Below are 55,675 nucleotides of genomic sequence, written 5' to 3' on the forward strand. Positions count from 1 at the left end.
TGGGCGCGCTCTCCCCGCGCACCCGCAATGCGCAGGTGGCGATGTTCCAGAACGGCGAGGTCGATTATCTCGTCGCCACCGACGCGATCGGCATGGGGCTCAACCTCGACGTCGGGCATGTCGCCTTTGCCGGGCTCCACAAGTTCGACGGCCAGCAACGCCGCCGGCTGCGCGTGTCGGAGATGGCGCAGATCGCCGGCCGCGCCGGGCGGCACCAGCGCGACGGCACGTTCGGCGCGCTGACCGAGGAAGGCCCCGACGCCTTCGAGCCCGAGGAGGTCGCCGCGATCGAGGGCCACCGCTTCCCGCGACTCGACTGGCTCTTTTGGCGCAACGGCACCCCCGATCTGTCGAGCATCGACGCTTTGGTCGCCAGCCTGTCGGAGCGCCCCGACGATCTCGCCTTGCGCGCCGCCCCCGAAGCGCTCGATCTCAAGATCCTCAAGCGGCTCGCCGAGGAACCCGGCGTCCGCGACCGAGCGCGCGGCAATGTCGCGCGGCTGTGGGCGGCGTGCGGCATCCCCGATTTCGCCAAGCTCGGGCTCGATCCGCACGCGCGCTTCGTCGGGCGCGTGTTCGGCTATCTGTCGCAAGGGTATATCCCGCACCAATGGTTCGCCGACGAGGTCGCGCGGCTCGACCGCACCGAGGGGGATGTCGAGACGATCGCCGGTCGCATCGCCGCGATCCGCAGCTGGGCCTATATCGCGCAACGCCCCGACTGGCTCGCCGACCCGCAGACCTGGGCCGCCCGCACGCTCGAGATCGAGGCGCGGTTGTCCGACGCGCTCCACCTCGGCCTGACGCAGCGCTTCGTCGACAAGCGCACCACCGCGCTGGCGAAGAAGATCGGCGGCGGGGTCGGCGCGCTGCCGGTCGAGATCGACGCGCAGGGCGAGGTGACGATCGACACCCACACGATCGGGCGGCTGGAGGGCTTCCGCTTCGTCGTCGCCCCTGATGCGCGCGCGCACGACAAGCGCCTGCTGCTCGCCACCGCCGAAAAACGGCTCGCCGGTGAGCGCCGCCGCCGGGCGGAAGCACTGATCGCCAGCGAGGATACGCAACTCGCGCTCGGCGCGGACGAGACGATCGCCGTCGACGGGCTGGTGGTCGCGCGGCTGGCGCGCGGCACTTCGCTCGCGCGTCCGCAGGTGGTGCTCGACGACGCGCTCGACTGTCTAGACCCGCCGCTACGCATCCGCGTCGTCGAGCGGCTGCGACGCTGGACGCACGAGTCGATCGCGCGCACGCTCCCCGCGCTCGCCGCGCTGTCCGAGGCGACCCGCGCCGCCGAGGCCGGCCCCGCGCTGCGCAGCATCGCCGCCGCGATGGAGGCCGGTGCAGGCTTCGCGCAGCGCCTGCCGCTCCGCGACGCGATCGAGGCGCTCGCGCCGGGCCAGCGGCACTGGCTGCGGCAGCAGCGGATCACGATCGGCGCGCTCGACCTGTTCGACCCGCGGCTGCTCAAGCCCGCCGCACAGGCGTGGCGGCGCGCGCTGCTCGCCGCTTACGGCACCCCCACCCCGCCCATGCCGCCGCCCGGCGCGACGACGCTGCCGCGCGGTGCGCCCGGCGCGGTGGCACTGATGGGCTTTCGCGCGCTCGGCGGACAGGCGGTGCGGATCGATCTCGTCGAGCGCGTCGCGCGCGCCGCGCATGACGCGCGCGGCGCGCACGGCCGTGCGCCCTTCGCGCCCGATCCGGGATTGGCGGTGTCGATCGGGCTCGAACCCGCGACGGTCGCGCGGTTGATGGCCGAACTCGGCTTCCGCCCGGTCGCCAAGCCCGATGCGGCCCCGCATTACGTCTGGCGTGGCCGGGCGCGCGCGAAGGTCGCCGCGCCCGATCCCGCCAACGCCTTTGCCGCGCTCGCCGGGCTGATGGGGCGATGACCACCGATGCGACGATGCGGCTCGACCGCTATCTATGGTTCGCGCGGCTCGCGAAGACGCGCGACGTCGCACAGGCGCTCGCCTGCGACGGGCACTTCCGGATCGATGGCCGCGCCGTCGACCGCGCGCACGCGCCGGTGCGGGTCGGCAACATCCTGACCTTTTTTCATGCCGGGCGGGTGCGCGTCCTGCGCGTCGAGGCGTTGCCGGCACGCCGCGGCCCCGCCCCGGAAGCGCAGGGTTGCTATCAGGAACTGGCGCTGTCCGGGCCGGTTTCATCAGCAGGAGCGTTGACGCGCGACACCGACGGCGCGAAAGCGGCGCGCGAGAAGTGAGGAATTAGCCGACCATGACCTATGTCGTCACCGACGCCTGCATCCGCTGCAAGTACATGGACTGCGTGGAAGTATGTCCGGTCGACTGCTTCTATGAGGGCGAGAACATGCTCGTCATCAACCCGTCGGAGTGTATCGACTGCGGCGTGTGCGAGCCCGAATGCCCGGCGGAGGCGATCCTGCCCGATACCGAAAGCGGGCTGGAGCAATGGCTCGAGCTGAACAACACCTTCTCGGCGCAATGGCCCAACGTCACGCGCAAGCTCGACCAGACCCCGCCTGACGCCGACGAGATGAAGGGCGTCGAGGGCAAGTACGACAAGTTCTTCTCGCCCGAGCCCGGCAAGGGCGACTGACGCGGATGCGGCTGACGCGCCGCGCGCTGCTGGCCGGCGGTGCCGCGGCGCTGGCGCCGCTGCCGGCCTTCGCGCGCGACGCCGCCTACCCGCCCCCCGACCGCGAGGCGATGCTCGCGGTGCCCGGCGGCCGCGTCTATGTCCGCGTCAACGGTGACCTGAATGGCCCACGCCCGCCGCTGGTCCTGATCCATGGCGGTCCCGGCGGCACGCACACCGGAATGCTCGACGCGCTCGCGCTCGCCGACGAGCGCGCGGTGATCCTCTACGACCAGCTCGACAGCGGCCGGTCGGACTGGCCACAGAACCCCGCCAATTGGCGCGTGGCGCGCTTCGTCGACGAGCTGGCGGCGATCCGCAGCGGGCTCGCCGTCGAACGCTGGCACGTCTGCGGCATCAGCTGGGGCGGCACGATCGCGCTCGAATATGCCGCGCGCCGCCCGGCGGAACTCGCCAGCGCCGTGCTCGGCGGGCCGCTGATTGCGACGCGCGCGTGGCTCGCCGACGCCGATGCGTTACGCGCCGCGCTGCCCCGCGCGGCGCGCGACGCGCTGCTCGCCTGCGAAGGGTCCTCGCCACCCGCCCCGGCCGCGTGCGACGCGGCCACCGAGGTCTTCTACCGCCACTACAATCGCCGCGAGGACGCCTCGCCCGCGCTGCGCGCGGCGGCACGCGCACCCGGCAATCGCGGCTTCGACCAGCGGCTCTACGAGACGATGTGGGGCAAGAGCGAGTTCGTCGCGACCGGCACGCTGCGCGACTATGACGGCACGCCGCTGCTCGCCAATCTGGACGGCGCCCGCACGCTGTTCATGGTCGGCCAATATGATGAAGCGCGCGCCGTCACCGCGCTGCGCTTCGCCGCGCAGGTGCCCGGCGGTGCGGAAGTGGCGGTGATCCCGGGCGCGGCGCACGGGACGCTCAGCGATCGTCCCGCCGAGACTGTGGGCATCCTGCGCGCCTGGCTCGCGCGTCACGACACGCCCGCGTTGTAAGAAAGTTCCGCCCCGTCAGCCTCGCTGCCCTAAACAGGCTGGAAATTTTATTGCGGCTGGGTTATATACGTCCGGCACGGGCGCTTCCTCAGCGTCCGCCGGAGACGTCCAACCTTTCTGCCCCAGCCCGACCGGCAACGCGGCGCCTGCGCCACGGGTCGAGCCTGTTGGGGCCACAACATTGGAAAGGCCACCTATGGCTGCCAAGGCTCTGCATTTCGATGTCGGCGATTATGTCGTTTACCCCAAGCACGGCGTCGGGCGCGTCATCGAGTTGCAGAAACAGGAAATCGCCGGGATGCAGCTGGAGCTGTACGTCCTGCGGTTCGAAAAGGAGCGGATGACGCTCCGCGTCCCCACCAACAAGGCCGAATCGGTCGGCATGCGCAAGCTGTCGTCGGACAAGACGATGCGCGAGGCAATGGAGACGCTCAAGGGCAAGCCCAAGGTGAAGCGCACCATGTGGTCGCGCCGCGCGCAGGAATATGAGGCGAAGATCAACTCGGGCGACCTCGCGTCGATCGCCGAGGTGGTCCGCGACCTGTTCCGCGCCGACGACCAGCCCGAGCAGAGCTATTCCGAGCGGCAGATCTTCGAGGGCGCGTGCAGCCGCCTCGCGCGCGAACTCGCCGCGATGGAGCAGATCGACGAGCCGGCCGCGCAGGAGAAGATCCTCGACATCCTCCGCAAGGCCGCGGCGATCTACAACAAGGACAAGGTGCCCGCCTGACGCGGCACCACCCTGTTGCATGCAGAAGGGGCGGCCGGCGACGGTCGCCTCTTTTCGTTTGTGCACCTTTCTTGTGTGTATTAACATAGCAACACACAACGGAGAGACGGATGATGCGGTCGATGATACTTGCGGCGCTGCTTCCACTGGTCGCATGTGGCAACAACGCCAACATCGAAGGGCAGGAGGTGCCGGCGCAAGGATCCGGTGCGACGCGAACCTATGCGGTGCGCGACTTCACCGCCGTCAAGCTGGCGGGCAGCGACGACATCGACGTCCGCGTCGGCGGGAGCTTCTCGGTCCGGGCCGAGGGCGATCCGCAAATCCTCGCCAAGCTGACGATCTCGCGCGACGGCGATCGCCTGATCGTCTCACGGCGCTGGAGCGGGACGCGGGGCAACGCGCGCGTCTACGTCACGCTGCCGAAGCTGACCGCCGCGTCGCTCGACGGCTCGGGCGATCTGACCATCGACCAGGTGCGCGGGGGCGGCTTCGACGCGCGCCTCGCTGGATCGGGCAACCTGCGGATCGCGCAGGTCGCGGCCGACTCGCTTGCGCTGTCGCTCGCCGGTTCCGGCAACATCGCCACATCGGGTCAGACCGGGCAGCTTTCGCTCAACCTCGCCGGGTCGGGCAACGTCGACGCCACGGGGCTGGTCGCGCGCGAGGCCGCGATCAAGTCGGCCGGCTCGGGCAATATCCGCGCCACCGTTCGTGGTCCGGCGACGGTGTCGCTCGTCGGCTCGGGCGATGTCGATCTCGGCGGCGGGGCGCGCTGCACGGTCCGCAAGGCCGGCTCCGGCACGGTGCGGTGCGGGGGCTGATCGCACTCGTCGCGCTGCTTGCCACCCCCGCCGGGGCCGCCGAGCGGCGCTGGCCGGTCGGCAGCATCGAGCGGCTGCGGGTCGAGGCGCCGGTATCGCTGCGCGTCGTGACCGGCGGGGGCAATGGCGTGCGCGGCACCGCCGCCGCGCGGGCGACGCTCGACGCGCTCGACCTGCGCGTCGACGGCACCACGCTGACGATCCGTGCGCCCCGCGGCTTTTCCGAGACCGCCGAGATCATCGTCACCACCCCGCGCCTCGACACCGTCGCGCTCTTCGCCCCCGCCACCGTCAGTGTCGACGCCTTGCGGGGCACACGCGCGACCGTCTCGATCGCCGGGGCCGGCAGCGTCTCGGTCGCGCGCGTCGATGCCGAACGATTTGACGCGACACTGGTCGGCGAGGGCACGATCACCGCTTCGGGCCGCACGACCGAGGCGCGGCTCGCGGGTAACGGCCCGGGTACGATCGATGCCGCCACGCTGCTGGCCGAGCGCACGACGGTTCAGGCGGCGGGCGACCTGATCGTCCGCGCCGCCGCACGCAGCACCGCGCGGATCACCGCCGGGCCCGACGCGCAGGTCACCATATCAGGTCATCCGCAATGTGCGGTACGTGCGGCGACGCCCGCCAACGTTCGCTGCTGATCGCCCGCTCCGTCCGGCGACGGCCGTCAGTCGCCATCCGGTCCCAAGGCCGGATCGACGTCGCGCGGCCGGATGAAGCGGGTCAGTCGCCCGCTGCCTGCGGTCACGGTTGCCCAGTCGTCGGTATTGAACGTCAGCTCGGCCAGCGTCGCGGTCGGATATTTCTCCGCCACCGCCTCACGCAGCGCGCTACCATCTTCGGACACCAGCAGCAGCGTCAGCTCCTCCAGCCCGGGATTGTGCCCGACCAGCAGCAGCGACTCCGCCCCCGCCCCGCATTCATGCACCACGTCGAGCAACGTCGTCGGCGCGGCGAGATACAGCCGCCGGTCCCATGCCGGCATCAGCGCGCGTCCCAGCCCGCGCTCGAACTCGACGACCGTTTCATCGACACGGGTCGCGGGCGAGGCAACGACCGCATCGAACCGCAGCTGCAAGTCACGGACATGCCGCCCCATCGTCACCGCCGCACGCCGCCCGCGCGCATTGAGCGGGCGGTCGAAATCACGCGCCACCGGATCGTCCCAGCCCGATTTGGCATGGCGCAACAGCGTCAGCGTCTTCACGGGGCGTCGGTCTCCGTCAGGCGTCGAGGGGCGCGTCATGCCCGATGTCAGGCGCAGTGGAAAGCCGCCGCTTCACTCTTTCGACCGCTTCGTCCAGCGGCACGCGCGTGATCGGCACGCCCGGCGGAAAGGCGTCGAGCAACCGCGACGGCATCGCGGCGGACAGCAGCACGAACAGCCCGGCATCGCTGCCGCGCCGGATCAGCCGCCCGAACGCCTGCGCCAGCCGCGCGCGGACGATCCGGTCGTCATAGGCGCTGCCGCCCCCCGCCAGCCGCCGGGCGGCGTGGAGGACGGTCGGCTTGGGCCACGGCACGCCCTCCATCACCACCAGCCGCAGCGAATGGCCAGGCACGTCGACCCCGTCGCGCAGCGCGTCGGTGCCGAACAGGCTGGCGTGCGGATCATCGCGGAAGATGTCGACCAAGGTCCCGGTATCGACCGGATCGACATGCTGCGCGTGGAGCGGCAGCCCGGCGCGCGCCAGCCGGTCGGCGACCCGCGCATGGACCGCGCGCAGCCGGCGGATCGCGGTGAACAGCCCCAGCGCGCCGCCTTCGCTCGCCTCGACCAGCCGCGCATAGGCATTGGCGAGCGCGGGAATGTCGCCGCGCTTCACGTCGGTGACGATCACCACCTCGGCGCGCGCCGCATAATCGAATGGCGACTCGACCTGGAAGCGCCCCGCCGCGCGCGGCAGGTGCGGCGCACCGACCCGCGCCTCGGCAATGTCCCAGTCACCGCCTGCGGTCAGCGTCGCCGAGGTGACCAGCGCCCCGTGCGCGCCCTTCAGCACCGTTTCGGCGAACGGCAGCGTCGGATCGAGCCAGCGGCGATGCAGCCCGATGTCATATTCGCGCCCCTCGACGCGATCGACCGCCAGCCAGTCGACGAACCGCGGGTCGGCCGGGCCGCCGACGCGCGCAAGCAGCGCCAGCCACGACGCGACCGTTTCCGCGCGCCAGCCGAGCGAGGCGATCGCCCCCTCCACCCGCGCGCGCGCCTGCCCGTCGAGCCAGTCCGGCCCCTCCGCGAGTACCGCCTCCAGCCGCTTGCCGAGCGCCACCATCGGCCGCACCAGCGCGTCGAGCGCCTGCGCGGCGGGCGCGGCGGCCTCGATCAGCTCGGGCGACGGCTCGGCGAGCTCGGTTTCCAGCCCGTAGCCGGCATCCGCACCGCGCTCCTCGGCCCGCGCATAGGCAAGCCCACGCACCGCGCCCAGCAGCGCCTCGATCGCACCGAACGGCTGCCCCTCGGCGACGCGCGCCAGCCACCCGTCGGACGCCAAGGCCTGCGCCGCGCCGACGATGTCGGTCACCGCGCGCCCGCCCTGTTCGTCATAGCTTGCGACATCCGACAGCCGCGCCTGCAACCCGCGCCGCCGCCCGCGTGACGTGCCCTCGGGTCCGACGATCCAGCGCCGCAGCTCGATCGTTTCCGATCCGGTCAGCGCGGTGCCGAACATCGCGTCGGCAGCATCGAACAGATGATGCCCCTCGTCGAAGACATAGCGTGTCGGGCGCGTCGCCAGCTCGCGCCCGCGCGCGGCATTGACCATCACCAAGGCATGGTTGGCGATCACCAGATCGGCCTCTGCCGAGGCCCGCGCCGCGCGCTCGATGAAGCATTTCCGGTAATGCGGGCAGCCGGCATAGACGCATTCGCCGCGCCGGTCGGTCAGCGCCGCCGAGCCGTTGCGGCGGAACAGCGCGACCAGCCAGCCGGGCAGGTCGCCGCCGACCATGTCGCCGTCGTCGGTATAGGCCGCCCAGCGCGCGACGAGATGCGCGAGGATCGCCGCGCGCCCCGCGAACCCGCCCTGCAACGCATCTTCGAGATTGAGCAGGCACAGGTAATTCTCGCGCCCCTTGCGCGTCACCACCTTCGCCTTGCGCAGCGCTCGGTCGGGGTAGAGCCGCCGCGTCTCATGGCCGAGCTGGCGTTGCAGCGCCTTGGTATAGGTCGACACCCACACCGCGCCACCGGCCTGCTCAGCCCACAGGCTGGCGGGGGCGAGATAGCCGAGCGTCTTGCCGATCCCCGTCCCCGCCTCGGCAAGCATCAGGTTCGGCGTATCGCGCGCGGCGCGCGGATTGAAGGCGGCGCTGGCGGCGGCGGCATAGGCGCGCTGCCCGGCGCGCGGCTCGGCCCCGGCGCCGGTCAACCGGTCGAGCCGGTCGAGCACCGCACGCTCCTCCAGCGTGACGCTGCGCGGCGCAGCGCGCGGGGCGACCTCGTCCCATTCGGGCAGCCGCGCGAACAGCCAGCGCTCGTTCTGCTGCGGCTTGGGGATGCGCGGCGCGACGACTGGCGCCCACGCCCAGCGCGCGCGCGTCAGCGACTGTGCGGCGGTCCACGCCCCCTCGCGTTCGGGCCAGTCGCCGTCGGTCACCGCCAGCATGCGGGCCGCCGCCTCGCGCAGGAATGCCGCCACCGCGTCGTCGCGCGCCGGCGTGGGGATGCCGCACGCATCCGCGACGCCCTTCGGCGTCGGCACCATGAACCGCGCCGGGTGGAGAAAGGCGAACAGTTCGAGCAGGTCGAGCCCTGACAGCTCGGCATAGCCCAGCCGCTGCCCGATCAGCGGGGCGTTGAGCAGGATCACCGGCGTATCCGCCGCCAGCCGGATCGCCTCGCCGCGCGACAGCGCCCGCGTCGCTTCGCCATCCGCCATCCAGATGCCGGAATGGCTCGCGTGCAGCGCGGGATGCGGGAGCCGGATCACGGGCAATGACATGGCGCTGCGGGAACGAAAGAGCAACCACAACCATCTATTGCAATTGCATCGCAACTGCGGAACGATAAAGGGTGGATTTGCGTGCGCCCCTGTGCTTTAGGCTGCCGCGATTTTATCGCTGCACCTGGGAGAGCCCCCGTGAACATCCACGAATATCAGGCCAAGGAACTGCTCGCGAAATTCGGCGTGCCCGTGCCCGCCGGCTATGCCGCGATGAGCGTGGATGAGGCGGTCGAGGTTTCGAAGAAGCTGCCCGGGCCGCTCTACGTCGTCAAGGCGCAGATCCACGCCGGCGGCCGCGGCAAGGGCAAGTTCAAGGAGCTTCCCGAAGGCAGCAAGGGCGGCGTCCGCCTCGCCAAGACCGAGGACGAGGTCCGCCACGCCGCGACCGAGATGCTCGGCAACACGCTGGTGACGATCCAGACCGGCGAGACCGGCAAGCAGGTCAACCGCCTGTACGTCACCGACGGCGTCGACATCGCGAAGGAATTCTACCTCGCTTTGCTCGTCAATCGCGCCACCGGCCGCATCTCGTTCGTCGCCTCGACCGAGGGCGGGATGGACATCGAGACCGTCGCGCATGACACGCCCGAGAAGATCCACTCGATCGACGTCGATCCGGCCACCGGCTTCCAGCCGCACCACGGTCGCGCGGTCGCGGGCGCGCTCGAACTGAGCGGCGACCTTGCCAAGCAGGCGGCGAACGTCGCGGCGAAGCTGTACGACGCCTTCCTCGGCACCGATGCCGAGCAGATCGAGATCAACCCGCTCGCTGTCACCGAGGACGGCAAGCTGATGGTGCTCGACGCCAAGGTCGGCTTCGACGGCAATGCGATGTTCCGCCACAAGGATCTCGCCGAGCTGCGCGACGAAACCGAGGAAGACGCCGCCGAGCTGGAAGCGTCGAAGTACGACCTCGCCTATATCAAGCTGGACGGCGACATCGGGTGCATGGTCAACGGCGCCGGGCTCGCGATGGCGACGATGGACATCATCAAGCTGAACGGCATGTTCCCGGCCAACTTCCTCGACGTCGGCGGCGGCGCGAGCAAGGAGAAGGTGACCGCGGCGTTCAAGATCATTCTCGCCGATCCGGCGGTGAAGGGCATCCTCGTCAACATCTTCGGCGGGATCATGAAGTGCGACATCATCGCCGAGGGCATCGTCGCCGCGGCGAAGGAAGTGAATCTGTCGGTGCCGCTGGTCGTGCGCCTCGAGGGCACGAACGTCGACAAGGGCAAGGAAATCCTGTCGAACTCGGGCCTCGCGATCGTCCCGGCCAACGATCTGGGCGATGCCGCGCAGAAGATCGTTGCCGAGGTCAAGAAGGTCGCCTGACGCACGCCGCGATCATCGCGGACCGTTTCGGGAACTCGCGGGGGCGGGGTCGGCATGCCGACCTCGCCCTTCGCACATCGGGCGTCACGCCGCGGTCCCGCACATCGCGATGGACATCTCCGCGGCCTGACGCTTTATCGCTGTATCACAGAGGATGCCGGCCGTCCGCGACCCGGCCGCATCCGGCCGCTCACTTGATGTTTACGTAAACGTCAGGTAGCAGCCCGGACAGATTGAGGAGGGTAGCGCAATGAAGGTGCTGGTGCCGGTCAAGCGCGTGCTTGACTATAATGTGAAGCCCCGCGTGAAGGCGGACGGCTCGGGCGTCGATCTCGCCAACGTCAAGATGAGCATGAACCCGTTCGACGAGATCGCGGTCGAGGAAGCGATCCGCCTGAAGGAAAAGGGCGCGGTCACCGAGATCGTCGTCGTCTCGATCGGCGAGCCCAAGGCGCAGGACACGCTGCGCACCGCGCTGGCGATGGGCGCCGACCGCGCGATCCTCGTCACCTCGGACACCAAGGTCGAGCCGCTGGGCGTCGCCAAGCTGCTCGCCAAGATCGTCGAGGAGGAACAGCCGCAGCTGGTGATCCTCGGCAAGCAGGCGATCGACGACGACAACAACCAGACCGGGCAGATGCTCGCCGGGCTGCTCGGCTGGGGCCAGGGCACGTTTGCGTCGAAGGTCGAGCTGGCCGCCGACAGCGTCACCGTCACCCGCGAGGTCGACGGCGGGCTGGAGACCGACACGTTCAGGCTGCCCGCGATCGTCACCACCGACCTGCGCCTCAACGAGCCGCGCTACGCCTCGCTGCCCAACATCATGAAGGCCAAGTCGAAGCCGCTCGCGACCAAGACCGCGGCTGATTTCGGCATCGACGTGACGCCGCGGCTGACCGTCGTCAGCGTCGCCGAACCGGCCAAGCGCATGGCGGGCGTCAAGGTCGCCGATGTCGACGAGCTGGTGAACCGGCTCAAGTCGATGGGTATCGCGAAGTAATCTCACGGTCCGTTCGTGGTGAGGGGAGGCTGAGCGTGTCGAAGCCTCGTCTCGAACCACCGTCCTTCGAGACGCCGCTTCGACTTCGCTCAGCGGCTCCTCAGGACGAACGGCTCGAAAGTTCGAGAGGATAGTGGAATGAAGACGCTGGTTTGGGTCGAACACGACGGATCGACCGTCAAGGACGCCACGCTCTCCGCGGTCACCGCCGCGGCGAAGCTGGGCGAGGTGCACCTGCTTGTCGCCGGGCACAGCGTCGGCGCGGTCGCCGAGGCGGCGGCGAAGATCGCGGGCGTCGGCAAGGTGCACGTCGCCGATGACGCTGCCTATGCGCACCAGCTCGCCGAAAATGTCGCGCCGCTGGTCGTCGAGCTGATGGGGCATCACGACGCGTTCGTCGTGCCCGCGACCACCACCGGCAAGGCGGTCGCGCCGCGCGTCGCCGCGCTGCTCGACGTCATGCAGATCAGCGACGTGCTGTCGGTCGAGGGCGAGGACACGTTCACGCGCCCGATCTACGCCGGCAACGCGATCGCCACCGTCAAGACCTCGGACGCCAGGAAGGTCCTTACCGTCCGCGGCACCGCCTTCGAGAAGGCCGCCGCCGAGGGTGGCTCAGGCACCGTCGAAGCGGTCGCCACGACGGGTGACACGGGCCTGTCGACCTTCGTCAATCAGGAGATCGCGGCCTCGACGCGTCCCGAGCTGACCAGCGCGAAGGTGATCGTCTCGGGCGGCCGCGCGCTCGGGTCGGGCGAGAAGTTCCACGAGCTGATCGAGCCGCTCGCCGACAAGCTCGGCGCGGGCGTCGGTGCGAGCCGCGCGGCGGTCGACGCGGGCTATGTGCCGAACGATTATCAGGTCGGGCAAACCGGCAAGATCGTCGCGCCGGAAGTCTACGTCGCGGTCGGCATCTCGGGCGCGATCCAGCATCTCGCGGGCATGAAGGACTCCAAGACGATCATCGCGATCAACAAGGACGAGGATGCGCCGATTTTCCAGGTTGCGGACCTCGGCCTGGTCGGGGATCTGTTCAAGATCGTGCCGGAGCTGACGGAGAAGCTGTAAGGCGGGAGGCGGGCAAGCTGCCCGCCGGTGGCACGCGCGAAGCGCCGTGCCATCCGCCGACACGGCCGGCGGCGCCACAGCGCCGTCCGACGACGCGGGCTTCACGCCCGCGTCGTGGCCCGTGGAGATCAGACAGCCTCTCTTCGTCGCCCCGGACTTGATCCGGGGCCCGCTTCTTTGCTTCTTTGCAACAGAAGTAAGAAGCGGGATGCCGGATCAAGGCTCTCCTGAGCTTGTCGAAGGGTCCGGGATGACGGCCATGTAGGCTGTCCGCGCCTCCCGAGCGCTCGCAAACACGCGGGCTGCCCGCTACGCTTGCCCCTATGACGGCAACCCTCGACTGGTCCCGCGACGGCGCAAGCCACCACCCCGCCGCCGCCACTCCACTGCTTCCCACGCTCAACCAACTCGCCGCCGACCTCCCGCAGGAGCGCGCGGGCCTTCGCCTCCACGGCCACCCGGCGCTGCCCGCGCTGCTCGCCATCGGCCCGATCCACGCCATCGCCGCGTACCACCTCGGCCCGCTTGCGCAGCCGGTCCGCGCAATCCTCTTCGACAAGACCCCCGCCACCAACTGGTCGCTCGGCTGGCATCAGGACCGCACCATCGCCGTCCGGGCCCGCGCCGACGTCCCCGGCTACGGCCCCTGGTCGACCAAACAGGGCATCCAGCACGTCGAACCGCCCTTCAAGATCACCGAGGCGATGGTGACGCTGCGCCTCCATCTCGACGACACCCCCACCGCCAACGCACCCTTGCTGATCGCCCCCGGTTCGCACCGCCTCGGCCGCATCCCTGAGGACGCGATTGCCGACACGGTCGCGCGCTACGGCACCCTCGCCTGCCTCGCCGACGCCGGCGACGTCTGGAGCTACGCCACCCCGATCCTCCACGCCTCCGGCGCCGCGCAGGGTGAGCGCCGTCGACGCGTCTTGCACGTCGATTATGCCGCAACCGCGCTCCCCGAACCGCTCGTCTGGCTAGGCCTCTGACGGCGTTGCGATCGTCCGCGCGCATCCGTACAGCCGCGCGATGCGTCGCCTTCTCCCGCTGCTCGCCCTCCTCGCCGTCGCGGTGCCCGCCGCTGCGCAGCGCGCCGATCGCGCCACGCCGGGCTGGGTGCGCGTGCGGCTGGAAACCGCCGACGGCCCGATCGTGCTCGCGCTCGATCAGCGCCACGCGCCGCTCACTACCGCCAATTTCCTGCGCTACGTCGACGACGGCCGCTTCGATGGCGTCAGCTTCTATCGTACCGCGCGCAGCAAGAAGCTGCCCGGCACCGGCTTCATCCAGTCGGGCATCCGCACCGACGCGCGGCGCTTCCTCGACATGATCCCGCACGAATCGACGAAGAAGACCGGCATCCGCCATCTCGACATGACGATCTCGATGGCGCGCAAGGGACCGCCCGGTTCGGCGAACGGCAATTTCTTCATTACCGTCGGCCCGGCCGCCTATATGGACTGGAGCCCGCGCGATCCCGGCTATGCCGCATTCGGGCGCGTCGTTGCCGGGCAGAAGACCGTCAAGCGCATCCTCGCCGAGCCGACCGGGCAGCAGATGAATGGCACGCTGATGCTCGAGCCGGTCGAGGTGCGGCGCGCGTTGCGGCTCGACGGCACGCCGAAGCCGACCGGACGCCCGCGTCCATGGCTGCTCGAACACCGCCGCGACGGCTGACGCGGGTGGACCAGCCGACATTCGATCCGAGCTGGCGCGACGCGCTCGCCGTGCCGCTCGCCAGCGGGACGATGGCGGCGCTGATCCGCTTCCTCGCCGCCGAGGAACGCGCCGGCGTGACGATCTTCCCGCCCCCCGCCGACCGCTTTCGCGCGCTCGAACTCACCGCCTTGCCCGACGTACGCGTGGTGATCCTCGGGCAGGATCCCTATCACGGCGCAGGGCAGGCGCACGGGCTGTGCTTCTCGGTCCGGCCGGGCGTAAAGCCGCCGCCGAGCCTCGCCAACATCTATCGCGAGCTGGCCAGCGACTGCGGGATCGCTGCACCGTCGCATGGCTTTCTCGAACATTGGGCGCGGCAGGGCGTGCTGCTGCTCAACACCGTGCTGACGGTCGCCGAGGGGCGCGCTGCCGCGCACCGCGGGCGGGGCTGGGAGCATTTGACCGATGCGATCATCCGCGCGGTCGCCGACCAGCAAGCGCCGACCGTGTTCATGCTGTGGGGCAGCCATGCGCAGGCCAAGGCGCCGCTCATCACTGCGAACGGCGACGATCGTCACCTGATCCTCACCGCCCCGCACCCCTCGCCACTGTCGGCGTACAAGGGCTGGTTCGGCTCGGGCCATTTCAGCAAGGCCAACGCCTTTCTGGCAGCGCACGGCCGCGGCACGATCGACTGGAGCGTCCCGCCGCTGGCGTCAGCGTGACCGGGCGGCGATGGGAGCGGTCGCCAGCACGAAGAGCATGAACACGATCTGGGCGATCACGCCCGGCGTTTCGAGCAGGGTGCGCAACAAGGGCGGAGAAAAACGTGCCAAAATCCAGAGGTTGTGAACCACGTCGACGACGATGATCGCCATCGTCGCCGTCACACCGGCACGCGGGCGACGCCACAGCAGCAACACCGCCGCGGGATCGAGAAACGCCAGCGACGTCCAGAAGATCGCGCTCACCACCGGCAGGCCGTCATAGTCCCAGAGCAGCCCGTGGCGGACGATGATCGCCCAATGATTGTACGTCGCCCCCAACAGGCACAGGGCGTAGACGGCGCGCAGGATCGATCCCGATCGCCCCCGCCAGCGTGGCTGCTCCACCACCTTTTACCCCCCCGCCCCGTTCCTCCGACCGCCTCCCTCTGGCCGCGTTCGATGCACACTGCCAAGCCGGTTGCCCTGCCCGTGTCGATCTCGTAGCGCGGGTGCCATGAAGCGCCTCGCCATCTATTGCGGCTCCGCCACCCCCGCCGACCCCTTCTACCTCGATCTCGCGCGCGAGGTCGGGCACACGCTCGCCACGCGCGGCATCGGCGTCGTCTATGGCGGCGGACGGCTCGGACTGATGGGCGCGATTGCGGATGCCGCGCTCGCGGCGGGCGGCGAGGTGATCGGCGTGATTCCGCAGGCACTGGTCGACGCCGAGGTCGCGCATCGCGGCCTCACCGAGCTCCACGTCGTGACGGGGATGCACCAGCGCAAGCAGATGTTCACCGATCTCGCCGACGGCTTTGTGACGCTGCCGGGCGGCACGGGGACGATGGACGAATTGTGGGAGGCGCTGAGCTGGGCGCAGCTCGGGTATCATGCCGATCCGGTCGGTCTGCTCAATGCGGGCGGCTATTATGACGCAATCGTCGCCTTCTGGGAGAAGATGGGCGAGGTCGGCTTCCTGCGCGCGCAGCACCGCGACCTGCTGATCGTCGACGAAACGCTGGGCGGGCTGCTCGACCGGATGGCGGCGCACGTCCCGACGCAGCCGATCGTGCGCATGGCCGCCTCCGACCTGTGACCGACACGCGCGCGGCGCTGGTCGAGACCGCGCGACTGTCGATCGCGCGCGGGTCGAAGAGCTTTGCCGCCGCGTCGAAACTGTTCGCGCCGGTGGTGCGTGAGCGTGCGTGGCTGCTCTACGCGTGGTGCCGCGCCTGCGACGATCTGGTCGACGGGCAGGATCATGGCCACGACCGCACGATCGTCACCGACGCGCGCGCGCGGGTCGCGCGGGTGCGCGCGCTCAGCGATGCCGCGCTCGATGGCGAACCGACCGGCGATCCGGCGTTCGACGCGCTGGGCGTCGTCGCGCGCGAGACCGGATTGCCGCGCCGCTTCGTCCATGACGTGATCGACGGCTTCCAGCTCGACGCCGAGGACTGGCACCCGCGCAGCGAGGACGATCTCTACCGTTATTGCTATCATGTCGCGGGTGCGGTCGGGTTGCTGATGGCGGTGGTGATGGGCGTGTCGCCCGACGATGACGCGACGCTCGACCGCGCCTGCGATCTCGGGCTCGCGTTTCAGCTGGCGAACATCGCGCGCGACATCGAGGAGGATGCGCGCGTCGACCGCTGCTACCTGCCCGACGACTGGCTGGTGGAGATGGACATGCCGCCGGGCGAGCATATGAAGCCACCGTATCGCGAGCGGCTGGCGGTGCTGGCGAAGCGACTGGCGACGCGCGCGCAGCTGCACGAGGACAGCGCGGCGCTCGGCACCAAGGCGCTGTCGTTCCGCTCGGCGTGGGCGGTGCTGGCGGCGGCGGGGATCTACGGCGACATCGCGCGCGCGGTGGCGGCGCGTGGGGCGCGGGCGTGGGATCATCGCGTCACGACCTCGAAGGGCGCGAAGCTGGCATGGATCGCGCGTGCGGGGGTCAGGGCCGCGCGGCGTCAGTCACTGCCGGACACCCCGCGCGACCCGCTGCTATGGACGCGCCCGCGCTAACCTTCCGTCATTCCCGCGAAGGCGAGAATCCGGAACCTCTGCCCTCGCGCTTTTATCGACGGACCTGCGCGTCTGGATCCCCGCCTTCGCGGGGATGACGATGAAGGCGGTGGGCGATTGCCTCACACCCGATCCAGATAAGCCTGATGCGCCGGCAACGCGCGCACCGCGCCCGCGACGTTCGCCGCCATCTGCCCCAGCGTCTGCTGCAACCGTCCCTCGGGCATCATCCGCGCGACGCGATTGTGCGCGCGCGGGGTCAGCTTCTGCCCGAGCATCACCTGCACCCAGGACGTGATCGTGAACAGCTCGTCATTCGCCTGAAACGCCTGCGCGCCCTCGCGGAACAATGCGGTCCGCGTCGCCAGCGAGTCGGGCAGCGGCATGTCGCGCATCCGCTTCCAGAACGGCTCGTCGCGCTGGTTGAGCGTATAATGCAGGATGATGAAGTCGCGCACGCCCTCGATCTCGCGCCGCGCCATGTCGTTGAACCGCGCCGCCGCCGCCGCGCTCACGCCGTCGAACGGGAACAGCTGCAACAGCCGCGTGAGCGCGATCATGATGAGGTGGATGCTGGTCGATTCGAGCGGCTCGACGAACCCGCCCGCCAGGCTCAGCCCGACGCAGTTGCGCTCCCACGCCTTCACCCGCCGCCCGGTGCGGAAGCGGATCACGCGCGGGTCGATCAGCGTCTCGCCGGTCACGCTCCCCAGCAGGCGCGCCTGCGCCTCGTCGTCGCTGAGATAGTCGCTCGCGTAGACGATCCCGTTGCCCAGCCGGTGCTGGAGCGGGATCCGCCACTGCCACCCCGCGTCATGCGCGATCGCGCGCGTATAGGGCACCGCCGGTCCGGTCGCTTTGGTCTGGACTGCGATCGCGCGGTTGGTGGGCAGCCACTCGGCCCAATCCTCATAGCCGACGCCCAGCGTCTCGCCGAGCAGCAGCGCGCGGAAGCCGGTACAGTCGAGGAACAGGTCGCCCGCGACGCGCGTGCCGTCCTCCATCACCAGCGCCGCGATGTCGCCGCTTTCGCCGTCGCGCTCGACGCGCGCGATCTTGCCCTCGACGCGCGTCAGCCCGTCCGCCTCGCAGCGCTCGCGCAGGTAGCGGGCATAGCGGGCGGCATCGAAATGATAGGCGTAGTTGAGCCCCGCCTCCGTGCCGCCCGCGAACTTCTCCGCCCGCGCCGCCTCATGCTCGACGCAATAGCGGCCGATCTCCTCGGCGCTGCCCTGCGCGCGCGCCTCCAGCCAGAAATGGTGGAAGTCGGCCATCCACGTCGATTGCCCGATCGACCCGAAGGAATGGAGATAGCGCTCGTCCGGCTTCGACCAGCCCTCGAACGAAATCCCCAGCTTGAAGCTCGCGCCGGTCGCGCGCACGAAATCACGTTCGTCGACCCCGATCAGCTGGTGGAAGGCGCGCACCGTCGGGATCGTCGATTCACCGACCCCGACCGTCCCGATTTCCTCCGATTCGACCAGCGTCACCGCGACCATCGCGCCGAGCTGCTTGGTCAGCATCGCCGCCGCCAGCCACCCGGCGGTGCCGCCGCCCGCGATCACCACCCGCCGCACGCCTGTCATCGGTTCAGCTTCCTCAGCAAGTCGCCGCGCAGCCGCCGCGCGCGCGCGTCGTCCAGCGGCGCGAGCGCGCCCTGCGCGTCCTCGGGCAGATGCGCCGCCGGCCGCGTCGCATCCTCGAACACGTAATAGTCGAACAGCGCGCGCCACGCCTGCTTTTCCGCCGCCGGGCGGTCGCGCAGGCTGAGCAGCGCGTGGAGCAGGGTGTTCATCGGCGTGTCCATGAACGCGGCCGCGTCATTCCACCAATAGTTCACCAGCACGTTGAACGGCGCGAGCGCCTCGACATGGTGCCACCACAAGGCCGGGTAGACGACCGCATCGCCCGGCTCCAGTTCGGCAACCTGCGCCGCGTCACGCGCTTCGGCAAAGCCGGGAAAGCGGTCCAGATCGGGCGCGCAAAAATCGACCAGCGACACGACCTGCCCGCCCGGCGTCGGCTCCAGCGGGCCGGGATAGAGGTTCGCGACCTGCGCGGGCGGGAACAGGGTGAACCGCCGCCGCCCGACCGCGCAGACCGCGATATTGTTCGACATGTCGTAATGCGCTTGCGCCGTCGTGCGCGTCCCGATCCAGATGCTGCGCAGCACGCGCGCGAACGCGACGCGGTGGAGCGGGTTCTCGGAAACCAGCCCAGGGAAGAACCGCTCCAGATCGGTCGAGCCGATGTAGAAAGACGGTGCACCCTCCGTGTCCAGCGCCGCCAGCATGCGCGCCATATAGTCGTCGAGCGCCACCCGCTCCGCGGCAAAGTCGAGCCGCGTCAGCGTATCGTCGTAAAAGTACCGGCCGCCATGCGCGGCATCGGCGGTATACCCGACCCCCGGCTGGCCGTTGTAGAAGCGCCGCAGATACTCGACCGCCACTTCCGGCCCCTCAAGCCCCGCGGCGACCAGCGGCCAGTCCGCGGCCAGTCCGCGCACCACCATCGGCGCACCCGCCGCGACCAGTGCCGCCAGATCGCGCGCCGCGGGATCGTCGGCGGCGATCTCTGGTACGCGCCGGTCGGTGATCGGCGCGGTCACGCCGCATCCTTGAGCGTCTTCAGCTCAATGAGCCGCTCGACATTGCCCAGCGACGCCGCCGCCATCGTCGCCGCGCGCAGCAACCCATTGGCGTGCAGCCGCTCCAGCACCGCACCCGACAGCCCCGCCAGTTTCGTCTGATCGATCGTCAGCAGGTCGGTCAGCTCGTATCCCCCTGCATCGCCGAGATCGATCCGCAGCGTCACGCTGCGCAGCAACCCCGCCGCATCGAGGTCGGCGAGGATCGCGCGTTCGCTCTGCGCGCCCTCCGCCAACAGGTGCAGCGTGGCGCGGACATGCGCCAGATACGGCGCATCGCCGCCATGATCGCGGAACAGCGGCTGCCCCTCCGCCGCCCCGACGCGCGGATCGTCGCGGTCGACCTGCACCACCGCCTCGCCATCGTCGCCGCGCGCCAGTGCGAACGGCCCGCGCCGCTGGATCGCCGGGATGAAGCGGGTCGTCCAGCGATCGCCATCAAGGAACAGATTCTCACCGCGGTCGAGCCCCAGCAGGATATAGGCGCGCAGGCTCTGGCCCTCCCCGCGACGGAACACGATCGGCAGTTCGCGCTGCGCTTCCTCGAACTCGATCGGAAAGATCGGCAGCAGGTTGGCGTGGTCGCCGAAGTTCGCCGCGGCGCGCACCGCGACGCGCAGCTCGGCATCATCGACATTGTCGAGAGTCGTGAAGGTCATGCAGTCATTGTTCCAAACGCAAAGGGCCACCGCAAGCGATGGCCCTCCACTTCAGTGATCGTCGCGACCGATCAGAACTTGTAGCGCGCGCCCAGCAGGAAGCGCGGCTTGAGTTCCTGCGCGAACACGAGGTTGCGCTCGGTCCGGCCATAGGTCCGCACGCTCTCGCTGGTCAGGTTGATCCCTTCCAGCGTGACCGCGATCTGATCGTTGACGTCGTAGCTGATGTTGACGTCCAGCGTGCCGAACGGTGCCACGAACAGCGGGTTGCGGTTGCCGCCCTGGTTGGTCGCCGCCAGATACTTGTCGCGCCAATTATACGCGATGCGGGCGGAGATGCCGTTCTTTTCGTAGATGCCGGTCGCGTTGGCGCTGTTGCCGAGGCCGGTCAGCGCAAAGATGTTCACGGTCGGGTCGGCGTAAGGATCGACGTTCACGTCGCCGCTCACCTTGGTGAACGAACCCGCGAAGCCGAAGCCGGTGTTGCCGAAGAAGTTCGTCCACGCCAGCTCGAAGCCGTGGATCTTCCCCTCGCGGTTGTTGATCGGCTGCGAAACCGAGAAGTTGAACAGCGGATCGTTGGCGTCGGACGAGATGTCGACCTGCGAGAGAATCTGGTCGACGAACGTCTGCTGCAACCCGCGGCCCGCCACGTAATTGGCGTTGAACTGGGTCGTCGCGGCTGCCTGATTGCCGCCGTTCTGCACCAGCAGCGCGGAATAGGTGAACAGGTTGACGTCGCTCAGATCATAGTTGTTGGCGCGCAGGAACGCCGCCGCGGTGCCGGACCGCGACCCCGCCGCGCCCGAGCTGGGGTCACGCAACCCGAACAGATTCTGGTTGACGATGCCGGTGCCCAGGAAGTTGGCGACGCGCTTGTCGAAGAAGCCGATCGAGACGAAGCTGGACGGCTTGTAATACCATTCCAGCGACACGTCGAAGTTATCCGATAGCAGCGGCAGCAGGTTGGCGTTGCCCTTGCTCCCGGTCGGGATGCCACCCAGCGCGGTCGGACGACCCGGCGCGCCCGCCGATTCGGTTGCGAACAAATTGCCGTAATCCGGGCGGGCCAGGGTGCGGCTGAACGAGACGCGCGCCTTCACATTGGTGATGGGCTCGATGCTGAAATCGACCGCCGGCAGCAGATTCTCGTAATTGCCGCGCTGACGACGGGCCTCGAAGATGCCGCTCGAATCGCCGCGGAAGTCGTTGTCGGCGGTCCAGACGATATTGTTGTACGTCTGCAGCGCGTCCGACTGGACCCGCGTCTGCTCGTAGCGCGCACCGATGACGAGGTTCGCCGGCTTGCCCGCGACTTCACCGTTCCACGTGAACTGGCCGAACACCGCCCAGATCTTCTCGCGCACCGTGTCGTCAGCCGGAGCCGACGGCAGCGGCGGCGCACCGCGCTGCGAATAATACGGGCTCAACACGTTGTAGAGGTCGATCGCATTGTCCGGCGAGGAGGTCGACACCGAATGGTGGCCATCGACGGTCAGCGTCAGGTTCGGCGCGAATTCCCACTTGGCGTTCAGACCGACCGAGCCGAGCCGCGCCTTGGTCGCGGCCTGCTGCTGCTCGAAGCCTTCATCCTTCGGGCTGGTCGGCAGGTAATCGCGCAGGAAGATCGCGGTCGCCATATTGGGATTGTCGTCGAAGCGGACTTCGCTGAACGGGCGGTTGAACCAGTTCGTCTGCTCGCTGCGCGATTCACGCAGACGGTTCTGCGCGAACAGGCTGTCGACGGTGAATTCCAGATTGTCGGTCGGCTTGAACTGCAACACGCCCTGGAAGTTGATACGCTCGCGGCGGTTCTCCGAGAACTGGTAGCGGCTGTCGTTCGGCACCAGCACGTACGGCGCGGTCGGGCGCGTACCGTCGATCACCGTCTGCGAGTTGATGAACGTGCCCGGGTTGAAGAAGTCCGCGGTCGGGATGACGTTCCAGTAGTTCGGGTTCGACTGCGCCGACGCCGAATAGCGCAGCTGGTAGCTGCCGAACACCGCCGCACCGAACGTACCCTCTTCGTTGCGATAGTTCAGCAGCCCGGAGACTTCCGGGGTCACGCGATGCTTGGTGTCCTCGGACTTCTCGACCGAGGTGTCGTACAACGCCTTGGCACCGATCGAGCCCGTGACGCCGGTTTCGCGCGACTCAAGCGGCTTGCGCGTGTCGATGTTGATCGTCGCGCCGATACCGCCGGTCGGCACCGCGGCGCGGCCGGTCTTGTAGACCTCCAGCCCGCTGACGCCTTCCGAGGCGATGTTCTGAAAGTCGAACGAACGACCCGCACCGCGCGCAAACAGATTGCCGCCGCTGGTGTCGATGTTGGTGGCGGGCAACTGCCGGCCGTTGATCGTGACGAGGTTGAACCCGCCCGAGAAGCCGCGCACCGAAACCTGCGAACCTTCGCCGTTCACGCGGTTGATCGACACGCCGGTGATGCGCTGCAACGATTCGGCGAGGTTGGTGTCGGGAAACTTGCCGATGTCTTCGGCGCTGATCGCGTCGACGACGCCCGGTGAATCGCGCTTGATCGCGATCGCGCGATCAAGGCTGGCGCGCACGCCGGTGACGACGATGTCGTCGGCACCCGGCGCCGGATCCTGACCGACCGGCGTGGCGTCAGACGGCTGTGCGTTGGTCGGACTCTCGGTCGTGCTCTGGCCGCTGGTCTGCGCCAGCGCGACCCCCGGCACCGCGACGGCTACTGCCAGCGCCCATACCGACGACGAGCGCGCAAGCGCGCCCATGACATGGCTTCCCTTCATCATCCCCTCCTCCGTGGCGGCAACTCGCCGCCTTGTTCATGTTTGCGACATGATTGGTGATATCGCTATCAGGGTGCCGTTCGCTGTCAATCTCGCGAAGGTTCTAAAGGCGGGGTCGAAGTGCAATTATCGGTGAGGCCGCCACAACTGTGATGAAAAGGCAATAGCGCCTTTCATGGATACGGCATTGTTTCATAAGCGGCAGCGCAGCACCTGAATACCAGTATACCATCAGACAATTCAGAGGGTCGGGGATGACGATAGGAAGATTGCTGTTGCTGCATTGCACCACACTAGCGGGCATGGCCGCGCTTGCTGTGCCCGCTATCACCTCGGCGCAGGTGTGGCGCGGCGACCGCGGCGACGGGACCTATGCCAACCCCCCGCTCAACGCCGATTATCCCGACCCCGACATCATCAGGGTCGGCAAGGATTTCTATTTCGCCAGCACCACCTTCGCGAATGCACCGGGGCTGACGCTGCTCCATTCGCGCGACCTGGTGAACTGGCATATCCTGTCACACCTGCTCCCGCGGCTCGACGGGGCGCCCACGTTCGACATGGCGGCGGGCGGATCGTACCGGCACGGTATCTACGCCCCCAGTCTCCGCTACCACGCCGGCACCTTCTACGTCGCAGTCACGCCGGTCGGGCAACACACGCGCATCTACCGCGCCCGCGATCCAAGGGGGCCGTGGACGCATGTTACGCTCGACCGTGCCGCGTTCGACCCCGCGCTGTTCTTCGACGATGACGGGGCCGTCTATCTCGCGACGTCGATCGGCAGCGACGGCACGATCACGCTCCACACGCTCGACCGCGCGGTGACCCGGATCACCGCATCGCGCGTCATCTATTACAACAAGGGCGCGGAAGGCTCGAAGCTCATCAAGCGCAACGGCTTCTATTATCTGTTCAACGCGATCCCGGGCAGACTAGCGCTCACCGTGTCGCGCGCGCGCGCGCTCGACGGTCCGTGGGAGACGCGCGCGCAGATCGACGATACCACCGGCGGGCATCAGGGCGCGATCGTCGATCTGCCCGGCGGCGGCTGGTACGGGTTCGTGATGCGCGATACGGGTGCGATCGGACGCGTCACCAACATCAGTCCGATGTTCTGGCAGGACGACTGGCCGGTGTGGGGCACGCCCGATGCACCGGGCCGCGTCCCCGACGTCGCGCGCAAGCCGATCGCGGGCCAGCCCTTCGCCGAGCCGCCGTCGAGCGACGATTTCGCCGCGCGCACGCTCGGTCGCCAGTGGCAGTGGAACCACAATCCGCTCGACCGACGCTGGTCGCTCAGCGAGCATCCCGGCTGGCTCCGCCTCCACGCCGCGCCGGGCAGCCAATTCTGGTGGGCGCGCAATACGCTGGTGCAAAAGGGTCAGGCGCCGCGTGGGCGCGGCGAGATATTGGTCGATACGCGCGGACTGAAGCCGGGCGACGTCTGCGGGTTCGGCACGCTCGGCAAGTTCAGCGCGCAGCTGTCGGTGCTCGGCGGGACCAACACGCTGACGATGCGCGTCACCGAGGACCGCAAGGACGGGCCGCACGTCGAAATCCGCGAGCCCGCCCGCCGCTTCCGGGGCAGGCGCCTGTGGCTGCGCACCGACATGGACTTCCCCGCGAAGGTCGCCACGCTGTCCTACAGCGATGACGGTCGCCGCTTCACCCCCATCGGCAGGACGGTGCCGCTGGTGTTCGACTGGCAGACCGGCACCTTCCAGGGCGTCCAGTTCGCGTTGTCCTGCTACAATCCCGCCGGAACGGGCGGCTGGCTGGACGTGGACCGGTTCACGCTGTCGAAATTCTAGACTCGTCTACCCCCGGCATCCCGGATCACATCCGGGACGACGAAACTGGTCAATGATCGTGGTGGTCATGCCCCGCGACGTTGCGCAGCGCCTCCAGCACCTCGTCGGCGCGTGCCGGATCGCCAATCGCCAGTACGTGCCCGGCGCTGTCGGCGGTCAGCGGGTCGCCGTTCCAGTCGCACATCCGCCCGCCCGCACCCTCGACGATCGGCGCGAGCGCCGCGAAGTCGTACAATTGCAGCCCCGACTCGCAGACGATGTCGAGAAAGCCACTCGCGAGCAGCCCGTAATTATAGCAGTCACCACCATAGACCGGCCCCTGCCGCGGCGCGCCGCCGCTCGCCGCGGCCACCAGCGCCATGAAGTGCGGCACGTCGGCGTCCTCGAACAGATGCGGGCTGGTGGTGGCGACGATCGCCCCTTCCAGCGCCGCGCACGCCCGCGTCCGCACCGGCGCGTCGTTGAGCAGCGTCGGTCGCCCGGTCACGCCTGTCCAGCGCTCACGCTGCACCGGCTGGTCGATGATCCCCAGCACCGGCCAGCCATCCTCGACCAGCGCGATCAACGTCCCGAAGATCGCGCGCCCGGCGGTGAAGCTGCGCGTGCCGTCGATCGGGTCGAGCACCCATTGCCGCCCGGTGACGCCGTCCTTGACGCCATGTTCCTCACCGACCACGCCGTCGCCGGGGCATTCGGCGTCGAGCAGCCGGCGCATCGCTTCTTCCGCCTCGCGGTCGGCGCGCGTCACGGGCGAGCGGTCTTCCTTCAGCTCCAGCCCGGCCGGCTGGCGGAAATAGGGGCGGATCACCGCGCCCGCGGCGTCGGCGAGGCGGTGGGCGAGCGCGATATCGGCAGGGCGTACAGGCATGGCCCTGCCTATCGCGCCCGTCGGCGATGCGCTAGAAGCCATGCCATGTCCGCCACGATCGCTATCCTGTTGTCGGCGCTGGCGATGAGCGTCATCGTCGGCGTGCGTTATCTGGCCGCGAGCGCCGGCTTTGCGCTCGCCACCCGGCTCAAGCACCCGCGGCTCTATGCCGGGCTCGATCCGCAGATCCGCCGCGAGATCCTTTGGAGCCTCGCCTCCGCCGGCATCTATGGCGTGCCCGCCGGGATCATCGCCTGGGGTTGGCAGAACCGCGGCTGGACGCGGATCTACAGCGACGTCCACGCCTGGCCCTTATGGTATCTGCCGGTGTCGGTGCTGCTCTACCTGATCGCGCACGATACGTGGTTCTACTGGACGCATCGCTGGATGCATCGCCCGCGCGTCTTCAAGCTGGCGCATGCGGTGCATCACGCCAGCCGCCCGCCGACGGCTTGGGCCGCAATGGCCTTCCATCCGATCGAGGCGGTCACCGGCGCTGTTGCCATTCCGCTACTGGTCTTCGTGATTCCGATCCATGTCGCCGCACTGGGGGTGGTGCTGACGGTCATGACGATTATGGGAGTTACCAACCATATGGGCTGGGAAATGTTCCCGAAGTTCATGTGGGGAGGACGGGTGGGCCGGTGGCTGATTACCGCCAGCCACCACCAGCGGCACCATGAACGGTACGGATGTAACTATGGCCTTTATTTCCGCTTCTGGGACCGGCTCTGCGGCACGGACGATGGGCTCGGCGATTTCGTGCGCGATCACGCGAAAGCGGCGCGCCGCGATGGGGCTGGCGCTGCTGGCGGTGCCGCTGATCGGCGCGGCGCCGGTCGGCTCGCTGCAGGTAGAGATCGATCATCTGCGCTCGTCCAAGGGGATGCTGCGGCTGTGCCTGACCGCCGATCCTGACAATTTCCCGAACTGTGTCGACGATCGCGACGCGGTGACGCGCTCGGTGCCGGCGGGGCAGACCAGCATCCGCTTCCCGGGCCTGCCGCGCGGCGACTATGCGGTGGCGGTGATCCACGACGAGAACGGCAACAAGAAGCTCGACACGTTCGCGGGCATCCCCAAGGAGGGCTTCGGCTTCTCTCGCAATCCCGCAATCCGCTTCGGTCCGCCGCGCTTCTCCGCGGCGCGGTTCTCGCTGACCACTGATGCCGAAGAGCAACAGATCCGCATGCGCTACATGCTGTAACCAGCAACATGGAGCAAAATTCCCCGCGAACGGTTGGGCGCGCAGACCAAAGGGGAATTTACGTGTACGTCAACCGTTTCGCCGCCCGCGCGCTGCTCGCCGCCGGCCTTGCCTGCCTTGCCATGCCCGCGCTGGCGCAAAGCGCCTCGGTCCCCGCCGAGCCCAACCCGACTCCCGACCCCGCGCTGGTCGGCGATACGGTGACGGTCGCGGTCGCGGCGGCGTACCTGCCCGACTATGAAGGCTCGGACAATTACCGCGTCGTTCCGGGCCCGGCGGCGATCGGCTCGTTCCACAATTTCGCCTTCCAGGTGATCGGCAACCGCGCCTCGATCGATCTGATCCCGAACCCCGGCGGTCCGCGCTGGGACGTGCAGGCCGGACCGGTCGGCGTCATCAACTTCAACCGCACCAACAACAAGGCGATCGACGATCGCCGCATCCGTGCTTTGGGCGAGCGCGATACCGCGATCGAGCTGGGCGGCTATGTCGGGCTCGGCAAGACCGGGGTGCTCACCAGCCCCTATGACAAGCTCTCCGCTTCGCTCAGCTATCGCCACGATGTCAGCGGCGTCCACGACAGCGGCATCTGGTCGCCATCGGTCAATTATTTCACGCCGCTCAGCCTCAAGGCCGGCGTCGGGCTGTTCGCCTCGGCCGAGCGCGTCGAGCGCAATTTCGCGCGCACCTATTTCGACGTCGATGCCGCGCAGTCGCTGGCGAGCGGGCTGCCGCAATATCGTACCCGCGGCGGGTGGAAGCATTGGACGGTCGGCGTCGCGGGCACCTATGCGCTGAGCGGCAACCTGCTGAAGGGCTGGAAGGCGATCGGCGGCGTTACCTACAAGAAGATGCTCAACGACTTCGGCGATACGCCGGTGGTGTCGATCGCGGGCTCGCGCAGCCAGTGGCTGGCGGCGCTTGGTGTGGGGTATACGTTCTAAGTCGCAGGGCGGCCTTGCCCGCGCCGGGCAAGGACCCGTCCAAGACCGGCCGGCGGGGCGCCGCCCCGACCGACGACCCGGCGTCGCCGCGGCGGGCTCCCCTTCTTCACCTCTGTCGAAAGAAGCGGGGTCCCGGATCAAGTCCGGGACGATGGTCGGAAGGGCGCCGCGCCAAAAAACCGAAACCCGTCTTTGCCCTCGCGCGATGCTGGCCTATCACGCGGATCAACGCCGCGTACCGGCGCGAGTAACAGAAGGGACGAGCCTGCCATGACCGATAGCGAGCAGCTGATCGAGACGCTCGACGCACGCGTGCGTCGCCGCGATTCGCGACGTGCCTTCTTCACCGGCGCGCTGGGAGCGGCCGCCGCGGCCGCGACGCTGTCGGGTGCCGCGCAGGCGCAGACCGTCACCCCGACGCCGACACCGACGCCTACCTTCACCGAGGTCGACGTGCTCAATTTCGCGCTGAACCTCGAATATCTGGAGGCGAACTATTACGCCTTCGCCGTCACCGGCAGCGGGCTCGCCGCCGCCGACATCAGTGGCGCGATCGGCACCGCCGGTGCCGCCACCGGCGGTCGCGCGGTCGGGTTCAAGGATCCGATCGTCCAGCAATATGCACAGGAAATCTACCAGGACGAGCTGGCGCACGTCCGCTTCCTGCGCGCGCAATTCACCACGTCCTCGCTCCTGGCGCAGCCCGCGATCGATCTCGGCACCAGCGCGAGCGGCGCGTTCAGCACCGCCGCGCGTCGCGCCGGGCTGGTCGCCGATGGCGTCGCGTTCGACCCTTATGCGTCGGACGAAAACTTCCTGCTCGGAGCCTATCTGTTCGAGGATGTCGGCGTAACCGCTTACAAGGGCGCTGCGCCTGCGCTCATCAACAGCAAGATCTATCTGGAGGCCGCGGCCGGCATCCTCGCGGTCGAGGCCTATCACGCCGCGATCATCCGGTCGGTGCTGTACCGCAAGGGGCTGCAGACGCCTTCGCTCCAGCTTATCGAGGCGACGACCGCGATCTCCAGGGTACGCGACACGCTGGACGGCAATCCCACCGAGAATCTGGTGCGCGGCATCGGCCCGATCGACGACAGCGGGCTGGCGACCGGCACGATCGTCGACAATGGCGTCACGCTCGACGTGTCGAACATCGCGCCGCTCAACAGCAACGGCATCGCGTTCAGCCGCACGCCGTTGCAGGTGCTCAACATCGTCTATCTCAACCAGGCGGCGGTCACGAGCGGCGGCTTCTTCCCGGCCGGGGTCAACGGCAACATCAAGACGAGCGCGGCATCGGCCTGACGCGAGACGGTCCGCACCGCCTCCCCGCCTTTGCCCCATACGCCCCGCACAAGGGAATGACGCCATGATCAAGGATTCCGTTTTCGCCGCGCTCGAACTGGCCGAGGCCCGCCGCGCCGAGCGCCGCCGCTTCCTCAAGCTGGCCGGCGCCGGCACCGCCGCGGCCGGCGGGCTCGCGCTGCTGTCCGCCTGCGGCAGCGACAACAACAACAGCACCAGCCCAAGTCCGACTCCCACGCCGACGCCGACTCCCACCGGCGGCGTCACCAGCGACGTCGCGATCCTGCAACTCGCGCTGAACCTCGAATATCTCGAAGCGCAATTCTATTCCTTCGCCGCCTTCGGTCGCTCGCTCCCCGAAGCGAGCCTGACCGGCACGGTCGGCGAGCGCGGCGGCGTGACCGGCGGGCGCAAGGTCGCCTTCTCCGACCCGATCATCGCCAGCTATGCGCGCGAGATCGCCGCCGACGAGCTGGCGCACGTCAACGCACTGCGCGCCGTCATCACCTCGGTCAGCGCCGCGCAGGTGATCAACCAGCCCGCGATCAACATCGACGGTGGCGCGTCCGGTGCCTTCACGTTCGCGGCACAGAAAGCCGGGATCATCGGTGCCAACGACACCTTCGATCCGTATCTCGACGACAAGAACTTCCTGCTCGCCGCCTATCTGTTCGAGGATGTCGGCGTCACCGCCTACAAGGGCGCGTCGCCGCTCATCAGCAGCGCGATCTATCTGGAGGCGGCGGCCGGCATCCTCGCCGCCGAGGCGTATCACGCCGGGCTGATCCGCGCCGAACTCTACCGGATGGGCACGCTGGTGCCCGGCGCAGCGGACGCGATCACCAAGGCGAACGCAATCTCTGACTATCGCGACAGCCTCGACGGGGTCGGCACCACATTGCTCCCGAATCTCAACGAGCTGGACGAGGGGATCACCAAGACGGTCAGCGGCGCGCAGGTCGCCAATATCGTTCCGGCCGACTCGAACGCGATCGCCTACAGCCGCACCACGTTCCAGATCCACAACATCGCCTATCTGACCAAGGCGGCGGCGACTTCGGGCGGCTTCTTCCCGAAAGGCACCAACAACTCGATCGATTCGCTGCGCAGCAGCGGCAATTTCGCCTGACGGCACGCGCCCGGCGGACCGGGCCGCGCTCCGCATCGGCGGGGCGCGGCCTTTTTCGTTGGTGTCGCGGCGCGCGCGCGCCTATACCGGCCGCTCCCCGGGGGACCGCCGATGCTGCGGTTGAGAGGAGGACCGCAGTCCTCGACCCGCTGAACCTGATCCGGCTGACACCGGCGTAGGGAGTGGATGCGGCGACCTCCGGCCACCGTCTTCCTCCCCTCGAGTTGGAGAGAAGATTGATGGCCGACGTTCCCGCCCGTACCGAAATCGGTGTCACCACTGGCCCGATCCGCGGCAGCCGCAAGGTGCACGTCGGCCCGCTGAACGTCGCGATGCGCGCGATCGATCTCGATCCGTCCTCCGGCGAGCCGCCGCTCAACGTTTACGACACCTCCGGCCCCTATACCGACCCGACCGCGCGGATCGACATCATGGCCGGGCTCGCCCCGCGCCGGCGCGAGTGGATCATCGGGCGTGGCGATGTCGAGGCGTATGACGCGCGCGAGCTCCGCCCCGAGGACAATGGCCAGCTCGGACCCGATCGCTCGGGCGGTGTCCAGCCGTTCCCGAACGTCAACCGCCGCCCGCTGCGCGCGAAGGCCGGCGCGAACGTCAGCCAGATGCACTATGCCCGCCGCGGCATCATCACTCCCGAGATGGAATATGTCGCGACCCGCGAGAATCTCGGTCGCGAGATGCTCCGCGAATACGTCCGCGACGGCGAGAGCTTCGGCGCGGCGATCCCCGATTACGTGACCCCCGAGTTCGTCCGCGACGAGGTTGCGCGCGGCCGGGCGATCATTCCGAACAACATCAACCACCCCGAATCCGAGCCGATGGCGATCGGCCGCAACTTCCTGGTCAAGATCAACGCCAATATCGGCAACAGCGCGGTCGCCTCGAACGTCGCGGCGGAGGTCGACAAGCTTGTCTGGTCGATCCGCTGGGGCGCGGACACGGTCATGGACCTGTCGACGGGTCGCAACATCCACGACACGCGCGAGTGGATCATCCGGAACTCGCCGGTGCCGATCGGCACGGTGCCGATCTACCAGGCGCTGGAGAAGGTCGGCGGCATCGCCGAGGAACTGACGTGGGAGATCTTCCGCGACACGCTGATCGAACAGGCCGAGCAGGGCGTCGACTATTTCACGATCCACGCCGGCGTCCGGTTGCCGTATGTCCCGCTCACCGCCAAGCGCGTGACCGGCATCGTCAGCCGCGGTGGCAGCATCATGGCGAAATGGTGCCTCAGCCATCACAAGGAATCGTTCCTCTACGAACGCTTCGACGAGATCACCGAGATCATGAAGGCATATGACATCGCCTATTCGCTCGGCGACGGCCTGCGCCCCGGCAGCATCGCCGACGCCAATGACGAGGCACAATTCGCCGAACTGTACACGCTCGGCGAACTGACGAAGCGCGCCTGGCAGCAGGACGTGCAGGTGATGATCGAAGGCCCCGGCCATGTGCCGATGCACAAGATCAAGCAGAACATGGAAAAGCAGCTCGAGGCGTGCGGCGAGGCACCCTTCTACACGCTTGGGCCGCTCACCACCGACATCGCGCCGGGCTACGACCACATCACCTCGGGCATCGGCGCGGCGATGATCGGTTGGTACGGCACGGCGATGCTCTGCTACGTCACGCCCAAGGAGCATCTCGGCCTGCCCGACCGCGACGACGTGAAGGTCGGCGTGGTGACCTACAAGCTCGCCGCGCACGCCGCCGATCTGGCGAAGGGCCACCCCGCCGCCAAGCTCCGCGACGACGCGCTGAGTCGCGCCCGCTTCGAATTCCGCTGGCGCGACCAGTTCAACCTGTCGCTCGATCCCGACACGGCGGAATCGTACCACGACCAGACCCTGCCGGCCGAAGGCGCGAAGACCGCGCATTTCTGCTCGATGTGCGGCCCGAAATTCTGCTCGATGAAGATCACGCAGGAGGTTCGTGAATTTGCCGCCAAGCAGAACGCGCCGGTCGAGACGTTCGTCGCGGCGGAGGATGCCGAGGCAGGGATGGCGGAGATGAGTGAGCGGTTCAGGGAGAAAGGCGGCGAGGTTTACCTGCCGGCTAATTAAGAGCACAGGGTGGCCGACTCATGTTGGCCACCTCTAAACCCTTATCGCTTTACAGGCCTCCTTCGGCCTGAATGATTTTCACAAAATCAACAGGATCATAGAAATAGTTGCGGTACGCCGACCTTAACTGCTTCGGATTATCGGATCGCACGTAAACTGCGTTAACACTTTCTTCGCTTGCCTCTAGTTCGCTTGCCTTAGCGATTGCCAAGGCCGCCGTTTTAAACGGTAACACCTCAAGCTCCAGCAATCTATCTGAGTGTCTATAAATATTCAGCACATTATGGTTCTGCAAGTTCTCCTCGTCTTCAAATTGCTTGAGGAGTTCTAAGCGTCGAAGAATGCCCATTCTGTCTTCAAGTTGCTGAAGTTCTAATTGCAAGTCACTCGTTGAAACTTCTACAAATGCTCTACAAATGTCTTCGTGGCGACGAGCAATTATCTCGCTCGCAATCGCAAAAAACCTGCCGCGCTCACTCGCATCAAGTTCAAATTTAGTACGCTCACCGTCAAGTAAGTCGGAAATCTCGACAGCAGTTGCCCAAGCGTGCTGCGCACGGGTCCTATACTGAAGCTCGACAAGGAGACCATCCCATGGCTTTTTCTCTTGGCTTCTGGTACTTCCCCGCGGGAAATGCCTGTAGACGTCATGTATTCCCCTGTATCCAGAGGATTTTGGATGCTCAATATAGTCGTATTTGGATGGGTCATGACGGAGGACGTGCTCCACATTCCTCATAACTTGGTTAGAGTGGATATAATTCCTAAAATCGGTTAGTTGCTGAATATCATTGAATATCATGCGACAACCAGCAAAGTCGTGCATTGCCGATACATCAATAATCAAAGCCTCTCCGCCAGCATTTCTACGGCGAAGCTTGTCAACGACAGTATTTCTGCGCTTTAATCGTTGAGCAAATTCGACAAGATATTCTTTTTTATTGATATGGCCTTTTAGCCATGCCTGAAATGTGTTGATTACATATCCATGAGCGGCTCGCCATTTATCCACTAGCGCGTAATCTTCGTCCGTGGCGAGTCCAGCAGATATGGCTTGGCCAGCTCGCCTTACAGCAGATTTATTGGCGGGTGGTTCCTGATAAGCCATTGCTCTACCGTAAAGCTAATGTTTGTATGTATATTCAATAATGGTATCGGCACTGCGCCACCTGCAGCACCTGCTCCGCGCCACTACCGGCAACCCGATAAACAAGCCGATGCTCGTGACTCATCCGGCGCGACCACCAGCCTGTCAGATTCCCTCCAAGCGGCTCCGGCTTCCCCGTACCCTTGAAAGGATGCCGGCGACATTCCTCAATCAACGCGTTGATCTTATCGCTCAGCTTGGCGTCATGCTCCTGCCAAAAACGATAGTCGTCCCATGCCGTCGGCCAGAACGTAACGTTCACGGGAAGGACACGCCGTCATCGCCTGCCTCGAACCCGCGCACTGCCTCAAGCAGCCGTTCGGCGTTCTTCGGCGACCGGAGCAGATACAGCGTCTCCTCGATCGATGCCCATTCGCTTGCCGAGACTAGCACCGCACCCTCACCCCGCTGGCGGGTAATCGCCAACGGCGCGCGATCGGCGACGACCTTGTCGATCATCGACTTCAGGTTCTCGCGGGCTTCGGAATAGCTGACGGCTTGCATGACGCGAAAGATGGACAATAACCTGTCCAATGTCAACGCGACGTGCCTACGCCTCCAGCATCAACGCCGCCGTCGCCTTGGCACTTCCGACCACACCCGGAATGCCTGCCCCCGGATGCGTCCCTGCGCCCACGAAGAACAGGTTCGGGATCGCATCATCGCGGTTATGCACCCGGAAATACGCGCTCTGCGTCAGGATCGGCTCCAGCGAAAACGCGCTGCCCAGATGCGCGTTCAGGTCATGCGCGAAGTCGGTCGGCGCATAGCTGAACTTAGTCACGATCCGATCGTGGATGTCGGGGATCAGCCGCCGCCCGACCTCGTCAAGGATGCGCTTTTCGAGGATCGGCCGCACCGTCTCCCAGTCGCCGGTATATTTGCCGAGATGCGGCACCGGCGCCAGCGCGTAGAAGGTCGAATCACCCTCCGGCGCCAGCGACGGATCGGTGACGGTCGGGTGGTGCAGGTACAGCGAGAAATCCTCGCTCAGCATCCCATGCTCGTAAATGTCGTCGAGCAGCCCCTTATAGCGCGGCCCGAACAGGATCATGTGGTGCGGGATGCCCGGCCACGTGCCCTTCACCCCGAAATGGACCACGAACAGCGACGGCGAGTAACGCTTGCGCTCCAGCCGCGCCGCGGTCCGCCGCGCCGCGCCTGATTCCGGCAGCAGGTCGCGATAGACGTGCATGATGTCGGCATTGGCCGCGACCATGTCGACGGTTTCGCGCCAGCCGCTGGCGGTCTCCACCGCGGTCACGCGGTCGCCCAGCGTCTCGATCTTCGTCACCGGGTCCGACAGCCGTAGCGTGCCGCCCAGCCGCTCGAACAGCGCCACCATTCCGGCGACCAGCCGATTGGTCCCGCCGCGCGCGAACCATACCCCGCCGTCGCGCTCCAGCTTGTGGATCAGCGCATAGATTGCGCTGGTCGTCATCGGATTGCCGCCGACCAGCAACGTGTGGAACGACAGCGCCTGCCGCAGCCGCTCATCCTGCACGAACTTCGAGACGATCGAATAGACCGAGCGCCACGCCTGATATTTGGCCAGCGCCGGCGCCGCCTTCACCATCGACGCGAAATCGAGGAAGGCGACCGTGCCGAGCTTCTCATAACCCGCGTGGTAGACGCCTGCGGCATAATCGAGGAACTTGGCGTAGCCCGCGACATCGGCGGGGTTCAGCTTCGCGATCTCGGCGCGCAGCACGCTGTCGTCATTGGTATAGTCGAAATTGGTGCCGTCGGGCCAGTTGAGCCGGTAGAAGGGCTGCACCGGATCGAGCGTGACGTCGTCGGCCAGCTTCTGCCCCGACAGCGCCCACAATTCCTCCAGGCACGCCGGATCGGTGATGACGGTCGGCCCGGCGTCGAAGGTGAAGCCCTCCTGCTCCCAATAATAGGCGCGCCCGCCGGGCTTGTCGCGCGACTCGACGATCGTCGTCGCCACGCCCGCCGATTGTAGCCGGATCGCGAGCGCCAGCCCGCCGAAGCCCGCGCCGACTACCACCGCGCGCCGGGTCATGCGCGGCCTCCCAGCGCGGCGATCGCGCGGCCGACCGGCACCGGCGGCTTGCCCGACAGCACACGCAGTTTGTCGAGCCCGGTCGAGCGCGCGGCATAGAAGCGCGCCACCAACTCGGGCGACAGGCGATAGAAACGCTCCAGCACGCGATAGCGTTGGTCGGGGTCGGCGGCCTTGAACAGCATCAGATCGAGCATCCGGTAGAAACCTCTTTGCCGCCACAAACGCGCGGCGTGGCGAAAAGTCAGGTCATGGAGCGCGTTGCCCGAAAGATCGCGCTGATCGGCGATCAGCACCGCGATCCGCGCCGCATCGGGCAGCGAATAGCCGGTGGTCGGGTGGAACAGCCCGGCGCGCACCCCGGCCTTGGCGACCTTCGCGCCGGTCGAGCGCCAATAGGCCGCGAAGTCGCCGCCGCTCACCACCGGCAGCACGCCGTGCTCGCGGTGGATCACCTCGGCCTGCCAGCCCTTCTCGCGCGCATAATCGCTCACCCGCGCCGCGATCGTCGCCCCGTCGAGCACGGGCGAGTCGCTGTAATAGGTATCCTCGACCAGCAAGGTGTCGGGGGTGAACGGCAGCAGATAGACGAAGCGATAGCCGTCGAGCTGCGGCACCGTCGCGTCCATCACCACCGGGCGGGTCACGCCATGGCCGCCCGCGACGCGCAGTTCGTGCCCGACGAACTTCTGCCACCCGCCGGTCAGCAACGACAGATCGCCGACGCCGCGCGCGTCGATCACCCCCGTCGCGTTCAGCCGGTCGCCGTCCGACAGCACCACCGCGGTCGCGCTGCACGCCAGCACCGACCGCCCGGTCATCACCGCACGCCGCGGCAGCACCGCGCGGACCTGCGCATCGAGCGTGGCCGAACGGACGGTATAATAAGGCTGCGCCAGCGTGCGGGCATGATCGGGAAAGCGCACGTCATAGTCGGGCCAGCCGTGCGCGATCAACGGCGCGACCAGCGCCTGCTCGGCGCCGTGCAGGTCCGCGCCGAAGAACGACCAGAAGTGGTTGCCGCCGATCGCCGGTCCGGCCTCGACCAGCCGCACGTCCATCGCCGGGTGGCGCGCCTGCACCGCCAGCGCGATCAGCGCGCCGGACAGACCGCCGCCGACGATCGCAAGGTCGCATTTGTGGGTGGCCGGCATGACGCCTGCGCTATCCTATCGCGGTGCGTTGCGGAAGCCCGACGCATGGTGGCGGAACCAGCAGGCGATGATATGGCTTGTCGATCAGCTTCCTCCTGCCGGAGTCGTCCCGATGCGCCGTCTGCTTGCCGCCGTCACTGCCCTGACCCTCGCCGCACCCGCCACCGCGACGCTCGCGCCCGGTGCGAAGGCACCCGACTTCTCCACGCGGGGCGCGATCGCGGGCAAGGTGGTGCCGGTGCGTCTGTCCGAACAGCTGAAGCGCGGCCCGGTGGTGCTGTACTTCTTCCCCGCCGCCTTCACCGGCGGCTGCAATGCCGAGGCGCGCGCCTTTGCCGAGAAGGTCGACGCGTTCCGCGCCGCGGGTGCGACGGTGATCGGCATGTCGGCGGACAACGTCCCTGACCTGCAGCGCTTCTCGTCGAGCGAATGCGCGGGCAAGTTCGCGGTCGCCAGCGCCGGGCCGAAGGTCGTCGCCGGTTATGACGTCGCGCTCGGCCGCGAGATCAAGGGGCGGCAGGTGACCAGCCGCACCAGCTATGTCATCGCGCGTGACGGGCGGATCGCCTCGGTCTGGTCGGACATGAACCCCGCCGAGCATGTCACGCGCTCGCTGGCGGCGGTGCACCAGCTCACCGGCCACTAAAAGCCTTCGGTTATCATATCTTAGTAGTTGCCGCGTACATCTTCGGTCCCAAGATTTGGGGGCGACGTGGGGCGGATGATGGCGAGCAGGGCGGTCGATATCGGGCAAGCGAACGGGGGAGATCGCCTGTTCGCCCGAATCGGCGCGTTCCTCGCCGCGCACCGGCTCAGCCCCGATCCCGCGCATTACGCCTTCGCCTATGAGGTCGTCGCCAACGCCACCGGGCTGGTCGCGCAGCGAGTCGCGGAACTGACCGACGGCGGCGTGCGGCTGACCAGCCAGGATATCGCGAGCCTCGGCGGGGTTTCGGTCGCCGGCACGCCGGTCGACCCGGCGGACGATGACGGCACGATGAGCGGCGACGTCGATGTCCAGCAGGCCTTGCTCGACCGGATGATGTTCCAGCTCGACGGCTTCGGCGATGCGATGCGGATCGTCCACGCCGAGGCCAACGACTTCGGCCGCGACCTGCAACGCTCCGCCGACACGATGCGCGACATGGGCGCGGAGGCCGGGATCGAGGCGATCACCCAGCTGACCGCCGACATGATCGGTCGCGTCCAGCTCGCCGAGGCGCGGCTCGACACTGCGCTGCGCGAAACCGAGGAACTGCGCACCGCACTCGACGAGGCGCGCGGCTCGGCGCGGACCGATCCGCTCACCGATCTGCCGAATCGCCGCGCGTTCGACGAGACCTTCGCCGCGCTCCACCGCGACACGCCGGTGACGGTCGCGATCTGCGACATCGATCACTTCAAGCAGGTGAACGACAATTTCGGCCATGCGGTTGGCGATCGCGTGATCCGCATGGTCGCGCAGACGCTGGCGTCCGAAAAGGGGATGATGGTCGCGCGCTACGGCGGCGAGGAATTTGCGTTGCTGTTCGAGAACGTGCGGCTCGACGATGCCGCGCAGATCGTCGAGCGTGTCCGCCGCACCATTTCCGAACGCCGCCCGCGCGTCCGGGAGACCGGTGAGTCGATCGGCACCATCTCCTTCTCGGCCGGGGTTGCCGAGGGCCGGGTCGGCGAGGGTCGCGCCGCGTTGATGGCGCGCGCCGATGCCGCGCTGTACCGCGCCAAGGATCAGGGCCGCGCGCGGACGATCACCTCGGACACAACGCCGTAATCTGGCGCATCTCGCCGGGCGGGGCTGGCGGATCACGCCAACTGTGTCGTCGGAACGTGTCTCTCCCCTCGGTAAACGCATTTGGCACGGGGTCTGCAAAGACCTTGGCATGGGCCGGATCGACCGGCCGCTGACCAGGGAGTATCCATCATGACCATCCGTTTCACCGCCCTCCGCCAGTCGCTGTTCTCGGTCGCTGCCGCTTTCGCCGTCGCCGCCGTGATGGTCAGCGCCGCCGTTCCCGTCACCCCGATCGCCTGAGCGGAGCGCGTGACGATGACCAACTATCCCACGCTCGCCCGCTCGCTGCTGCTCAGCGCCGCCAGCTTCGCCACCACCGCCCTGCTGCTCTACGTCGACGCCGTCACCGCCGTGGTCGCCTGACCGCGGCGGGGGACCGCCCCGCCCGTCCGGGCGTTGGCGCGGCATGGACCTCGATCGCTTCGTCGCCGCCCAGGCGACCCATTACGACAGCGCGCTCGCCGAACTGACCCGCGGCGCCAAGCAGAGCCACTGGATGTGGTTCGTCTTTCCGCAGATCGCCGGGCTCGGCCACAGTGCCACCGCGCGCCATTACGCGATCCGCGACCTCGCCGAAGCGCGCGCCTATCTGGCGCATCCGCTGCTCGGGCCACGCTATCTGGCCTGTGTCGCTGCGCTCGACCGCCATCGCGGCCGGTCGGCAGAGGCCATCATGGGCGGGATCGACGCGGTGAAGCTGCGCTCGTCGCTGACGCTGTTCGATCGCGCCGGCGCGCCGCCGGCGGTGCGCGAGACGCTGGACACCTTCTTCCCCGGCCCCGACGATGCGACGCTGCGCCTGTTGAACGTCTAGGAGGGGCCGATAGTCCTCTTCGTCGCCCCGGACTTGATCCGGGACGAAGGCGCTGCTGAAGACTACCGCCCCTGCGCGCGCCAGCGCTGGACGGTGCGCGCGATCATCGCCTCCTCGCCGCCGCTTTCGCGCCACAGCGCCGAGAAGACCGGATCGTCCGACGCCGGGCGTCGTCCTTCCTCCAGCGTGTCGAAGGCGACACGGATCGGGATCGCGACGCCCTCCCCGCAGATGATCGCCTCGCGGTTGCGCAGTGCGGGCAGCGCGTCGAGGAAGCCGCGCGCGCCTTCCGGCATCGCGGCGCGCACGAACGCCTGGTCGCGATCGTTATTGAGTCGCATCGCGATGATCGTGCCGCATTGCGACAGCACGCCCTCCGACAGGTCCGATGGCCGCTGCGTCACCAGCCCGAGCGCGACGCCATATTTGCGTCCTTCCTTGGCGATCCGCCCGAGGATCCGCGCCACCGAGCCGCGCACCGCCGGGTCGGCGGGGACATAGCGATGCGCCTCCTCGCAGACGAGCAGGATCGGCCGCTGCGGCTCGCCGCGCGACCAGATCGCGAAATCGAACACCATCCGTGCCAGCACCGCGACCACCACCGCGGTGATCTCGCTAGGCACGCCGGACACGTCGATGATCGAGATCGGGCGGCCGTCGCCGGGCAGGCGGAAGATGCGCTGCACGAACGCCGCCATCGTATCGCCGACCAGCAGCCCCGAGAACATGAAACCGTAGCGCGGATCGGCGCGCACCTCGTCGATCTTGTTCTTGAGCCGCAGGTAGGGCGACGTATCGCCCGCGCGGTCCATCTTACCCATTTCGAGCTGCAGGATCTGCATCAGGTCGCTGAGCAGATACGGGATCGGCGCGTCGACGGTCAGTTTGGCGATCTCCTGTCCGGCGCGGCTCTTCGCCTTGGCGGCGAGCAGGCATTTGGCGAGGATGTCGGCGTCGACCTGCCGCGTCGCGCCCTCGGAGGTGACGAACACCTCGCAATGTTCCTCGAAGTTCATCAGCCAGTACGGCATCTGGAGATTCGAGACGTCGAACAGCGCGCCCGCCTCGCCGAACGCTGCGCCATATTCGCCGTGCGGGTCGATCATCACCACATGCCCCTGCGGCGCGAGCGTGCAGATACGGTGGAGGATCAGCGCGGCGGCGGTCGACTTGCCCGTCCCGGTCGAGCCAAGCAGCGCGAAATGCTTGCCGAGCATCGCGTCGACATACAGCGAAGCGCGCACGTCACGGCTGGGATGGACGGTGCCGATCTCGATCGCGGCGCGTCCGCTCGCCGCATAGATTTCGCGCAGCTCCTGTCCGTCGACCGCGAACACCCGCGCCCCCGGAACCGGATAGCTGGTCACCCCGCGACGGAAGCGTTGCAGCCGTCCGGTCAGCCGTTCCTCGTCACCCTCGCCGAGGAAATCGACCTCGGCGACCACCGCCTCGGCGCGATCGTCGGCCAGCCGCAGCGCGCGTGTCGTCGCGATCAGCCAGGTCGTGCCGACCCGCACCTTCACCTGCCCGCCGACCTGCCCCGCCATCGCCAGCACCGGGTCGCGGTGCGCGCGCAGCCCGGCGAGCGCGGCGCGATCGAGCAGCAACTCGCCCTGCCCGCCCGCGATCTGCCGGACATGGCCGATCGCATTGCCGGGATCCTGCGCCGTCGCCGCGCCGGAGAAGGCGGCGGCGATGGCAGCGTCAAAGGCATGCGCGCCGGGGATGTCGTTCATAAAAGCCGGATTTTCCAAGCCGTCGTGGGCGCTTGGCCTAGAGCAGGCTTTGTAAAGATCGGGTGGACGCGCTCAGCGCCGCGCCAGCCGCCCCGCCCCCCAGCCGAGCGCGACCGACAGCAACACCGCCGCGCCGCCGTACAGCCATTCGTGGCGGTCGGCCGCCTGCGCGACGAAGCGCTCGAACCCCTTCTTGCGAATGTCGATGTCGCGCACGGCCACCGCCAGCACGCGCCCGTCGCGCACCAGGAAGGTCTCGGCGGTGAACCGCCCGACCGGCACCCGCGCCGGAATCGAGACACGCGCGCGGTACAGCACGCCATCGCTGATCTCGACCGCGTGCGGCGCTTCGTAGAACAGCCCGGCACGGACGCGTTGCTCGACCAGTCCGCGCGTGAAGCGATCCTGCACGTCCGAGGGGGCGGCGGAGGCGGGCGACAATTGCAGGCTGTCGAGCCCCAGCTCGTAGATCGCGCGCGTCCGCGCATCGACCAGCTCGTCAAGCGGTCGCGACGAGGCGACCGCATAGAAGGACGGCGCCGAGCGATAGCGCAGTCGCCCGGCATTGACCCAGATGCCCGCCACCTTCTCCTTCTCGCGAATCACGATCGACTGGGTCGGGCCCTTCACCACCACGACGACGTCCGCGCCTTTGGTGTCGGTCGGCGTCCGCCCGCCCGGATAGATGATCGCGCCGAACAGCAGCAGCTCGGCACCCGAGAAGCTGTAGGCGATGTCGATCTCGCGCTGCGACACGTCGGGCACCAGCAGCGGCTTGGCCTGCGCCATCAGCAGTGGCGCGACGGCGAGCAGCAGCGCCGCCCTCACGATAGTTCGACCGTGTAGATCTCGTCCGGCCGCCACCCGAGCCCCAACGCGATCCGTCCCGCCACCAGCAGCACCATCAGCGCCAGCGCGAGCCGCAGATATTCTGGCCGCGCCTTGGCGGCGAAGCGCGCGCCGACCTGCGCACCGACCACCGAGCCGATCAGCAGCAGCCCCGCCAGCACGATGTCGACCGACTTGGTGGTGGTCGCGTGCACCAGCGTGGCGGCGGCGGTGACGAACAGGATCTGGAACAGGCTGGTGCCGACCACCACCGCGGTCGACATGCCGAGCAGATAGATCATCGCTGGCACGAGCACGAACCCGCCGCCGACGCCGAGCAGGATCGTCAGGATGCCGGTGAAGAAGCCGAGCAGCAGCGGCGCGAGCGGCGAGATGTAGAGCCCCGAGGCATAAAAGCGCGTGCGGAACGGCAGGCTGGCGACCAGCGGATGATGCCGGCGCCGCCGCGCCGGTGCGCTCCGCCGTCCCCTGGCGATCAGGATCGCGTCGACCGCTTCCTTGAGCATCATGAAGCCGATCGAGCCGAGCAGCAGCACATAGGTGATCGCGATCGTCGTATCGATCTGCCCCCATTGCTGGAGCAGCCGGAACAGCCACGCGCCGAACAGCGAGCCGAACACCCCGCCGATCACCAGCACCATCCCCATCCGCGTATCGACCCCGCCGCGACGGAAATGCGCAAAGACGCCGGAGACGCTCGCGCCGGTCACCTGGCTTGCGGCGGAGGCGGCGGCGACGGTCGGGGGAATGCCGTAGACGATCAGCAACGGCGTGGTCAGGAACCCGCCGCCGACCCCGAACATCCCCGACAGCAGCCCGACGCCCGCGCCCAGCGCGATCATCACCAGCGCGTTCACCGACAGGTTCGCGATCGGCAGATAGATGTCCATGACCGGTCGAACCGCTAGCCGGTTCGCGGGCCCGATGCCATCAATAGTCGGCACCGATCGACAGCGCCGGCCCCGAACCGGGCCGCGCCGCGCCCGCGACACGCTGCCGCCACTCCAATGCGACCCGCAGATGCGGCGCGCCGCCGAGCGGCAGGTCGATCGTCGCCGCCGGTCCGACGTCCAGCCGGCGCGCGTCGCGTTGCGCCCCGCCCCAAAGCCCCAGTCCGATCGCGAAGGTCGTGCCGCCGCCGGTACGCACCACCCGGCGGGTGGCGCGCGCCGCACCGTCGGCATAACCCTCCAGGTCGTTGCGGAGCACCGCCCCGGCCTGCGCATAGCCGTCCAGCCGGAACCCGGCGGGCAGCGGCCGGTCGCTGACCCCGCCGACCAGCCCGAGCGCGCTTCCGCCACGCTGGTCGGCGAGGCCGATGCGGCGCTCGGCGACCAGACGAATCGGCAGCGCGGTCGAGCGCCACTCGATGCCGATCGCCGCTTCCTGCTGGGGCGTATCAAGCGCTGCCGCGATCCGCGCGACGATCGCGACACGCCCGTCGGCGGTGATCGCGCGCGCGACGCGGATGCCGGCCTGCGCGCCGCCGAGTTGCGGAGTCGCCACGCCGCCCCCTGCCCCGCTGCCCCGCACCATCGCCCAGCCGCTCGCCGACCAGCGTCGCGGGGTCGCGGCCGGGGTGATCGGGATCGCGAGCGGCATCGCGTCGATCTGCACCGCCGGCGGCCGGGCCGGATCCATGCGCGCCGCCATCGGCATCGCGACCGGCGCGCTGAGCGCGTCGGGCGAGGCGGTCGACCTGCCTCGCGACATGATCGCGCGCCTCCGCGGCTGCGGCGATGGCACCATCGGCGGCGTGCGCGGCGCATCCGCCACGACGACCGGCGGCTGCCGACGTTTGACGATCCGCCACGCGACATGGTGCACCGCGCGCACCGGCGGCCGATCGGGCCAGAGTTGCCAGGTCCGCAGCGCGATCCACGCCCCGATCACCACCACCAGAAAGCGCAGCGGCCGCCCGGTGCCGCTCACGATCCGCTCGGAAGCTGCTCGGGAAAGTGGTGCGCGGTCTTCTCCCAGCGGGGCGCGGCACCGAACAAGGTGGCGAGATAGCGTGTCAGCGCGCGGCGTGCCGCCAGCATCGCGATGTAATTGGCGACCGGCGCGCGCGGCACCGACCACCACCCCTCCTGCCACCCGTGTTCGGCGGCGGTGTGCCTCGCGCGTGCGCTCAGCCGCCAGCACAACAGCGCGGTGTTGAGCGTCAACAGCACACGAAGGCCCCGCCCGAACGGCGTCGGCGCGCTGCGCAGCACGAGATGCGCCAGCGACGCGGCACCCCAGCCGACCAGCGCAAGATAGGCCGCGACCAGCGCCGCCACGGCCAGCAGCCCCCGCCGGTCGCGCATCCGCATCCAATATTCCGCGCCATGCCGTCGCGGCCCCCAGCCGGTGCGATCCCATCCCGACAGCGCTATTCCCGCCACCCAGCGCGCCTTCTGGCGCACCGCGGTGTCGATCGTGTCGGGAAAATAGGCCCGCGTCGCGATCAGCCGGCCGCCGGCAGTCGCGCGCCAGCGCACGAAGCGCGCGGGCAGCCCCAAGGCCGCGACGCGCAGGCCGAGCTCGTAATCCTCGGTGAGACTCTGCGGCTCGAACGGCGCGCCGCTCCCGCCGTCCAGCCGATCGAGCGCGTCGCGGCGGATCGCGCACCCCACGCCGGCGAGCGGTACCGCCGCGCCCAGCGCCGAACGCACGGTGAGATCGCGCCGGTGCGATTCGGCGAATTCGTCGGCATAATGGCCGGAGACCAGTCGCCGCCGGGTGTCGACCAGCGGCACCACCGGCAATTGGACCAGCGCGACGTCGCGAAGCTGATCATCGAACACCCGCAGCTCGTCAGGGTCGACAAGATCCTCGGCATCGTGGAGCACGATCGCCGCCGTCGTTCGACCACCGGCCCGCTCGTCTTCGACCAACGCCCGCCACAATTGGTTGAGGCAGTCGGCCTTGGTGGTCGGCCCGTCCCGCGTGCCGACCACCATCCGCACGCGCCGGTCCTCGCCCGCCACGGCCGCAACCGCCGCCATCGTGCCGGGATCATTGGGATAGCAGCCGACGTAGAGGTGATAGTCGGGATGGTCGTAGCGCGTCAGCGTGGCGCGCAGCATCGCGCCGATCACCTGTTGCTCGTCCCATGCGGGTATGAACACGGCGAGCGGCAGCGGCGGCGCAGCCGGCGCGTCGGCGCGATGCGGCTCCGGCTTCCGGACGCGCCACCACACCAGATCCATCACGAGATCGTCGATCCCGCCGAGCAGGATGACGACCGCGGCGAACAGCGCCAGCTCCGCCACGACACGATCCACCGCGCCGAGCATGCCGGTCATCGTCCCCCGCTTCCCATCACGTCCGCCTCTCGACCGCCGCATCGATGGCAAGACTGTGGCAGAAAAGCAACGTCGCGAAAGAAGCGACCGGGCGTCACGAACCGTTTGGTAAATGGCGCGTTGCGGACGCGGTCCCCTTTCCCCCTTTCGGGACCGGTGCCGACCCAAGCCGGTACCGGCCGCGCCGTCGCGTTACTGGCGGCGCGGCCGAATCGGAGTCAGAAGTAGAAGCCGCGCACCACGTCCAGCACCACGCCGCGGCGCTGATCGACGAGCAAGGCGTCGTCATAATGTCGCACCCAGCGGGCGCGCGCCGGCGCGGCGGGCAGGCGATAACGCCACGGATCGGCGATCACGTAGCGCATACCGTAATAGGCCGGGGCGATCCGCGCACCGGTGCGGAACGACTGATAGCGGAAGGGAGCCTGCCAGCCGCCGCGGGCGTACAGGTCGCGATGGCCGCTCCGCCAGCGCTGCATGTCGGCGCGCCATTCGCGCCGGTCGCGCTGCCATTGGCGTTGCTGGCGCAGGTCGCGCCGGTCCGCGCGATAGTCACGCCGCGCATCGCGCAGGTCGGCGCGTTGCGCGCGGACGTCGCGCCAGTCGCCGCGTGCCCGTGCGCGATCGAGCTGGCGCTGCTCGTGGCGAATGTCCTGTCGATCGCGGCGCAGCTCGGCGCGCGATTGCGCGGCCGCCGGCGCGGACGCGACCACACCCGACAGCGCGGTCGCGGCGAGCAGGGCGGCGGTGACAAGATGACGCATCACATATCCTCCATGACGACGACGCGACCCGTGCCGCATCGTTGTCCAGGAAGATGACGCGCCCGCGCTGAACCGACCGCGAACACGCGCGTCAGCAAAGCGACAGGATTATCGGGGCGTTATTGCCCGTTACGCCCGGTCGGACCGGCACCGCCCGGCGCACCCGCGGCACCGACCGCGCCGATGTTGCCGAACAGGTCCTGGAAGAAGCCGCGCTCGCGGCCCAGCGTCGGCGTGGTCTTGCCATAAGGCTTCACGCTGACGACCTGCTCGACCCCCGACTTGCGGATCGCGCTGACGTTGCCCGCCTGATCGAAGCTGATCTGCAAGGTCAGCTGATCGCGCGGCCGCGGGGCGTTGAACGCATAATTGCGGCTGTCGCGGGCGATATAATACCAGTCGCCCTGATTGAACTGGCTCGCGAAGCTGGGCGTGCCGAGCGTGGCGAGCACCGACTGGCGGTTGTCGACGCCCGGCTGGATCGCGTTCACCAGATCGGCATCGACGATATAGCCCTGATGCGAGCGGAGCGGAGCACAGCCCGCGGCAAGAACGCCGGCCAGGGCGAGGAAGATCAGCGGGCGCATCGATACTCCGGTCACAGGCGCGCGTGGACTTTGCGGCCGTCCGCCTCAATATGCCCGACGGCGCGGCGAAACAAGCGCGTGCCCGCAACGGATCGCGCGCAACGGTAAAGGGATGATGTGGTGGGCTGGTTGACGAAGGTGCTGGGACGACGCGACCGGGATGCCGCGCTGCCGCTGTACGATGCGGTGGTCGCACGGGCGCGGGCGCCGCATTGGTATCTGGAGGGGGCAGTCCCCGACACGCTCGACGGGCGGTTCGACATGGTCGCGGCGGTGCTGGCGATGGTGCTGCTGCGGCTGGAGGACGACCCGCATGGCGCGGAGCCGATCGCGCAACTGACCGAGCGCTTCGTCGACGACATGGACGCGCAGGTCCGTCAGATTGGGTTCGGCGACATGGTGGTCGGCAAGCATGTCGGGAAGATGATGGGGATGCTCGGCGGGCGGCTCGGCGCGTATCGGGACGGACTGGCGGAAGGTGTGCTCGACGCCGCGCTGGTCCGCAACCTGTATCGCGGCATCGCTCCCGATCCGGCGGCGATCGCGCATGTGCGCACCGGGTTGATCGCGCTCCGGACGTCGCTGGCCGACGTACCGCTGCCGCAGTTGATGGAAGGACGATGGGCATGACGACGGAATTCTCACGGGTCGAGCGGCTCGACACGATCGGCGGCGAGGAGCGTCAGGTGACGATCGAGGCAGACGCCGGGGAGCGCGCCGCGCTCGCCCGGCGGTTCGGACTGGTGTCGCTCGACCGACTGACCGCCACCTTTGCGATCCGGCGCGACGCAGCGGCGATCATCGCGCGCGGCCAGGTCAGCGCTTCGGCGGTGCAGAGCTGCACGGTTACCGGCAATCCACTGCCCGCCAGCGTCAAGGAAGACGTGACGCTGCGCTTCGTCGAGTCCGCGAGCGCAAGCGGCGGCGAAGATGAGGTCGAACTATCCCAGGATGCGCTCGACACGATCGAGATCGAGGGCGGGGGCGTCGATCTCGGCGAGGCGGCGGCGGAGACGATGGCGCTCGCGCTCGATCCGTTTCCGCGCAGCCCCGATGCCGCCGCCGTGCTGAAAGAGGCGGGGGTGATCAGTGAGGAGGAAGCCGGCGCGTTCGGGGCGCTCGCCGGGCTGAAGGCGAAGCTGGAAGGAAAGGCGTGAACGCGCTCAGTGATTGAGCACGTTGATCGCTTCATGGACGCGCGCCTCGGCCTCGGCGCGCGGCAGCCCCGGGGGGATCGGCTCGCCGATACGAATCGTGACGATGCCGGGGCGCTTGGCGCCCTTTTTGGGCAGCAATCGCCCGCTGTCGAGTGCGATCGGCACGACCGGCAACGCCAGCGCCTTATAAAGGCCCGCAAATCCCGAGCGCAGCGGCGGCGACTCGCCGTGCGGCACACGCGTCCCCTCGGCATAGACGACCACCGACCGCCCGGTCGCGCGCACCGCCGCGGCCTCTCTCATCATCGCGCGCAGCGCGTTGGCGGACGCCTCGCGATCAACGACGATCGCGCCATATTGCACCGCGCACCAGCCCCATAACGGAATGCGCATCAGCTCGCGCTTGAGCACCATCGCCGGCGAGCCGAGGATCAGTTGCAGCTCCAGCGTCTCGTACATCGCCTCGTGCTTGGCGACGTAGAGGAACTGCCCGACTGGCACCTCACCCTCCACCCGCGCGCGGATGCCCAGAATCCATCGCATCAGCACGCGGTGCAGCCGCGACCAGCGATCGGCGTGCGCGATTACCACGCGCTGTCCGAACAGCGCCGCGATCGGCGTGGTCACCACGATCGGCACCGAGGCGGCGTAGAAGATCGCGCGGAAGATGATCGTGCGCAGCCAGTTCATCTCAGTCGCTCCCCCCACAACACCAACCGGCGCAGCAGCAGCTTGTTGTATTCGTTAAAGGCCTGCGTCAGCGTCGGCTGCGCCTCGACCCCGTCGACCAGCACCGACACCTCATCGCCGAGCGCGGGCCCCAGCTCGAGCGCCGCACGCCGCGCGTGCCAGTTCGACGTCACCAGCCGGATCGAGCGATAGCCGCGCGCGCGCACCCAGGCGGCGGTCTCCTCGGCATTGCTGCGCGTATCGACCGCCTCGGCGCCGAGATCGACGCAGCAGGCGATCGTCGCGGCATGGCCCGCGACCCGCGCCAGATCGGCGCGCGTCACCCCCGGCGCGGTGCCGGTCACCAGCATCCGCCGCGCACGGCCATGTTCGAGCAGGTCGAGCCCGCGCGCGATCCGCCCCGCCGCGCCGGTCGGGACGACGATCCCGTCGGTGCGCGCCCCGGGATCGGCGGGTTTCGGCAAGGCCAGCATGAACAGCGCGAAACCCAGCATCCACAGCAGCAACGCCAGCGCGACGATCCGCCGGATCATGCCAGCCGCCCCAGTGCGCGGCGCACCGCCGCGTAAGCGACCAGCGCCGCCAGCGCGACGACCATGACCGGCAGCGTCACCGCCGCAATCCACCCCGGTCGTCCCAGCATCATGCCCCCCAACAGCTGCGATCCGGTGCCCGCATTCGCCTCGCCGAGCAAGACGATCACCCCCCATGCCAGCGGCGCGCCGATCGCGGCGGCGAGCGCCGCGTCGCGCGCCATCCGCCGGCAGAACAGCATCGCGATCTGGCCGTCGGTGGCGCCGAGCCGGTGCATCACCTCGATCGTCAGCTGGTGCGCGGCAAGCCCGGCGCGGGTCGACAGCAGCACCATCGCGATGCTCGCCGCGATCATCAGCGCGACGATCGCCGCCGCGAGCAGCATCATCATCCGCAGCAGCGTATCGGTGCCCGCAAGCGCGGCGCCATGCGCGTCGAGCTGCGCCGCGGGATCGACCGCCGCCACGATCCGGCGGACCTCGGCGACGGCGTCGCGCCCGGGTGCGACGGTCACGTCGATCAGCGTCGGCACCGGCAGGTCCGCCTCGGTCGCGGCGCTCCCCAGCCACGGCCCGAGCAGGTCCGCGACCGCCGCGCGCGACACCGGCACGACGTGCACGACCGCGGGCGAGCGGCGCAGCGCGGCGACCGTCTGCGCGGCGCGGCGCGCGCGGGTGTCGGCATCGGGTGCAACGATCTGCACCGTCACCTGCCCCGCCAGCGTTGCGCCCAGCGCGCGGCTCGCCGTCGCGGTCGCGATCCCGCCGGCGGTCGCCAGCACCGCGAGGAAGATCATCACCGCCAGCACCCCGGCCATCGTCCAGCCGTCGCGCGCGGTATCGAGCAGGCGGGCGGTGGCGGCGATCATGCGCGCTCGCGCCGCGGCGGCACGCGCAGACCGCCGGTCGGGTCGGTCAGCCGTCCGCCGGCGATCCGCATCATCTGCGCCGACGGCACGCGCGACAGCAGGTGCAGGTCGTGCGTCGCGACCACCACCGTCGTCCCGAGCTGGTTGAGCGAGGCGAACAACTGGATCAGCCGGTCGGCCATCGCATCGTCGACATTCCCGGTCGGCTCGTCCGCGAGCAGGATGTCGGGTCGCGCCACCACCGCGCGCGCGATCGCGACCCGCTGCTGCTCGCCCCCCGACAGCGTCTCCGGCTTTGCCTCGGCGCGGTGCGCTAGCCCGACCCATGCCAGCATCTCGCCGACCGCCTCGCGGATCTCGTCGTCGTGCTGCGCGGCGATCCGCAGCGGCAGGGCGATATTGTCCGCGACCGACAGGTGCGCGATCAGCCGAAAATCCTGGTAGACCATCCCGATCCGCCGCCGCAGCAGCGGCATCCGCGCTTTGGGCGTGGCGGCGACATCGGTGCCGAACAGCCGGATCGCCCCGCGGCTGGGCCGTTGCGCCAGGTGCAGCAGGCGCAACAGCGAGGTTTTCCCCGCCCCGCTCGCCCCCGTCAGGAAATAGAAGGCGCCCGGAACGAACGAGAAGCTGACGTCGCGCAACACCTCTTCGCCATGGCCATAGCGAAGCCCCACATTCTCGAACTGCACGATCGCCGCCATCGGCCACCGCCTTTGCACGCGGTGCGCGGCGGCTTCAAGCATGGCGACTCCTGCTTGCGTTACGGAGCGCGCGCGTGCTTAGATTCGGCTCGTCCGTCCTCCCGGTGCCGCGCCTATGATCCTCGATTGTCCCGAATGTCGCGCCCGCTATCTGGTGCCGGACGACGCCATCGCCCCGCCGGGGCGAACGGTGCGCTGCGCCAATTGCGGCCATAGCTGGTATCAGGACGTCAGCTACGCCGACGAGCCCGAAGAGGCCGAGCTTCCCGCGCCGGTCGAAGAGGCCGTCCCGCCCGTCGCGGCCATCCCGGCGCCGGTCGCGGCGGAGACGCCGCCTGCCCCGCCGCCCGGCCTGCCGTTGCAGGCGCCGCCTTCAGCGGCGCCCGAGCCGCCGGAGCCGGCGCGCTACGACGCCTTCGCGCATCGTCCGCCGTTCCGGACGCCCGTGCGCGGCAGCGGCCGGATTCGCACGATCGCCAGCCTCGCCGCGGGGCTGTTGATGCTCGCGGCGGTCGCGGTGATCCTGTGGACGACCGCGCCGGGGCTCGCGCAGCAGATCGGCCTGTCGATCGGCCCGGCGGAATTGCCGCTGCGGATCGCCGACAATCCGATCGAGCGTCGCAAGATGGCGAACGGATCGGAGCTGTTCGCGGTCAGCGGCCGCATCACCAACCCGTCCTCGACCCGGCAGCGCATCCCCGACATCCGCGCCGACCTGCGCGATTCGCAGAACCGGATCGTCTTCAGCTGGACGATCACGCCACAGCAGCGCACCCTGCTGCCCGGTGGCGCGATCGACTTCAATTCGGCGCAGGTCGACGTCCCCGCCAGCTCGAAGCGGCTGGATCTCAGCTTCGTCGGCGAGGCGAGCTGAGCGGAAAGTGAGAAAGGCCGTTGCCAGCACCGATCGGCTTTGCTAGGGGCGCTCGCCTACCAGACGCCGGGGCTGCCCGGTGGACAACACGTGCGGTCGTGGCGGAATTGGTAGACGCGCAACGTTGAGGTCGTTGTGTCCGAAAGGACGTGGAAGTTCGAGTCTTCTCGACCGCACCAGTTTTCCTGAAAGTTCAGAAGCAAAGCACCGAGGGGCGCTCCCGCCCGCGGTTTTGCGCGGTTTTGCTTGCTTTCCGACCACTGTTCCTATAATGTTCCCGCCATTCGGCAGGGGAGAACGGAATGGTTCACGCGTCGAGAAGATCGTCGAGCGGTTTCTCGCACTGGTTGCGGACAGGCCGATTGCCGCCGGTTCGCACCGCGGACGGCATCGAACTTAAATTCAATCCATGGCACGATCCGACGGACGGTCGCTTCACATTCGCTGGCGCAGGATCAACTCAAGGCGTTGGCACCCGCGACTCGCGCCAGCCTCGACTGCGTCGCGGCGCTCGTGGCGGATCGTCGAAAAGCACCGGCGGGCCGCCTGCCGGCCCCGACCCCCGAATTTATTCTAAGATTTCGCCAAAGGCAAAAGCAGGAAACGCGAAACAATCGCACCCGATCGGTAAGTTCGCGGGTGGGGCCGGCGAAGGTCTGTACGATGCCGTCAAGGAAACGGTCACCGGCACCTATTCGCTTCTGACCACCAATCCGGTCACCACGATCAAAGACATCAATAGCGGCGTCGCGGCGATGATCGACGGTGCGCTGGCCGCGGAAGATACGCCGGCACACGTCCAGGTTCAACGCGCCGCTTCGGCGGTCGCGCATATGTCCCCGCATGATCTCGGCCACGTGGTCGGCTCGACGGTCGGCGACGCGGCGTCAGCAGTCGCGCCGGGCGCTGCGCTGAGCAAGGTGTCGAGGTTGCGCTATCTGCGCACACTGCGACCTCACACGGTCTACGAATCGCCCAAAATTAAGAACATGAAAGAGAATCTCGGCAAGGAACCCGCGCCTTGGAAGGATTACAACAACGGGGCTGAAGGTGCTCAACCAGGATTTGCTCCGGCATTGATGCGCACAATGCCAGATGGTTCAATGCGACCTGTAAAGTTTGACGGCATTGACGGAGATTACGTCATCGACCGAAAATGGGCGGTCGTAAACCGTCCCCGCGCACGAGCACAGGCATTACGGCAGTCCGAGGTCCTAGCGCAGCATAGATTGGTTGGAACGTGGGAAGTTCCAGATGAAATACAAAAAGTCAAAGCTCTTAAGCTATTCAAAGATTTAAAATACGCAATATCAAGGTAAGGGTGGTTAAGCCATGAACGTCGATCGTGAGTCTCTTGTCGCCAGACAGGTAGCAGAAATTATCATAGGGTATGTTGATTTTCTGGAGATTCCAGATGAAGACATCGTCAATCCAGACAACGCGATGCAGATGATGGAGTATCTCGCCGCGCAGCTGGAAGGTTTAGAGAAAGGTTTCCTTCGTCAGCTTGTCGACGCCTTTTACGCGATCGCCGACGAATCTACAGGCGAAACGCGGGAAGCGGTGCGCAATATTCCCCACGGCTTTTATCTGGAGGAGGCACTCGCCGCCGACGATCCGGTGCGCCTTGCCGAACTGGAGGCGATCCGCGATGCCCGGGACTGAAGATCGGCATCCTGCTTCCGGGTAAAAGCAGCCGGGCGGGGATGACGTTGGGTGGCCACGCTCCGGGTCACCCGCCGCCCAAATATCTTGTTCACCCCCGCTCAAGCCGCTATCCGCCACGGGGCTGATCATGGCCCGCGCCCGCACCTCCCGCTCCGCTCCGTCCAGGACCCGCTCGCCGTGGCGACGTCGGGCCGGGCTTGCCGTCAAACTCGCGCTCGGGGCGATCGTGCTGGCCTTCGCTGCGCTGCTGACCGCGGTCTATATCGCGCGCTCGCAGCTCCCCAGCTTTGAATCGCTGAAATCGTCGCCCAACGGGCAGATGATCCGCGTCCATGCCGCCGACGGCTCGGTGCTGGTGTCGCTCGGGCCGAGCTATGGCGAGTGGCTGGCCTATGACCGCATTCCCGCGGTGATGCGCGACGCGACGATCGCGGTCGAGGACCGGCGCTTCGACAGCCATGTCGGCGTCGACCCGGTCGGGATCGTCCGCTCGCTCTACGTCAATTACGAGCGCGGGCGGCGGGTCCAGGGTGCTTCTACGATCACCCAGCAGCTCGCGCGCAACATCTTCCTGAACAATCAGAAGAAGTTCGGGCGTAAGTTCCGCGAGGGCATCCTCGCGCTCGCGCTGGAGCGCAAATTCTCGAAGGAACAGATCCTCGAGCTGTATCTCAACAAGGTCTATTACGGCGGTGGCGCCTATGGGATCGACGCGGCGAGCCGCAAATTCTTCGGCCATGGCGCGGATCATCTGAGCCTGCCCGAGGCGGCGGTGATCGCGGGGCTGGTCAAGGCACCCTCGAACTACTCGCCGACCGCCGATGCGCAGGCCGCGGTCGGGCGCGCCGGCGTGGTGATCCAGCAGATGGTGCGGAACGGCTTCATCTCGGTCGATCAGGCGCGCGAGGCGAACGATGTCGGTGTGAAGCTGGCCCCTGCGCCGCGCCAGAACAGCGTGCGCTATTTCACCGACTGGGCGCTGCCGCAGCTCGACCTGCTGATCGACGAAACCGAAAAGCCGTTGGAAGTGTGGACGACGCTCGACCCCGCGATGCAGCGCGATGCCGACGCGGCGGTGCGCGCCAACGTTCCCAAGGGCGCGCAGGGCGCGCTGGTGTCGATCGACCGCGACGGGTCGGTACGCGCGATGGTCGGCGGCACCGATTACGTCAGCTCGATCTACAACCGGGCGACGCAGGCGCAGCGCCAGCCGGGCTCGTCGTTCAAGCTGTTCGTCTATCTCGCCGCGCTGGAGGCGGGCAAGACGCCGGAGGATCGCGAGATCGACGAGCCGGTGACGATCGACGGCTGGAGCCCGCGCAACGATTCACGGCGCTTCTCGGGCAGCGTCACGCTGCGCACGGCGTTCGCCTATTCGCTTAACACGATCGCCGCCAAACTGGGTCAGGCAGTCGGCTTCCAGACCGTTGCCGACATGGCGCGACGCTTCGGGATCAGCACGCCGGTCAACACGCATCCGTCGATGGTGCTCGGCACCTCCGACGTGAGGCTGATCGACATGACGCGCGCCTTCGCCAGCGTGGGCAACAAGGGCGTCGCGATCACGCCGTTCGGGATCACGCGCGTCACCGCCGATGGCGAGGAGATCTACCGCCACGAGGTCGACCGCAGCCAGGTGCTGGTCGCGCCCAACGTCGCCGCCGAGATGACCGACCTGTTGCAGACCGCGGTCAACACCGGCACCGGTCGCGCGGCGCAGATCGGGCGGCCGGTGGCGGGCAAGACCGGCACGACCACCAGCAGCAAGGACGGCTGGTTCCTCGGCTTCTCGTCGGGGCTGACCACCGGGGTGTGGATGGGGCGCGACGATGCGCGCCCGATCGCCGGGCTGCACGGCGGCACCGCCCCGGCGCGTGCCTTCCGCGAGTTCATGGTCAAGGCCGTCGCCAAGCGGCCGATCGAGCAGTTCGAAACCGCGGTGACGCTGCCAGAGGCGCAGCTCGAGCCCGATGCGGAAAGCTATTACGGCGCGCCCGACAATGCGACCTATACCGACGATGGCGGCTATGGCGTGGAGGCGGGTACCGCCCCCGAGCAGGGCACGGTGTTCGGCCCCGAGCGGCCGGTGGTGCAGCCGCTTCCGCCGCAGGAAAATGAGCCGCAGCAACAGCCGCACTCGGCGCAACAGCAACCGCGCCCCGACGAGCGGCTCGATCAGGACTGGCTCGATCGCGTCACCGGGCAGCCGCGTCGCGACGCGGTGCGGACTCCGCCGCCGCCGCGCGCCGCACCGCCGTCACGCCCGTCGGCCGCGGCTCAGCCCGGCGAGCGGCCGTACCAGTGAAGCGCCGCGCCGTTCGCGCGTAGCCACGCGCGTTCGGGCCGGGGATCGCGGCCGTAGAGTTCGGCGACCAGCGCGTGAAAGACCGGCGCGTGATTCATGTGGACGCGGTGTGCGACCTCATGCGCGGCGGTCGCCCGGCGCACCGCTGGCGGGGCGAGCACCAGCCGCCAGCTGTACCGGATTGCGCCATGATGCGCGCAGCTGCCCCACCGCCCGCGCGCGTCGCCGATCGTCACCCCGCTGACGCTCACGCCGGCGCGTGCGGCGTAGAAAGCGGTATCCTGCTCGAGCAACGCCAGCGCCTGCCGCCGCAGCCACCGCTCGACACGGTGCGGCAAGCTTTCGAGCAGTCCGCCGAGCACCAGCCGATCGCCCTCCACCGCCGGGGTGCGCAGCG

At 68.3% G+C, this 55,675-nt stretch carries 56 protein-coding genes, 1 tRNA gene and 1 riboswitch (2 of these 58 only partly in view); of the genes, 32 read left to right on the plus strand and 25 right to left on the minus strand.

The genetic code is table 11. The annotated features are described in order from the left end of the window. The 7 genes from FHS97_RS11380 to FHS97_RS11410 form a co-directional block, all read left to right on the plus strand. Positions 1 to 1,895, plus strand: partial view of a helicase-related protein gene (locus FHS97_RS11380; RefSeq protein ID WP_184037491.1) — the 3' portion only. The gene continues 586 nt to the left of window position 1, outside the view; 1,895 of the gene's 2,481 nt are visible here — the last part of the coding sequence; the start codon falls outside the window, past its left edge; it ends in the stop codon at positions 1,893 to 1,895. Continuing rightward, entirely contained in the window at positions 1,892 to 2,230 is a 339-nt protein-coding gene (locus FHS97_RS11385) for an RNA-binding S4 domain-containing protein (protein WP_246346619.1), read from the plus strand. The genes FHS97_RS11380 and FHS97_RS11385 overlap by 4 nt, the downstream gene beginning before the upstream one ends. A 14-nt stretch (positions 2,231 to 2,244) precedes the next feature. Continuing rightward, a complete protein-coding gene (gene fdxA, locus FHS97_RS11390; protein ID WP_058754475.1) occupies positions 2,245 to 2,586 on the plus strand; it encodes a ferredoxin FdxA in 342 nt (113 codons plus the stop codon). Between the two features lie 5 nt (positions 2,587 to 2,591). Next, positions 2,592 to 3,581 (plus strand): proline iminopeptidase-family hydrolase, encoded by a 990-nt coding sequence (locus tag FHS97_RS11395; RefSeq protein WP_184037494.1) that lies wholly within the window; start codon positions 2,592 to 2,594, stop codon positions 3,579 to 3,581. A gap of 196 nt (positions 3,582 to 3,777) precedes the next feature. Further along, positions 3,778 to 4,311 carry a CarD family transcriptional regulator gene (locus FHS97_RS11400; RefSeq protein ID WP_022684772.1) on the plus strand — a complete coding sequence of 178 codons (534 nt, stop codon included), beginning with the start codon at positions 3,778 to 3,780 and terminating at the stop codon, positions 4,309 to 4,311. A gap of 110 nt (positions 4,312 to 4,421) precedes the next feature. After that, on the plus strand, positions 4,422 to 5,135 hold the full coding sequence (locus FHS97_RS11405; RefSeq protein WP_246346620.1) for a head GIN domain-containing protein: 714 nt from the start codon (positions 4,422 to 4,424) through the stop codon (positions 5,133 to 5,135). Continuing rightward, entirely contained in the window at positions 5,123 to 5,782 is a 660-nt protein-coding gene (locus tag FHS97_RS11410; RefSeq protein ID WP_184037497.1) for a GIN domain-containing protein, read from the plus strand. Before FHS97_RS11405 ends, FHS97_RS11410 begins: the two co-directional genes overlap by 13 nt. Before the next feature lie 26 nt (positions 5,783 to 5,808). Here FHS97_RS11410 and FHS97_RS11415 read toward each other — a convergent pair whose 3' ends face one another. Together FHS97_RS11415 and FHS97_RS11420 are read right to left on the minus strand one after the other, a co-directional pair. Beyond that, a complete protein-coding gene (locus FHS97_RS11415; protein ID WP_184037500.1) occupies positions 5,809 to 6,348 on the minus strand; it encodes a SixA phosphatase family protein in 540 nt (179 codons plus the stop codon). A gap of 16 nt (positions 6,349 to 6,364) precedes the next feature. Then, entirely contained in the window at positions 6,365 to 9,085 is a 2,721-nt protein-coding gene (locus FHS97_RS11420) for an ATP-dependent DNA helicase (RefSeq protein WP_184037503.1), read from the minus strand. A 138-nt stretch (positions 9,086 to 9,223) separates the two neighbouring features. Here FHS97_RS11420 and sucC point away from each other — a divergent pair, with 138 nt between their 5' ends. From sucC to ung, 6 genes are all read left to right on the plus strand, one after another. Continuing rightward, positions 9,224 to 10,423 carry an ADP-forming succinate--CoA ligase subunit beta gene (sucC, locus tag FHS97_RS11425; RefSeq protein ID WP_184037506.1) on the plus strand — a complete coding sequence of 400 codons (1,200 nt, stop codon included), beginning with the start codon at positions 9,224 to 9,226 and terminating at the stop codon, positions 10,421 to 10,423. A gap of 250 nt (positions 10,424 to 10,673) precedes the next feature. After that, positions 10,674 to 11,423 carry an electron transfer flavoprotein subunit beta/FixA family protein gene (locus FHS97_RS11430; protein ID WP_184037509.1) on the plus strand — a complete coding sequence of 250 codons (750 nt, stop codon included), beginning with the start codon at positions 10,674 to 10,676 and terminating at the stop codon, positions 11,421 to 11,423. Between the two features lie 138 nt (positions 11,424 to 11,561). After that, positions 11,562 to 12,491, plus strand: a complete 930-nt coding sequence (locus FHS97_RS11435; RefSeq protein WP_184037512.1) for an electron transfer flavoprotein subunit alpha/FixB family protein — start codon at positions 11,562 to 11,564, stop codon at positions 12,489 to 12,491. A gap of 323 nt (positions 12,492 to 12,814) precedes the next feature. Beyond that, positions 12,815 to 13,483 carry a phytanoyl-CoA dioxygenase family protein gene (locus tag FHS97_RS11440; RefSeq protein ID WP_184037515.1) on the plus strand — a complete coding sequence of 223 codons (669 nt, stop codon included), beginning with the start codon at positions 12,815 to 12,817 and terminating at the stop codon, positions 13,481 to 13,483. A gap of 40 nt (positions 13,484 to 13,523) precedes the next feature. Then, positions 13,524 to 14,171, plus strand: coding sequence for a peptidylprolyl isomerase (locus tag FHS97_RS11445; RefSeq protein ID WP_184037518.1), 648 nt, complete (start codon positions 13,524 to 13,526; stop codon positions 14,169 to 14,171). A 5-nt stretch (positions 14,172 to 14,176) separates the two neighbouring features. Next, complete coding sequence (gene ung, locus FHS97_RS11450) at positions 14,177 to 14,878, plus strand: uracil-DNA glycosylase (protein WP_343053434.1); 702 nt, start codon at positions 14,177 to 14,179, stop codon at positions 14,876 to 14,878. Here ung and FHS97_RS11455 read toward each other — a convergent pair. Next, a complete protein-coding gene (locus tag FHS97_RS11455) occupies positions 14,870 to 15,265 on the minus strand; it encodes a hypothetical protein (RefSeq protein WP_184037526.1) in 396 nt (131 codons plus the stop codon). The two genes, ung and FHS97_RS11455, sit on opposite strands and share 9 nt — an antisense overlap. Before the next feature lie 109 nt (positions 15,266 to 15,374). Here FHS97_RS11455 and FHS97_RS11460 point away from each other — a divergent pair, with 109 nt between their 5' ends. Both FHS97_RS11460 and FHS97_RS11465 read left to right on the plus strand, forming a co-directional pair. Continuing rightward, positions 15,375 to 15,956 (plus strand): LOG family protein, encoded by a 582-nt coding sequence (locus FHS97_RS11460; RefSeq protein WP_184037529.1) that lies wholly within the window; start codon positions 15,375 to 15,377, stop codon positions 15,954 to 15,956. Then, complete coding sequence (locus FHS97_RS11465) at positions 15,953 to 16,888, plus strand: squalene/phytoene synthase family protein (protein ID WP_184037532.1); 936 nt, start codon at positions 15,953 to 15,955, stop codon at positions 16,886 to 16,888. The genes FHS97_RS11460 and FHS97_RS11465 overlap by 4 nt, the downstream gene beginning before the upstream one ends. A gap of 122 nt (positions 16,889 to 17,010) precedes the next feature. Here FHS97_RS11465 and FHS97_RS11470 read toward each other — a convergent pair whose 3' ends face one another. From FHS97_RS11470 to FHS97_RS11485, 4 genes are all read right to left on the minus strand, one after another. After that, the gene (locus tag FHS97_RS11470; RefSeq protein ID WP_184037537.1) at positions 17,011 to 18,474 is read right to left on the minus strand and encodes a tryptophan halogenase family protein; all 1,464 of its coding nucleotides are present in this window, start codon (positions 18,472 to 18,474) and stop codon (positions 17,011 to 17,013) included. Next, positions 18,471 to 19,496: a cupin-like domain-containing protein gene (locus FHS97_RS11475; protein WP_184037540.1), complete on the minus strand. Its 1,026-nt coding sequence runs from the start codon at positions 19,494 to 19,496 to the stop codon at positions 18,471 to 18,473. Before FHS97_RS11475 ends, FHS97_RS11470 begins: the two co-directional genes overlap by 4 nt. Further along, entirely contained in the window at positions 19,493 to 20,194 is a 702-nt protein-coding gene (locus tag FHS97_RS11480; protein ID WP_184037544.1) for a SapC family protein, read from the minus strand. Before FHS97_RS11480 ends, FHS97_RS11475 begins: the two co-directional genes overlap by 4 nt. Positions 20,195 to 20,265: 71 nt before the next feature. Further along, complete coding sequence (locus FHS97_RS11485) at positions 20,266 to 22,965, minus strand: TonB-dependent receptor domain-containing protein (protein ID WP_184037548.1); 2,700 nt, start codon at positions 22,963 to 22,965, stop codon at positions 20,266 to 20,268. A 302-nt stretch (positions 22,966 to 23,267) separates the two neighbouring features. On the opposite strand from FHS97_RS11485, the gene FHS97_RS11490 reads away from it, so the two are divergent. After that, positions 23,268 to 24,779, plus strand: coding sequence for a glycoside hydrolase family 43 protein (locus FHS97_RS11490; RefSeq protein WP_246346621.1), 1,512 nt, complete (start codon positions 23,268 to 23,270; stop codon positions 24,777 to 24,779). Positions 24,780 to 24,828: 49 nt separating this feature from the next. On the opposite strand, the gene FHS97_RS11495 is transcribed toward FHS97_RS11490, so the two are convergent. Beyond that, positions 24,829 to 25,647, minus strand: a complete 819-nt coding sequence (locus FHS97_RS11495) for an inositol monophosphatase family protein (RefSeq protein WP_184037556.1) — start codon at positions 25,645 to 25,647, stop codon at positions 24,829 to 24,831. Positions 25,648 to 25,692: 45 nt separating this feature from the next. Between FHS97_RS11495 and FHS97_RS11500 the strand changes: the two genes are divergently transcribed. From FHS97_RS11500 to thiC, 6 genes are all read left to right on the plus strand, one after another. After that, complete coding sequence (locus FHS97_RS11500; protein WP_184037559.1) at positions 25,693 to 26,565, plus strand: sterol desaturase family protein; 873 nt, start codon at positions 25,693 to 25,695, stop codon at positions 26,563 to 26,565. Beyond that, complete coding sequence (locus tag FHS97_RS11505; protein ID WP_311770303.1) at positions 26,534 to 26,854, plus strand: DUF2141 domain-containing protein; 321 nt, start codon at positions 26,534 to 26,536, stop codon at positions 26,852 to 26,854. The genes FHS97_RS11500 and FHS97_RS11505 overlap by 32 nt, the downstream gene beginning before the upstream one ends. A 62-nt stretch (positions 26,855 to 26,916) precedes the next feature. Beyond that, positions 26,917 to 27,798, plus strand: a complete 882-nt coding sequence (locus FHS97_RS11510; protein ID WP_311770304.1) for a MipA/OmpV family protein — start codon at positions 26,917 to 26,919, stop codon at positions 27,796 to 27,798. Positions 27,799 to 28,068: 270 nt separating this feature from the next. Then, positions 28,069 to 29,103, plus strand: a complete 1,035-nt coding sequence (locus FHS97_RS11515) for a ferritin-like domain-containing protein (RefSeq protein WP_184037563.1) — start codon at positions 28,069 to 28,071, stop codon at positions 29,101 to 29,103. Between the two features lie 64 nt (positions 29,104 to 29,167). Beyond that, complete coding sequence (locus tag FHS97_RS11520) at positions 29,168 to 30,232, plus strand: ferritin-like domain-containing protein (protein ID WP_184037565.1); 1,065 nt, start codon at positions 29,168 to 29,170, stop codon at positions 30,230 to 30,232. 88 nt (positions 30,233 to 30,320) lie between these two features. After that, positions 30,321 to 30,431, plus strand: a riboswitch (TPP riboswitch). Positions 30,432 to 30,471: 40 nt separating this feature from the next. Continuing rightward, a complete protein-coding gene (thiC, locus tag FHS97_RS11525) occupies positions 30,472 to 32,316 on the plus strand; it encodes a phosphomethylpyrimidine synthase ThiC (RefSeq protein WP_184037567.1) in 1,845 nt (614 codons plus the stop codon). A gap of 49 nt (positions 32,317 to 32,365) precedes the next feature. Here the strand turns inward: thiC and FHS97_RS11530 are convergent, their stop codons facing one another. The 5 genes from FHS97_RS11530 to crtY are packed head-to-tail and all read right to left on the minus strand — an operon-like array spanning position 32,366 to position 36,643. Next, a complete protein-coding gene (locus tag FHS97_RS11530) occupies positions 32,366 to 33,424 on the minus strand; it encodes a RelA/SpoT domain-containing protein (protein ID WP_184037570.1) in 1,059 nt (352 codons plus the stop codon). A 34-nt stretch (positions 33,425 to 33,458) separates the two neighbouring features. After that, entirely contained in the window at positions 33,459 to 33,725 is a 267-nt protein-coding gene (locus tag FHS97_RS11535; protein WP_184037572.1) for a Txe/YoeB family addiction module toxin, read from the minus strand. After that, positions 33,722 to 33,985 carry a type II toxin-antitoxin system Phd/YefM family antitoxin gene (locus tag FHS97_RS11540; RefSeq protein WP_246346622.1) on the minus strand — a complete coding sequence of 88 codons (264 nt, stop codon included), beginning with the start codon at positions 33,983 to 33,985 and terminating at the stop codon, positions 33,722 to 33,724. Before FHS97_RS11540 ends, FHS97_RS11535 begins: the two co-directional genes overlap by 4 nt. 28 nt (positions 33,986 to 34,013) lie before the next feature. Next, on the minus strand, positions 34,014 to 35,489 hold the full coding sequence (locus tag FHS97_RS11545) for a phytoene desaturase (protein WP_184037574.1): 1,476 nt from the start codon (positions 35,487 to 35,489) through the stop codon (positions 34,014 to 34,016). Further along, complete coding sequence (gene crtY / locus FHS97_RS11550; RefSeq protein WP_184037577.1) at positions 35,486 to 36,643, minus strand: lycopene beta-cyclase CrtY; 1,158 nt, start codon at positions 36,641 to 36,643, stop codon at positions 35,486 to 35,488. The genes FHS97_RS11545 and crtY overlap by 4 nt, the downstream gene beginning before the upstream one ends. Positions 36,644 to 36,755: 112 nt before the next feature. Between crtY and FHS97_RS11555 the strand changes: the two genes are divergently transcribed. From FHS97_RS11555 to FHS97_RS11565, 3 genes are all read left to right on the plus strand, one after another. Beyond that, the gene (locus FHS97_RS11555; RefSeq protein WP_184037579.1) at positions 36,756 to 37,289 is read left to right on the plus strand and encodes a peroxiredoxin; all 534 of its coding nucleotides are present in this window, start codon (positions 36,756 to 36,758) and stop codon (positions 37,287 to 37,289) included. 78 nt (positions 37,290 to 37,367) lie between these two features. Beyond that, on the plus strand, positions 37,368 to 38,417 hold the full coding sequence (locus tag FHS97_RS11560; protein WP_246346623.1) for a GGDEF domain-containing protein: 1,050 nt from the start codon (positions 37,368 to 37,370) through the stop codon (positions 38,415 to 38,417). A gap of 427 nt (positions 38,418 to 38,844) precedes the next feature. Further along, positions 38,845 to 39,252, plus strand: a complete 408-nt coding sequence (locus tag FHS97_RS11565) for a DUF1810 domain-containing protein (protein ID WP_184037584.1) — start codon at positions 38,845 to 38,847, stop codon at positions 39,250 to 39,252. A 62-nt stretch (positions 39,253 to 39,314) separates the two neighbouring features. On the opposite strand, the gene FHS97_RS11570 is transcribed toward FHS97_RS11565, so the two are convergent. From FHS97_RS11570 to FHS97_RS11600, 7 genes are all read right to left on the minus strand, one after another. Beyond that, complete coding sequence (locus tag FHS97_RS11570) at positions 39,315 to 40,988, minus strand: ATP-binding protein (protein ID WP_184037588.1); 1,674 nt, start codon at positions 40,986 to 40,988, stop codon at positions 39,315 to 39,317. A 72-nt stretch (positions 40,989 to 41,060) separates the two neighbouring features. Next, positions 41,061 to 41,777 carry a TIGR02186 family protein gene (locus FHS97_RS11575; RefSeq protein WP_184037981.1) on the minus strand — a complete coding sequence of 239 codons (717 nt, stop codon included), beginning with the start codon at positions 41,775 to 41,777 and terminating at the stop codon, positions 41,061 to 41,063. Positions 41,778 to 41,812: 35 nt separating this feature from the next. Beyond that, entirely contained in the window at positions 41,813 to 42,727 is a 915-nt protein-coding gene (locus FHS97_RS11580; protein WP_184037591.1) for a sulfite exporter TauE/SafE family protein, read from the minus strand. A 40-nt stretch (positions 42,728 to 42,767) separates the two neighbouring features. Continuing rightward, a complete protein-coding gene (locus FHS97_RS11585) occupies positions 42,768 to 43,769 on the minus strand; it encodes a hypothetical protein (RefSeq protein WP_246346624.1) in 1,002 nt (333 codons plus the stop codon). Beyond that, positions 43,766 to 45,127, minus strand: coding sequence for a glycosyl transferase family protein (locus FHS97_RS11590; protein WP_246346625.1), 1,362 nt, complete (start codon positions 45,125 to 45,127; stop codon positions 43,766 to 43,768). Before FHS97_RS11590 ends, FHS97_RS11585 begins: the two co-directional genes overlap by 4 nt. 218 nt (positions 45,128 to 45,345) lie before the next feature. Next, positions 45,346 to 45,891 carry an RcnB family protein gene (locus FHS97_RS11595; protein WP_184037595.1) on the minus strand — a complete coding sequence of 182 codons (546 nt, stop codon included), beginning with the start codon at positions 45,889 to 45,891 and terminating at the stop codon, positions 45,346 to 45,348. A gap of 119 nt (positions 45,892 to 46,010) precedes the next feature. Then, a complete protein-coding gene (locus tag FHS97_RS11600) occupies positions 46,011 to 46,478 on the minus strand; it encodes an outer membrane protein assembly factor BamE (RefSeq protein ID WP_184037598.1) in 468 nt (155 codons plus the stop codon). A gap of 120 nt (positions 46,479 to 46,598) precedes the next feature. Here FHS97_RS11600 and FHS97_RS11605 point away from each other — a divergent pair, with 120 nt between their 5' ends. After that, positions 46,599 to 47,108, plus strand: a complete 510-nt coding sequence (locus tag FHS97_RS11605) for a ubiquinol-cytochrome C chaperone family protein (protein ID WP_184037601.1) — start codon at positions 46,599 to 46,601, stop codon at positions 47,106 to 47,108. After that, positions 47,105 to 47,635 (plus strand): YceD family protein, encoded by a 531-nt coding sequence (locus FHS97_RS11610; protein ID WP_184037605.1) that lies wholly within the window; start codon positions 47,105 to 47,107, stop codon positions 47,633 to 47,635. Before FHS97_RS11605 ends, FHS97_RS11610 begins: the two co-directional genes overlap by 4 nt. Positions 47,636 to 47,641: 6 nt before the next feature. Here the strand turns inward: FHS97_RS11610 and FHS97_RS11615 are convergent, their stop codons facing one another. From FHS97_RS11615 to ftsE, 4 genes are read right to left on the minus strand one after another with little or no spacing between them, the layout of a single operon-like run. Continuing rightward, positions 47,642 to 48,325 (minus strand): lysophospholipid acyltransferase family protein, encoded by a 684-nt coding sequence (locus tag FHS97_RS11615; protein ID WP_184037609.1) that lies wholly within the window; start codon positions 48,323 to 48,325, stop codon positions 47,642 to 47,644. Continuing rightward, entirely contained in the window at positions 48,322 to 48,858 is a 537-nt protein-coding gene (locus tag FHS97_RS11620) for a YdcF family protein (protein ID WP_184037611.1), read from the minus strand. The genes FHS97_RS11615 and FHS97_RS11620 overlap by 4 nt, the downstream gene beginning before the upstream one ends. Then, positions 48,855 to 49,727, minus strand: a complete 873-nt coding sequence (locus FHS97_RS11625) for a cell division protein FtsX (RefSeq protein ID WP_184037614.1) — start codon at positions 49,725 to 49,727, stop codon at positions 48,855 to 48,857. The genes FHS97_RS11620 and FHS97_RS11625 overlap by 4 nt, the downstream gene beginning before the upstream one ends. Then, on the minus strand, positions 49,724 to 50,431 hold the full coding sequence (gene ftsE / locus FHS97_RS11630) for a cell division ATP-binding protein FtsE (RefSeq protein WP_184037618.1): 708 nt from the start codon (positions 50,429 to 50,431) through the stop codon (positions 49,724 to 49,726). Before ftsE ends, FHS97_RS11625 begins: the two co-directional genes overlap by 4 nt. 115 nt (positions 50,432 to 50,546) lie before the next feature. On the opposite strand from ftsE, the gene FHS97_RS11635 reads away from it, so the two are divergent. From FHS97_RS11635 to FHS97_RS11655, 5 genes are all read left to right on the plus strand, one after another. Continuing rightward, positions 50,547 to 51,305: an MJ0042-type zinc finger domain-containing protein gene (locus FHS97_RS11635; protein WP_184037621.1), complete on the plus strand. Its 759-nt coding sequence runs from the start codon at positions 50,547 to 50,549 to the stop codon at positions 51,303 to 51,305. Positions 51,306 to 51,397: 92 nt separating this feature from the next. Next, positions 51,398 to 51,484: transfer RNA gene (locus FHS97_RS11640), tRNA-Leu, on the plus strand. A gap of 123 nt (positions 51,485 to 51,607) precedes the next feature. Then, positions 51,608 to 52,624 carry a hypothetical protein gene (locus tag FHS97_RS11645; protein WP_184037624.1) on the plus strand — a complete coding sequence of 339 codons (1,017 nt, stop codon included), beginning with the start codon at positions 51,608 to 51,610 and terminating at the stop codon, positions 52,622 to 52,624. A gap of 13 nt (positions 52,625 to 52,637) precedes the next feature. Then, the gene (locus FHS97_RS11650) at positions 52,638 to 52,970 is read left to right on the plus strand and encodes a hypothetical protein (RefSeq protein ID WP_184037627.1); all 333 of its coding nucleotides are present in this window, start codon (positions 52,638 to 52,640) and stop codon (positions 52,968 to 52,970) included. 130 nt (positions 52,971 to 53,100) lie between these two features. After that, positions 53,101 to 55,278 carry a transglycosylase domain-containing protein gene (locus FHS97_RS11655; RefSeq protein WP_184037630.1) on the plus strand — a complete coding sequence of 726 codons (2,178 nt, stop codon included), beginning with the start codon at positions 53,101 to 53,103 and terminating at the stop codon, positions 55,276 to 55,278. Here FHS97_RS11655 and FHS97_RS11660 read toward each other — a convergent pair. After that, positions 55,251 to 55,675, minus strand: partial view of a YgjP-like metallopeptidase domain-containing protein gene (locus FHS97_RS11660; RefSeq protein ID WP_184037633.1) — the 3' portion only. Its footprint extends 253 nt past the window's final position; the window shows 425 of its 678 coding nt (coding positions 254-678); its start codon lies beyond the right edge, outside the window; its stop codon occupies positions 55,251 to 55,253. The genes FHS97_RS11655 and FHS97_RS11660 overlap by 28 nt on opposite strands.

It is taken from the genome of Sphingomonas endophytica (assembly GCF_014199415.1).
GTDB lineage: Bacteria > Pseudomonadota > Alphaproteobacteria > Sphingomonadales > Sphingomonadaceae > Sphingomonas > Sphingomonas endophytica.

Coding starts and splice junctions, on each gene's coding strand:
- FHS97_RS11385 (WP_246346619.1), top strand. CDS start 1,892: ATGACCACCGATGCGACGATGCGGCTCGACCGCTATCTATGGTTCGCG.
- fdxA (WP_058754475.1), top strand. CDS start 2,245: ATGACCTATGTCGTCACCGACGCCTGCATCCGCTGCAAGTACATGGAC.
- FHS97_RS11395 (WP_184037494.1), top strand. CDS start 2,592: ATGCGGCTGACGCGCCGCGCGCTGCTGGCCGGCGGTGCCGCGGCGCTG.
- FHS97_RS11400 (WP_022684772.1), top strand. CDS start 3,778: ATGGCTGCCAAGGCTCTGCATTTCGATGTCGGCGATTATGTCGTTTAC.
- FHS97_RS11405 (WP_246346620.1), top strand. CDS start 4,422: ATGATGCGGTCGATGATACTTGCGGCGCTGCTTCCACTGGTCGCATGT.
- FHS97_RS11420 (WP_184037503.1), bottom strand. CDS start 9,085: ATGTCATTGCCCGTGATCCGGCTCCCGCATCCCGCGCTGCACGCGAGC.
- FHS97_RS11430 (WP_184037509.1), top strand. CDS start 10,674: ATGAAGGTGCTGGTGCCGGTCAAGCGCGTGCTTGACTATAATGTGAAG.
- FHS97_RS11435 (WP_184037512.1), top strand. CDS start 11,562: ATGAAGACGCTGGTTTGGGTCGAACACGACGGATCGACCGTCAAGGAC.
- FHS97_RS11440 (WP_184037515.1), top strand. CDS start 12,815: ATGACGGCAACCCTCGACTGGTCCCGCGACGGCGCAAGCCACCACCCC.
- FHS97_RS11445 (WP_184037518.1), top strand. CDS start 13,524: ATGCGTCGCCTTCTCCCGCTGCTCGCCCTCCTCGCCGTCGCGGTGCCC.
- FHS97_RS11460 (WP_184037529.1), top strand. CDS start 15,375: ATGAAGCGCCTCGCCATCTATTGCGGCTCCGCCACCCCCGCCGACCCC.
- FHS97_RS11470 (WP_184037537.1), bottom strand. CDS start 18,474: ATGACAGGCGTGCGGCGGGTGGTGATCGCGGGCGGCGGCACCGCCGGG.
- FHS97_RS11480 (WP_184037544.1), bottom strand. CDS start 20,194: ATGACCTTCACGACTCTCGACAATGTCGATGATGCCGAGCTGCGCGTC.
- FHS97_RS11485 (WP_184037548.1), bottom strand. CDS start 22,965: ATGAAGGGAAGCCATGTCATGGGCGCGCTTGCGCGCTCGTCGTCGGTA.
- FHS97_RS11490 (WP_246346621.1), top strand. CDS start 23,268: ATGGCCGCGCTTGCTGTGCCCGCTATCACCTCGGCGCAGGTGTGGCGC.
- FHS97_RS11495 (WP_184037556.1), bottom strand. CDS start 25,647: ATGCCTGTACGCCCTGCCGATATCGCGCTCGCCCACCGCCTCGCCGAC.
- FHS97_RS11500 (WP_184037559.1), top strand. CDS start 25,693: ATGTCCGCCACGATCGCTATCCTGTTGTCGGCGCTGGCGATGAGCGTC.
- FHS97_RS11505 (WP_311770303.1), top strand. CDS start 26,534: ATGCTGCGGCTGTGCCTGACCGCCGATCCTGACAATTTCCCGAACTGT.
- FHS97_RS11515 (WP_184037563.1), top strand. CDS start 28,069: ATGACCGATAGCGAGCAGCTGATCGAGACGCTCGACGCACGCGTGCGT.
- FHS97_RS11520 (WP_184037565.1), top strand. CDS start 29,168: ATGATCAAGGATTCCGTTTTCGCCGCGCTCGAACTGGCCGAGGCCCGC.
- thiC (WP_184037567.1), top strand. CDS start 30,472: ATGGCCGACGTTCCCGCCCGTACCGAAATCGGTGTCACCACTGGCCCG.
- FHS97_RS11530 (WP_184037570.1), bottom strand. CDS start 33,424: ATGGCTTATCAGGAACCACCCGCCAATAAATCTGCTGTAAGGCGAGCT.
- FHS97_RS11545 (WP_184037574.1), bottom strand. CDS start 35,489: ATGACCCGGCGCGCGGTGGTAGTCGGCGCGGGCTTCGGCGGGCTGGCG.
- crtY (WP_184037577.1), bottom strand. CDS start 36,643: ATGCCGGCCACCCACAAATGCGACCTTGCGATCGTCGGCGGCGGTCTG.
- FHS97_RS11555 (WP_184037579.1), top strand. CDS start 36,756: ATGCGCCGTCTGCTTGCCGCCGTCACTGCCCTGACCCTCGCCGCACCC.
- FHS97_RS11560 (WP_246346623.1), top strand. CDS start 37,368: ATGGCGAGCAGGGCGGTCGATATCGGGCAAGCGAACGGGGGAGATCGC.
- FHS97_RS11565 (WP_184037584.1), top strand. CDS start 38,845: ATGGACCTCGATCGCTTCGTCGCCGCCCAGGCGACCCATTACGACAGC.
- FHS97_RS11570 (WP_184037588.1), bottom strand. CDS start 40,988: ATGAACGACATCCCCGGCGCGCATGCCTTTGACGCTGCCATCGCCGCC.
- FHS97_RS11575 (WP_184037981.1), bottom strand. CDS start 41,777: ATGGCGCAGGCCAAGCCGCTGCTGGTGCCCGACGTGTCGCAGCGCGAG.
- FHS97_RS11580 (WP_184037591.1), bottom strand. CDS start 42,727: ATGGACATCTATCTGCCGATCGCGAACCTGTCGGTGAACGCGCTGGTG.
- FHS97_RS11590 (WP_246346625.1), bottom strand. CDS start 45,127: ATGACCGGCATGCTCGGCGCGGTGGATCGTGTCGTGGCGGAGCTGGCG.
- FHS97_RS11595 (WP_184037595.1), bottom strand. CDS start 45,891: ATGCGTCATCTTGTCACCGCCGCCCTGCTCGCCGCGACCGCGCTGTCG.
- FHS97_RS11600 (WP_184037598.1), bottom strand. CDS start 46,478: ATGCGCCCGCTGATCTTCCTCGCCCTGGCCGGCGTTCTTGCCGCGGGC.
- FHS97_RS11610 (WP_184037605.1), top strand. CDS start 47,105: ATGACGACGGAATTCTCACGGGTCGAGCGGCTCGACACGATCGGCGGC.
- FHS97_RS11615 (WP_184037609.1), bottom strand. CDS start 48,325: ATGAACTGGCTGCGCACGATCATCTTCCGCGCGATCTTCTACGCCGCC.
- FHS97_RS11620 (WP_184037611.1), bottom strand. CDS start 48,858: ATGATCCGGCGGATCGTCGCGCTGGCGTTGCTGCTGTGGATGCTGGGT.
- FHS97_RS11625 (WP_184037614.1), bottom strand. CDS start 49,727: ATGATCGCCGCCACCGCCCGCCTGCTCGATACCGCGCGCGACGGCTGG.
- ftsE (WP_184037618.1), bottom strand. CDS start 50,431: ATGGCGGCGATCGTGCAGTTCGAGAATGTGGGGCTTCGCTATGGCCAT.
- FHS97_RS11635 (WP_184037621.1), top strand. CDS start 50,547: ATGATCCTCGATTGTCCCGAATGTCGCGCCCGCTATCTGGTGCCGGAC.
- FHS97_RS11645 (WP_184037624.1), top strand. CDS start 51,608: ATGGTTCACGCGTCGAGAAGATCGTCGAGCGGTTTCTCGCACTGGTTG.
- FHS97_RS11650 (WP_184037627.1), top strand. CDS start 52,638: ATGAACGTCGATCGTGAGTCTCTTGTCGCCAGACAGGTAGCAGAAATT.
- FHS97_RS11655 (WP_184037630.1), top strand. CDS start 53,101: ATGGCCCGCGCCCGCACCTCCCGCTCCGCTCCGTCCAGGACCCGCTCG.